49 protein-coding genes (2 of these 49 cut by a window edge) are annotated in these 57,671 nt (G+C 66.1%); 24 read left to right on the top strand and 25 right to left on the bottom strand.

Going from position 1 to position 57,671, the window contains the following annotated elements; genetic code table 11:
- Together putP and IB273_RS19540 are read right to left on the bottom strand one after the other, a co-directional pair.
- A protein-coding gene (putP, locus tag IB273_RS19545) for a sodium/proline symporter PutP (RefSeq protein ID WP_151186139.1) crosses the window boundary here: on the bottom strand, positions 1-480 show its start. It extends 1,038 nt beyond the left edge of the window; 480 of the gene's 1,518 nt are visible here — the first part of the coding sequence; it begins with the start codon at positions 478-480; the stop codon falls past the left edge of the window.
- A gap of 787 nt (positions 481-1,267) precedes the next feature.
- On the bottom strand, positions 1,268-2,017 hold the full coding sequence (locus IB273_RS19540; protein ID WP_081517649.1) for a helix-turn-helix transcriptional regulator: 750 nt from the start codon (positions 2,015-2,017) through the stop codon (positions 1,268-1,270).
- A gap of 250 nt (positions 2,018-2,267) precedes the next feature.
- Between IB273_RS19540 and IB273_RS19535 the strand changes: the two genes are divergently transcribed.
- Positions 2,268-4,316 carry a TonB-dependent receptor gene (locus IB273_RS19535; RefSeq protein ID WP_192224811.1) on the top strand — a complete coding sequence of 683 codons (2,049 nt, stop codon included), beginning with the start codon at positions 2,268-2,270 and terminating at the stop codon, positions 4,314-4,316.
- 4 nt (positions 4,317-4,320) lie between these two features.
- Here the strand turns inward: IB273_RS19535 and IB273_RS19530 are convergent, their stop codons facing one another.
- Positions 4,321-5,184: an ATP-binding protein gene (locus IB273_RS19530; protein WP_192224810.1), complete on the bottom strand. Its 864-nt coding sequence runs from the start codon at positions 5,182-5,184 to the stop codon at positions 4,321-4,323.
- Between the two features lie 84 nt (positions 5,185-5,268).
- Between IB273_RS19530 and IB273_RS19525 the strand changes: the two genes are divergently transcribed.
- From IB273_RS19525 to cmoB, 8 genes are all read left to right on the top strand, one after another.
- Positions 5,269-6,075 (top strand): AraC family transcriptional regulator, encoded by an 807-nt coding sequence (locus IB273_RS19525; RefSeq protein ID WP_192224809.1) that lies wholly within the window; start codon positions 5,269-5,271, stop codon positions 6,073-6,075.
- A gap of 118 nt (positions 6,076-6,193) precedes the next feature.
- Positions 6,194-8,593: an endopeptidase La gene (lon, locus tag IB273_RS19520; protein ID WP_192224808.1), complete on the top strand. Its 2,400-nt coding sequence runs from the start codon at positions 6,194-6,196 to the stop codon at positions 8,591-8,593.
- Positions 8,594-8,993: 400 nt separating this feature from the next.
- Complete coding sequence (locus tag IB273_RS19515) at positions 8,994-9,389, top strand: protease inhibitor I42 family protein (protein ID WP_081517644.1); 396 nt, start codon at positions 8,994-8,996, stop codon at positions 9,387-9,389.
- A gap of 117 nt (positions 9,390-9,506) precedes the next feature.
- The gene (locus IB273_RS19510) at positions 9,507-10,181 is read left to right on the top strand and encodes a lysoplasmalogenase (RefSeq protein ID WP_151186135.1); all 675 of its coding nucleotides are present in this window, start codon (positions 9,507-9,509) and stop codon (positions 10,179-10,181) included.
- A 1-nt stretch (position 10,182) separates the two neighbouring features.
- On the top strand, positions 10,183-10,929 hold the full coding sequence (locus IB273_RS19505) for a substrate-binding periplasmic protein (RefSeq protein ID WP_151186134.1): 747 nt from the start codon (positions 10,183-10,185) through the stop codon (positions 10,927-10,929).
- 87 nt (positions 10,930-11,016) lie between these two features.
- Positions 11,017-11,589 carry a hypothetical protein gene (locus IB273_RS19500; protein WP_081517641.1) on the top strand — a complete coding sequence of 191 codons (573 nt, stop codon included), beginning with the start codon at positions 11,017-11,019 and terminating at the stop codon, positions 11,587-11,589.
- A 113-nt stretch (positions 11,590-11,702) separates the two neighbouring features.
- On the top strand, positions 11,703-12,443 hold the full coding sequence (gene cmoA / locus IB273_RS19495) for a carboxy-S-adenosyl-L-methionine synthase CmoA (RefSeq protein WP_081517640.1): 741 nt from the start codon (positions 11,703-11,705) through the stop codon (positions 12,441-12,443).
- Entirely contained in the window at positions 12,440-13,408 is a 969-nt protein-coding gene (cmoB, locus tag IB273_RS19490; RefSeq protein WP_192224807.1) for a tRNA 5-methoxyuridine(34)/uridine 5-oxyacetic acid(34) synthase CmoB, read from the top strand. The genes cmoA and cmoB overlap by 4 nt, the downstream gene beginning before the upstream one ends.
- Positions 13,409-13,523: 115 nt before the next feature.
- Here cmoB and pdxJ read toward each other — a convergent pair whose 3' ends face one another.
- The 12 genes from pdxJ to rpoE form a co-directional block, all read right to left on the bottom strand.
- Positions 13,524-14,267: a pyridoxine 5'-phosphate synthase gene (pdxJ, locus tag IB273_RS19485; protein WP_081517638.1), complete on the bottom strand. Its 744-nt coding sequence runs from the start codon at positions 14,265-14,267 to the stop codon at positions 13,524-13,526.
- Positions 14,260-14,964: a DNA repair protein RecO gene (recO, locus tag IB273_RS19480; protein ID WP_081517637.1), complete on the bottom strand. Its 705-nt coding sequence runs from the start codon at positions 14,962-14,964 to the stop codon at positions 14,260-14,262. The genes pdxJ and recO overlap by 8 nt, the downstream gene beginning before the upstream one ends.
- 88 nt (positions 14,965-15,052) lie before the next feature.
- Positions 15,053-15,994, bottom strand: coding sequence for a GTPase Era (gene era, locus IB273_RS19475; protein ID WP_081517636.1), 942 nt, complete (start codon positions 15,992-15,994; stop codon positions 15,053-15,055).
- Positions 15,987-16,679: a ribonuclease III gene (gene rnc, locus IB273_RS19470; protein ID WP_017517395.1), complete on the bottom strand. Its 693-nt coding sequence runs from the start codon at positions 16,677-16,679 to the stop codon at positions 15,987-15,989. The genes era and rnc overlap by 8 nt, the downstream gene beginning before the upstream one ends.
- The gene (locus IB273_RS19465; protein WP_081517635.1) at positions 16,676-17,053 is read right to left on the bottom strand and encodes a DUF4845 domain-containing protein; all 378 of its coding nucleotides are present in this window, start codon (positions 17,051-17,053) and stop codon (positions 16,676-16,678) included. Before IB273_RS19465 ends, rnc begins: the two co-directional genes overlap by 4 nt.
- Positions 17,054-17,195: 142 nt before the next feature.
- Entirely contained in the window at positions 17,196-18,050 is an 855-nt protein-coding gene (gene lepB / locus IB273_RS19460; protein WP_081517634.1) for a signal peptidase I, read from the bottom strand.
- Positions 18,051-18,055: 5 nt separating this feature from the next.
- Positions 18,056-19,855: a translation elongation factor 4 gene (lepA, locus tag IB273_RS19455; RefSeq protein WP_045210230.1), complete on the bottom strand. Its 1,800-nt coding sequence runs from the start codon at positions 19,853-19,855 to the stop codon at positions 18,056-18,058.
- A gap of 147 nt (positions 19,856-20,002) precedes the next feature.
- On the bottom strand, positions 20,003-21,433 hold the full coding sequence (locus tag IB273_RS19450; RefSeq protein WP_081517633.1) for a DegQ family serine endoprotease: 1,431 nt from the start codon (positions 21,431-21,433) through the stop codon (positions 20,003-20,005).
- Between the two features lie 36 nt (positions 21,434-21,469).
- Positions 21,470-21,940: a SoxR reducing system RseC family protein gene (locus IB273_RS19445; RefSeq protein WP_192224806.1), complete on the bottom strand. Its 471-nt coding sequence runs from the start codon at positions 21,938-21,940 to the stop codon at positions 21,470-21,472.
- A complete protein-coding gene (locus IB273_RS19440; RefSeq protein ID WP_151189625.1) occupies positions 21,937-22,881 on the bottom strand; it encodes a MucB/RseB C-terminal domain-containing protein in 945 nt (314 codons plus the stop codon). The genes IB273_RS19445 and IB273_RS19440 overlap by 4 nt, the downstream gene beginning before the upstream one ends.
- A 21-nt stretch (positions 22,882-22,902) precedes the next feature.
- Entirely contained in the window at positions 22,903-23,487 is a 585-nt protein-coding gene (locus IB273_RS19435; protein WP_081517630.1) for a sigma-E factor negative regulatory protein, read from the bottom strand.
- Between the two features lie 31 nt (positions 23,488-23,518).
- Positions 23,519-24,103: an RNA polymerase sigma factor RpoE gene (gene rpoE, locus IB273_RS19430; protein WP_017516654.1), complete on the bottom strand. Its 585-nt coding sequence runs from the start codon at positions 24,101-24,103 to the stop codon at positions 23,519-23,521.
- Between the two features lie 461 nt (positions 24,104-24,564).
- Here rpoE and nadB point away from each other — a divergent pair, with 461 nt between their 5' ends.
- Positions 24,565-26,181, top strand: a complete 1,617-nt coding sequence (gene nadB, locus IB273_RS19425) for an L-aspartate oxidase (RefSeq protein ID WP_151189624.1) — start codon at positions 24,565-24,567, stop codon at positions 26,179-26,181.
- On the opposite strand, the gene IB273_RS19420 is transcribed toward nadB, so the two are convergent.
- Positions 26,150-26,602, bottom strand: a complete 453-nt coding sequence (locus IB273_RS19420; RefSeq protein WP_192224805.1) for a protein YgfX — start codon at positions 26,600-26,602, stop codon at positions 26,150-26,152. The genes nadB and IB273_RS19420 overlap by 32 nt on opposite strands.
- Positions 26,586-26,840 carry a succinate dehydrogenase assembly factor 2 gene (locus IB273_RS19415; protein WP_081517627.1) on the bottom strand — a complete coding sequence of 85 codons (255 nt, stop codon included), beginning with the start codon at positions 26,838-26,840 and terminating at the stop codon, positions 26,586-26,588. Before IB273_RS19415 ends, IB273_RS19420 begins: the two co-directional genes overlap by 17 nt.
- Positions 26,841-27,010: 170 nt before the next feature.
- Between IB273_RS19415 and IB273_RS19410 the strand changes: the two genes are divergently transcribed.
- On the top strand, positions 27,011-27,946 hold the full coding sequence (locus IB273_RS19410; RefSeq protein WP_192224804.1) for a YgfZ/GcvT domain-containing protein: 936 nt from the start codon (positions 27,011-27,013) through the stop codon (positions 27,944-27,946).
- Positions 27,947-27,991: 45 nt separating this feature from the next.
- A complete protein-coding gene (locus tag IB273_RS19405; RefSeq protein ID WP_081517625.1) occupies positions 27,992-28,828 on the top strand; it encodes an HDOD domain-containing protein in 837 nt (278 codons plus the stop codon).
- 55 nt (positions 28,829-28,883) lie between these two features.
- Here IB273_RS19405 and IB273_RS19400 read toward each other — a convergent pair whose 3' ends face one another.
- Together IB273_RS19400 and IB273_RS19395 are read right to left on the bottom strand one after the other, a co-directional pair.
- Positions 28,884-30,290, bottom strand: a complete 1,407-nt coding sequence (locus IB273_RS19400) for a sensor histidine kinase (protein ID WP_192224803.1) — start codon at positions 30,288-30,290, stop codon at positions 28,884-28,886.
- Positions 30,283-30,954 carry a response regulator gene (locus IB273_RS19395; protein ID WP_024765529.1) on the bottom strand — a complete coding sequence of 224 codons (672 nt, stop codon included), beginning with the start codon at positions 30,952-30,954 and terminating at the stop codon, positions 30,283-30,285. Before IB273_RS19395 ends, IB273_RS19400 begins: the two co-directional genes overlap by 8 nt.
- 286 nt (positions 30,955-31,240) lie before the next feature.
- On the opposite strand from IB273_RS19395, the gene IB273_RS19390 reads away from it, so the two are divergent.
- Genes IB273_RS19390 through IB273_RS19375 form a run of 4 tightly spaced genes read left to right on the top strand, consistent with a single transcriptional unit; the run spans position 31,241 to position 35,585 of the window.
- The gene (locus tag IB273_RS19390; RefSeq protein WP_192224802.1) at positions 31,241-32,530 is read left to right on the top strand and encodes an OprD family porin; all 1,290 of its coding nucleotides are present in this window, start codon (positions 31,241-31,243) and stop codon (positions 32,528-32,530) included.
- 29 nt (positions 32,531-32,559) lie between these two features.
- Positions 32,560-33,537: a Bug family tripartite tricarboxylate transporter substrate binding protein gene (locus IB273_RS19385; protein ID WP_081517622.1), complete on the top strand. Its 978-nt coding sequence runs from the start codon at positions 32,560-32,562 to the stop codon at positions 33,535-33,537.
- Between the two features lie 49 nt (positions 33,538-33,586).
- A complete protein-coding gene (locus tag IB273_RS19380) occupies positions 33,587-34,054 on the top strand; it encodes a tripartite tricarboxylate transporter TctB family protein (RefSeq protein ID WP_192224801.1) in 468 nt (155 codons plus the stop codon).
- Between the two features lie 10 nt (positions 34,055-34,064).
- Positions 34,065-35,585 carry a tripartite tricarboxylate transporter permease gene (locus IB273_RS19375; protein ID WP_192224800.1) on the top strand — a complete coding sequence of 507 codons (1,521 nt, stop codon included), beginning with the start codon at positions 34,065-34,067 and terminating at the stop codon, positions 35,583-35,585.
- A 77-nt stretch (positions 35,586-35,662) separates the two neighbouring features.
- On the opposite strand, the gene ung is transcribed toward IB273_RS19375, so the two are convergent.
- Entirely contained in the window at positions 35,663-36,355 is a 693-nt protein-coding gene (ung, locus tag IB273_RS19370; RefSeq protein ID WP_151189617.1) for a uracil-DNA glycosylase, read from the bottom strand.
- Between the two features lie 54 nt (positions 36,356-36,409).
- Entirely contained in the window at positions 36,410-36,973 is a 564-nt protein-coding gene (locus tag IB273_RS19365; RefSeq protein ID WP_192224799.1) for a hypothetical protein, read from the bottom strand.
- 209 nt (positions 36,974-37,182) lie between these two features.
- Here IB273_RS19365 and IB273_RS19360 point away from each other — a divergent pair, with 209 nt between their 5' ends.
- Positions 37,183-38,430, top strand: a complete 1,248-nt coding sequence (locus tag IB273_RS19360; protein WP_192224798.1) for an ABC transporter substrate-binding protein — start codon at positions 37,183-37,185, stop codon at positions 38,428-38,430.
- A 1-nt stretch (position 38,431) separates the two neighbouring features.
- Here IB273_RS19360 and IB273_RS19355 read toward each other — a convergent pair whose 3' ends face one another.
- Positions 38,432-39,310, bottom strand: a complete 879-nt coding sequence (locus tag IB273_RS19355) for an AraC family transcriptional regulator (protein WP_192224797.1) — start codon at positions 39,308-39,310, stop codon at positions 38,432-38,434.
- A 172-nt stretch (positions 39,311-39,482) separates the two neighbouring features.
- Here IB273_RS19355 and IB273_RS19350 point away from each other — a divergent pair, with 172 nt between their 5' ends.
- From IB273_RS19350 to IB273_RS19325, 6 genes are all read left to right on the top strand, one after another.
- Positions 39,483-40,646 carry an isobutyryl-CoA dehydrogenase gene (locus IB273_RS19350; RefSeq protein ID WP_151189615.1) on the top strand — a complete coding sequence of 388 codons (1,164 nt, stop codon included), beginning with the start codon at positions 39,483-39,485 and terminating at the stop codon, positions 40,644-40,646.
- Positions 40,647-40,788: 142 nt separating this feature from the next.
- Complete coding sequence (locus tag IB273_RS19345; RefSeq protein ID WP_081517615.1) at positions 40,789-41,607, top strand: enoyl-CoA hydratase; 819 nt, start codon at positions 40,789-40,791, stop codon at positions 41,605-41,607.
- A gap of 10 nt (positions 41,608-41,617) precedes the next feature.
- Positions 41,618-42,721 carry an enoyl-CoA hydratase/isomerase family protein gene (locus IB273_RS19340; RefSeq protein ID WP_192224796.1) on the top strand — a complete coding sequence of 368 codons (1,104 nt, stop codon included), beginning with the start codon at positions 41,618-41,620 and terminating at the stop codon, positions 42,719-42,721.
- A gap of 174 nt (positions 42,722-42,895) precedes the next feature.
- Entirely contained in the window at positions 42,896-43,780 is an 885-nt protein-coding gene (gene mmsB, locus IB273_RS19335; RefSeq protein WP_192224795.1) for a 3-hydroxyisobutyrate dehydrogenase, read from the top strand.
- Positions 43,781-43,850: 70 nt separating this feature from the next.
- Positions 43,851-44,483, top strand: coding sequence for a potassium channel family protein (locus IB273_RS19330; protein ID WP_174824621.1), 633 nt, complete (start codon positions 43,851-43,853; stop codon positions 44,481-44,483).
- Positions 44,484-44,613: 130 nt separating this feature from the next.
- Positions 44,614-45,255, top strand: coding sequence for an NAD(P)-dependent oxidoreductase (locus IB273_RS19325; RefSeq protein ID WP_151189612.1), 642 nt, complete (start codon positions 44,614-44,616; stop codon positions 45,253-45,255).
- A 343-nt stretch (positions 45,256-45,598) separates the two neighbouring features.
- Here the strand turns inward: IB273_RS19325 and IB273_RS19320 are convergent, their stop codons facing one another.
- The 3 genes from IB273_RS19320 to IB273_RS19310 are packed head-to-tail and all read right to left on the bottom strand — an operon-like array spanning position 45,599 to position 50,498.
- Complete coding sequence (locus IB273_RS19320) at positions 45,599-46,969, bottom strand: HlyD family type I secretion periplasmic adaptor subunit (RefSeq protein WP_192224794.1); 1,371 nt, start codon at positions 46,967-46,969, stop codon at positions 45,599-45,601.
- Complete coding sequence (locus IB273_RS19315) at positions 46,959-49,115, bottom strand: type I secretion system permease/ATPase (RefSeq protein ID WP_081517609.1); 2,157 nt, start codon at positions 49,113-49,115, stop codon at positions 46,959-46,961. The genes IB273_RS19320 and IB273_RS19315 overlap by 11 nt, the downstream gene beginning before the upstream one ends.
- A 21-nt stretch (positions 49,116-49,136) precedes the next feature.
- On the bottom strand, positions 49,137-50,498 hold the full coding sequence (locus IB273_RS19310; RefSeq protein WP_045209747.1) for a TolC family outer membrane protein: 1,362 nt from the start codon (positions 50,496-50,498) through the stop codon (positions 49,137-49,139).
- Between the two features lie 339 nt (positions 50,499-50,837).
- On the opposite strand from IB273_RS19310, the gene IB273_RS19305 reads away from it, so the two are divergent.
- Positions 50,838-57,671 carry the start of a retention module-containing protein gene (locus tag IB273_RS19305; RefSeq protein ID WP_192224793.1) on the top strand. 7,863 nt of this gene lie beyond the right edge of the window, so 6,834 of the gene's 14,697 nt are visible here — the first part of the coding sequence; it begins with the start codon at positions 50,838-50,840; its stop codon lies off the right edge, out of view.

The following is a 57,671-nucleotide window of genomic DNA, read 5'->3' as shown; positions in this document are numbered from 1 at the left end:
GTAGGACATGCCGAAGGTGCTTTCGAACAGGCGGGCGCCGGCGACGATGCCGGAGGCGCAGTAGATGGTGAAGAACACCAGGATCACCAGCGCGGAGATGACGCGCAGGATGCGGCTGTTGTCCTCGAAGCGGGTGCTGAAATAGTCCGGCAGCGTCAGGGCGTTGCCGTTGTGCTCGGTGTGCACACGCAGGCGACCGGCGACGAACAGCCAGTTCAGGTAGGCGCCGCAGATCAGGCCAATGGCGATCCAGCTTTCCGAGATGCCCGACAGGTAGATGGCACCCGGCAGCCCCATCAGCAGCCAGCCGCTCATGTCCGAGGCACCGGCCGACAGCGCGGTGACGAAGCTGCCGAGGCTGCGGCCACCGAGGATGTAGTCGGAGAAGTTGTTGGTCGAACGATAGGCAGCCAGGCCGATCAGAACCATGGCCGCGATGTAGATCACGAAGGTGATCAGTGTTGGCGTGTTGACGCTCATGGGGACTCCCCTACAGCTTGTTTTTATCCGGGACCGCGGGGTATCGCGGCCCCTTGACTGGCAGCCGGCGTGGTTGACGCCGACCGGTTAGCGCTTGCTCACAGGCAAACCGGGTTGCGCGTGGCACCAAACCGGCACCGAACCGCTACGCATCCCGACGCAGGCACGCCCTCGTCCTTGCTGGCGTCTTCCTGCAGCCACCGTCTCACCACGGCGACCTCCGTCCCGCCTTCGCCGGTAAGCGAGGTGCGGGCCGTTTCCCGGGCTGGGCCCGGTGATCCATCAGGCGCCGGAACGGGCGCCAACACTGCGGCAATACCTGGCGCGCCGTCCCGTGGACGGGCAGCACTGCTTGCCGGAGCGATTCGAAACTGGGTTCACGCGCGCATGGAGGTGCGGCAGGGGGTAGCCGGTGCGCGAGGGCGCGGATTGTACAGAAAGCATCGGAGCGAATGGCGCCGCTGGTCCGAGGGCGGACGGCGCAGGACCACGGGCGGGCGCTGCGGGCCGGGCCGTGGAGGGAGTGGCGCAGCCAGGTGCAGGCGCGCTACAGGCAAAGACAAAACCGGTGATGGGCATGCTGCCCCTCCCGCGTATCGAGCTGGCTGTTGTTCTTGGCTTGACCGGGTTGCACCTTGGAGCACCAGCAACGCGGTGGGCGGACTCTATGGGTTGCACCCAACGAATTTCTTGCTGAAAGCTCTGGAGTTCTTGCAAAAGACTCCAGCACCCAAAGGTCGGCAGCTGACCGTTCGATCAGCAATCCAGGACGCGCAGGCTAGCGGATTCAGCAGCGGCGCAGGCTGCCTGGGGTCAAGCCGAGGTATCGGCGCATCGCGGTGGTCAGCGCGCTCTGGCTGGAGAAGCCGCATTCGCCGGCCACGCCGACCAACGGCAGGTCGGTTTCCCGCAGCAGGCGCGCGGCGCGGTCGAGCCGCTGGCGCAGCAGGTACTGGTGCGGCGTGAGGCCGACGCGATCCTTGAACTGCGCATGGAAGTGACTGGGGCTCAGGCAGGCGACCTGGGCCAGTTCAGCCACGGTGATGCGCCGGGACAGGTGATCGCCGATATAGCCGTCCAGCCGCTCCAGGTCCAGCGGCCCGCTGCGCGGCGCACGGTCTTCGCCGAACAGGCGCAGGTGCAGCGCGCGCAGCAGCACGCCGCCCAGGGCACGGGCGAGCAATGGGTCATCGCCGTAGCGGGCGATCTCCGCGCCGGCGTAGCTGAGCAGGTGCTGGAAGTCCGCATCCAGGGTCGGGTAGCGCGGCACCTCGAACAAACGCGCCAGCAGCTCGCGATCCTGCTCGCCGGTGCCGGCCTCGTTCAGATCGAGGATCAGCATGCGGTTGTCGCCGAGCCCGGCGAACTCGTGAGCGACATCCCCCGGCACCAGGCAGGCGCGCATCCGGCAGACCTCGCCACCGGCGCCGCCGATCTCGAATTCCGCGCGGCCGCTCAGGGCCAACACCAACTGGTGATGGCCATGGGCGTGCTGGTCGGTCTGGTCGGACAGCGTGGCGAGGCGGGTATCGAACATGGCGCTGGACTGATCAAATTTTGAGCATGGTACGGGATTCGACCGGGCCTGCCCAGCGCACAGGTGCAACCGGGCGCAACTCCAGGGGCTCGCAAGCACTAAAGCATCTAAGCCGGAAAATCTTGCTAACCGACAGATATGTTATGTTATAACAAATAACGCATTCCCATTTCCCCTCCTCCGCCGCCTGGCGCATCCCTGACCACGAGGGAGGGGTTCGCTTTGCCAGAAGAAAAACCAGGAGTTCGTCATGCCCCCATCCCTTCCCCGTCCGCGCTGGCGTCTAGCACCGTTGGGCCTCGCCCTGTGCGCCGGCGCCCCCTCGCTGGCCGATGCCGCCCCCACCGAACTGGAGCCCCAGGTGATCACCGCCAACCCGCTGGGTGATGCCTCCCCAGCCGCCCCCAGCAGCGTCCTGCGGGGCGACGAGCTGACCCTGCGGCAGAAAGGCAGCCTGGGTGAAACCCTCAATGGCACGCCGGGCGTGTCCTCCACCTGGTTCGGCCCCGGCGCCAGCCGCCCGGTGATCCGCGGCATGGACGGCGACCGCATCCGCCTGCTGCGCAATGGCGTGGGCGCGCTGGACGCCTCGTCGCTGTCTTACGACCACGCCGTGCCGGAAGACCCCAACGTGGTCGAGCGCATCGAAGTGGTGCGCGGCCCAGCCGCCCTGCTCTACGGCGGCAATGCCATCGGCGGCGTGGTCAACAGCTTCGACAACCGCATCCCCAGCGAACCGGTGGACGGCATCCACGGCCAGGGCGAGCTGCGCTACGGCGGCTCGGACACCACCCGCAGCGCCGCCGGCGCGCTGGAAGCCGGCGACGGCAACTTCGCCCTGCACCTGGACGCCGGCTCCCGCGAGTTCAATGACCTGCGCATCCCCGGCTACGCCCATTCGGCACGTCAACGCCAGATCGATGGCGATGACGCGAAGCACCGCGTGAACAACAGCGACGGGCGCCAGGACAGCGGCGCCATCGGCGGCAGCTACCACTGGGATCACGGCTATGCCGGCCTGTCCTACAGCGGCTACGACAGCAACTACGGCTCGCCCGCCGAAGACGACGTGCGCCTGAAGATGCAGCAGGACCGCTACGCCTTCGCCTCGGAAATCCGCGACCTCGACGGTCCTTTCAGCTCGGTGAAGCTGGACGCCGCCTACACCGAGTACCAGCACAAGGAAATCGAGGACGGCGAGACCGGCACCACCTTCAAGAACGATGGCTACGAGGCTCGCATCGAGGCGCGGCACAAGCCCTTCGGCCCGCTGGATGGCGTGGTCGGCGCGCAGGTCACCAACAGCCGCTTCTCCGCGCTGGGGGAAGAAGCCTTCGTGCCGCACACAGAGACCGACAGCGCCGCGCTGTTCTTCCTGGAGAACTGGCAGGCCAGCGAGCGCCTGGCGCTGAACCTGGGCGGCCGCGTCGAGCACACGCGCATCGAGCCCAACGCCAAGGACAACGAGCGCTTCGCCGAGAACGACGGCTCGCGCAGTTTCACCGCCGGCAGCCTGTCCACCGGTGCCGTCTACAAGCTGACGCCGATCTGGTCGCTGGCCGGCACCCTGGCCTACACCGAACGCGCACCGACCTTCTACGAGCTGTACGCCAACGGCGCCCACGCCGCCACCGGCACCTTCGAAGTGGGCGACGCCGACGCGAGCAAGGAAAAGGCCGTTTCCACCGACCTAGCCCTGCGCTTCGACAGCGAACGCCACAAGGGCAGCGTCGGCGTGTTCTACAGCCGCTTCTCCAACTACATCGGCCTGCTGGCCAGCGGGCGCTACCGCGACGAGGAAGGCGCAGTGGTGGATGCCGGCGACGACGAGGCACTGCCCGAGTACCTCTACAGCGGCGTGAAGGCGGACTTCTACGGCGTCGAGGCGCAGGACCGCATCCACCTGGCGGACAGCCCCTACGGCCGCTTCGACCTGGAGCTTTCCGGCGACTACACCCGCGCCAAGAACAAGGACACCGGCGAAGCCCTGCCACGCATCGCCCCACTGCGCCTGAACAGCGCGCTGCTGTGGGAACTGCAGCAATGGCAGGCACGGGTCGGCGTGGAATACGCCGCCGACCAGAACCGCGTTCCGGAGAACGAGCTGCGCACCGACGGCTACACCACCCTCGGCGCCAGCGTCGGCTACCGCTTCGACCTGGGCGACAGCCGCTGGCTGGCCTTCGTCAAGGGCGAGAACCTGACCAACCAGACCGTGCGCTACGCCAGCTCCATCCTGCGCGACAGCGTGCCCGCCGGCGGGCGCGGTATCCAGGCGGGGGTGAAAGTGGCTTTCTGATTTCCTAGAGCTGACGCCCGGCGTAATCCCGGGCGAACTGCGCGGCGATCCGCCCGGACCGCGACCCGCGATGGGTGGCCCAGCGGATCGCCGCCTGCTCCCACTCTTCCTGCCGCAAGCCGCCCAGACCGTGGGACTCGAGCCAGCGGGCGACTGCCTCCAGGTACTGCTCCTGGCTGAAGGCGTAGAAAGATATCCACAGGCCGAATCGCTCGGAGAGCGAGATTTTCTCTTCCACCGCCTCGCCAGGGTGCAACTCGCCACTCTCGCTGCGCTGGAACGACAGGTTGTCCTCGGCGCGCTCGGCCAGCAGGTGGCGACGGTTGGACGTCGCGTAGATCAGCACGTTGCCGGACTGCCCCGCCACCGAACCGTCGAGCACGGTCTTCAGACCCTTGTAGCCGGTCTCGCCGTCCTCGAAGGACAGGTCGTCGCAGAACAGGATGAAGCGCTCCCGGCGGTGGCGCAGCAGGTCGATGATCTGCGGCAGGTCGGCCAGGTGCTCCTTGTCGACTTCGATCAGACGCAACCCTTCGGCATGGAAGGCATGCAGGCAGGCCTTCACCAGCGAACTCTTGCCGGTGCCGCGCGCGCCGGTCAGCAGCACGTTGTTCGCCGGGCGGCCGGACACGAACTGACGGGTGTTCTGCTCGATCAGCGCCTTATGCCGGTCGACGTTGCGCAGGTCGTCGAAGCCGATCAGCGCCGGCTCGATCACCGGCGTCAGGCGCGGCTGGCCCTGGCGGTATTCCCAGAGGTGAGCGATGGCGCCCTCCTGCAGCGCCAGCTCGGGGCGCGCGGGCAGAGATTGTTCGAGCAACCGGGCGATACGGGCCAGTTGTTCGGCGATAACGGACATGTCGGTCATGGCGGGATCATCGATGCAGATGGGGACTGTTCAGCAGCCTAACGATGGCGGAAAGTGGTCGTCTAACGACAAACAGGCATCCAGATGCGAAAAAAGGACATTTCAGCCCAACCGCTGGAAAACCACGGCGACGAACGGGCCGCCAGCCCGGTGGCGGCCGTCGCCCTGGACTTCCCCGATGGGCATCAGGTGCCTGCGCACAGCCATCACCGCGCGCAACTGCTCTACGCCGTGCGCGGCGTGCTGGTGGTGGGCAGCGCCAGTGGCCAGTGGGTGGTGCCGGACAACCGCGGCCTGTGGATACCCGGCGGCGTGGAACACTGGACGCGCATGGTCGGCGACGTGCAGGTGCGTACTCTTTATGTGGAGCCGGGCAGCGCGCCGCACCTGCCAGCGGACTGCTGCGTGCTGGCGGTCTCGCCGCTGCTGAGGGAACTGATCCTGGCGGCGCTGTCGATCAGTGGCGAGGTCACCCCGGACTCGCGCGACGGCCGCGTGCTGGGCCTGATGCTCGATGAACTGCGTGAAGACCCGATGCTGCCGCTACACCTGCCGCTGCCCGCCCATCCGCGCCTGCGCGCATTGTGCCAGGCCATCCGGGCCCAGCCCGGCGACAGCGCCAGTCTTACCGACTGGGCCGCCCGGCTGAATGTCGACAGCAAGACGGTACAACGCTGGTTCTTCCGCGAAACCGGGCTGACCTTCGGCCAATGGCGGCAACAGGCACGGCTTCTGGCCGCACTGGAGCGCCTGGCCCTGGGCGAAAGCGTGCTGAGCGTGGCGCTGGAAGTGGGCTACAGCACGCCCAGCGCCTTCAGCGCCATGTTCAGCCGCCAGTTCGGCCGGCCGCCCAGCGATTTCCTGCGGCCACGCCCGCTAATCCGCTCGTAAGCTTCGTTCACACACAATCGGCCGCAACATCTCCGGACACATCCTTCCAAGCAATGGGATTGAAACCCCGAGCCGGTTTCCCCATCTAGACTGTCATGTTCAATCAGTCAGGTGCCTCATGAGCGACCACGACGAGATTCACGATATCCATAGCGCCGAAGAGGTCAGCAACACCGGGCTGGTGTTGCCGGGGCAGAACCTGCCGACCACGGTCTACGTCATTCCGATCCACAACCGCCCGTTCTTCCCCGCGCAGGTGCTGCCGGTGATCGTCAACGAGGAGCCGTGGGCCGAGACGCTGGAGCTGGTCGCCAAGACCGAGCACCACAGCCTGGCGCTGTTCTTCATGGAGAACCCGCCGGAAGACCCGCGCCACTTCGACCCGGACAGCCTGCCCGAGCACGGCACCCTGGTGCGCGTGCACCACGCCAGCCGCGAGGGCGGCAAGCTGCAGTTCGTCGCCCAGGGCCTGTCGCGCGTGCGCATCCGCGGCTGGATCAAGCGCCACCGCCCGCCCTTCCTGGTGGAGGTGGAGTACCCGCACACCCCCAACGACCCGAGCGACGAGGTGAAGGCCTACGGCATGGCCCTGATCAACGCGATCAAGGAACTGCTGCCGCTCAACCCGCTGTACAGCGAAGAGCTGAAGAACTACCTCAACCGCTTCAACCCCAACGATCCGTCGCCGCTGACCGACTTCGCCGCCGCGCTGACCACCGCGCCGGGCGCCGAGCTGCAGGGCGTGCTGGACACCGTGCCGATGCTCAAGCGCATGGAGAAGGTGCTGCCGCTGCTGCGCAAGGAAGTGGAAGTCGCGCGCCTGCAGAAGGAGCTGTCCGCCGAGGTCAACCGCAAGATCGGCGAGCGCCAGCGCGAGTTCTTCCTGCAGGAACAGCTGAAGATCATCCAGCAGGAACTGGGCATCACCAAGGACGACAAGAGCGCCGACTCCGACGAATTCCGCGCGCGCCTGGAAGGCAAGACCCTGCCCGAGCAGGCGAAGAAGCGCATCGATGAAGAGCTGAACAAGCTGTCGATCCTGGAGACCGGCTCGCCGGAATACGCCGTCACGCGCAATTACCTCGACTGGGCGACCTCGGTGCCGTGGGGCCTGATGGGCGTCGACAAGCTCGATCTCAAGCACGCGCGCAAGGTCCTCGACCGCCACCATTCCGGGCTTGAAGACGTGAAGGACCGCATCCTCGAATTCCTCGCGGTCGGCACCTTCAAGGGCGAGATCGCCGGCTCCATCGTGCTGCTGGTGGGCCCGCCCGGCGTGGGCAAGACCAGCATCGGCAAGTCCATCGCCGAGAGCCTGGGGCGGCCGTTCTATCGTTTCAGCGTCGGTGGCATGCGCGACGAGGCCGAGATCAAGGGCCACCGCCGCACCTACATCGGCGCCCTGCCCGGCAAGCTGGTGCAGGCGCTGAAGGACGTCGAGGTGATGAACCCGGTGATCATGCTCGACGAGATCGACAAGCTCGGCAGCAGCTACCAGGGCGACCCCGCCTCGGCGCTGCTGGAGACGCTCGATCCGGAGCAGAACGTGGAGTTCCTCGACCACTACCTGGACCTGCGCCTGGACCTGTCCAAGGTGCTGTTCGTCTGCACCGCCAACACCCTGGATTCCATCCCCGGCCCGCTGCTGGACCGCATGGAAGTCATCCGCCTGTCCGGCTACATCGCCGAGGAGAAGCTGGCCATCGCCAAGCGTCACCTGTGGCCCAAGCAGCTGGAAAAGGCCGGCGTGCCGAAGAACCGCCTGTCGATCAACGACGCAGCTCTGCGCGCGGTGATCGAGGGCTACGCCCGCGAAGCCGGCGTGCGCCAGCTGGAGAAAGTCCTCGGCAAGCTGGTACGCAAGTCGGTGATGAAGCTGCTGGATGACCCGGATTCGGTGGTGAAGATCGGCGCCAAGGACCTCGAGGAATACCTCGGCATGCCGGTGTTCCGCACCGAGCAGGTGCTCTCCGGCACCGGCGTCATCACCGGCCTTGCCTGGACCAGCATGGGCGGCGCGACCCTGCCCATCGAGGCGACGCGCATCCACACGTTGAACCGCGGCTTCAAGCTCACCGGGCAACTGGGCGACGTGATGAAGGAGTCAGCGGAGATCGCCTACAGCTACATCAGCTCGAACCTGAAGAAGTACGGTGGCGAATCGACCTTCTTCGACCAGGCCTTCGTCCACCTGCACGTACCCGAGGGCGCCACGCCCAAGGACGGCCCCAGCGCCGGCGTGACCATGGCCAGCGCCCTGCTGTCCCTGGCGCGCAACCAGGCGCCGAAGAAGGGCGTCGCCATGACCGGCGAGCTGACCCTCACCGGCCAGGTGCTGCCCATTGGCGGGGTGCGCGAGAAGGTCATCGCGGCGCGCCGGCAGAAGATCTTCGAGCTGATCCTGCCCGAGCCCAACCGTGGCGACTTCGAAGAACTGCCGGAGTACCTGAAGGAAGGCCTGACGGTGCATTTCGCCAGGCGCTTCGGCGATGTGGCGAAGGTGCTGTTCCCGGCCTGATGGCCCGAGGCCCGCTCCTATGAGGAGCGGGCTCTACTCCCTCCCGCAGGTTTACCCTCCCTTTTTTCAACTCTCTCGCTTGGTGGCGGCGCACTCTGCCGCCGCATCCGGCAAGCACAGACGTAGGATGGGTGGAGCTTGCGATACCCATGCTGTCGCTTCGGCGGAATCGATGGGTATCGCTGCGCTCCACGCCATCCTACATTCGTGCTCCGTCGTGATTTCGGCGTGGTTGTGGAATTCTGGTCGCAGGCAAGGTCCATGCAATCCTCGCGCAGAAATTCACTGCCATCGGTGAGTTCCCGACATCCGCGCCCACGCATACGCCCCCCGCGAAACATCCCCTGCCCACATGATTGCGGTATCCTGCGGCCCAACCTGTCCCCTCCCAGGAGCCGTCATGCCGTCGTACCGCTCGTTGCTGCCCCTCACCCTGGCCCTGCTCGCCGGCTGCGCCGGGCAGACCAAACCCGTGGTCACCCTGGAAGACGCCAGCGACTGCAAACCGCTGAAGCTGCACACCGGCCAGGAGCTGGTGCTGATCCTGCCGAGCAACCCCACCACCGGTTTCCGCTGGGAACTGCGCAACGCCGCCAACGGCCTGCTGCGCGCCCTCGGCCCGGAGGTCTACAGCAACCCGGAAGACGCAGGGCTGGTCGGCAGCGCCGGCGAATCCACCTGGCGCTTCCGCGTGACCGCCGCCGGCGAGGACAAGCTGGAACTGGCCTACCGCCGCCCCTGGGAGGCGGAAGTGGCACCGGCGCAGACTTTCGTCTGCCCGATCAGCGTCAAGTAAAGCGCAGTCGACAGGACGCCCCCGGCGCCATAAGCCGCTCGCCCTGGCGCCTTCGGCCTGTGGGCCGGGCACCGTGCTGCGGCACAGTGGGCGTTCATTTCCTCGGGAGGGAACCCCATGCGCTGGGCACTCTTGGCACTGATCGGCGGTGCCGCCTACCTGTTCGCCGTCACCTTCGACCTGCCGACCCTGCGCATGCTGTGCAAGCCGCTGCCGGTGCTGGCCATGCTGTTGTGGATTCTCGCCACGCCCGCCGACGGCTATCGCCACTGGGTCGCCATCGGCCTGGTGCTTTCGATGCTCGGCGACGTCCTGCTGGAATGGCCGATCAACGCCTTCGTTCCCGGCCTCGCCGCCTTCCTGCTGGCACACCTCGCCTACCTGGTCGCCTACCTGGGCGATACCCGCCGCTTAGCCCCGCTCGGACTGCTGGTCGCAGGCGGCGTGGGTGGCTGCCTGTTCGCCCTGCTCTACAGCCGCGGCCTGGGTCCGCTGCTGCTGCCGATTGCGCTGTACAGCCTGACCATCAGCGCCATGCTCTGGCGCGCCATTGCCCGCCTTGGCGTACCCAGCATCGCCAATGCCAGCCGGGTGTTTGCCGCCCTCGGCGCACTGCTGTTCGTCAGCTCCGATTCGATGATCGGCATCAGCCGCTTCGTCGCTGCTTTCGACGGCTCCTCCTACGCCATCATGCTCACCTACTGGCTCGGCCAGTTCGGTATTGCCGCGTCCGTCACATCCCGTCATATCGCTCTGCCATACTCGGAAGGACACTCCACTTCCCGGGCCTGACATGCTGCGAATCGCTTCACCGCTGCTGCTCCTCTGTTCGGCGCTGGCCAGCGCCGAACCCCTGCGCCTGGCCGGCGACGACTGGTGCCCTTACCTCTGCCCTGACGATCCGGACAAGCCCGGCTACCTGCTCGAAGCCCTCGGCCGGGTGCTGCCGCAACCACCCCGCTTCGAGCCGCTGCCCTGGCCTCGCGCCCTGCAGATGGCCCGCGAAGGGCTCGTGGATGGCGTGGTCGGCGCCTACAGCGAAGAGTCCGCGGAACTGCTGATCGGCAAAGAGCCCATCGGCTGGGTGACCATGCGTTTCTACGTGCGCCAGGACAATCCCTGGACCTGGAAGGGGCCTGCCTCGCTGAGCAGCCAGTCCATCGGGCTGGCTCAGGGCTATTCCTACGGCAAGGAGCTGGACGACTGGCGCGACGAGCACCTGGCCAACCATGAACAGGTGCAGGTGCTCAGCGGCGAGAAGGTGCTCGAACGCAACATCCAGAAGCTGCTGCTCGGGCGCATCACGGTGCTGCTCGAGGACAGCCAGATCGTCGAGCACTACCTGCAGCGCCACGGCCTCTCGGAGCGCATTCAAGCGGCCGGCGAGCTCGCCGATAAACGTCCTATGTACGTCGCGCTCAACCCGCGCCTGGAAGGCGTGCAGGAGCGCCTGGCCGACCTCGACGAGGGCCTGCGCGAGCTGCGCCGCAACGACCAGTGGAAACCCCTGATGCAGGGTTACGGCATCGCCGTTGACTAGTCCTGCGAAGGCGTGAGAAAAGTCCGGCAGAGCCCTCTGTCATCGGCTATAGATCAATCAATAAGAGACTGGGAAAAGGGGAGCTCCATGCGTGCAGTAGTTCGCTCCATGTTGTTGCTGGGAGCCTGCCTGACACTCTCGGCCTGTGGCAGTCTGTTGCCCAGCGAACGCGCGGAAGTGCAGTCACCATTCCTGGATTACCAGGATGCACAGAGCCGCTACAACCAGGTCGATCCTGGCAAGACCACCAAGTCTCAGCTCTACGCGCTGGGCTTCGATCCGCTGTCCCAGGGCAACGCCAAGATGCTTTCGTTCATCGATGTGCGCCTGCTCTTCGTGCAGCCCAACATCCCCATCGACTACCTGCCCGACGGCCTGGTGACCTGCCTGCAGGCCAAGGACCGCTGCGTCGGCTACGCCTTCGACTTCAACAAGACCGACAGCCAGCGCGTGGGCAGCTTCTGGGCCGACATCTTCAACTTCCGCAAGCGCCGCCAGGTGCAGGGCTGGTCGTTCCGCCCGGTGTTCGTGCTGATCGACGACGTGGTGGTGCACAAGACCAGCAACGGCGAGCCGAACATCCGCCGCATGGAAGACAAGAAGAACCCCCTCGGCCCACTGCAGGGCGCCGGCGAATACTTCTCCGACCAGCTCAAGTGACCCTCGTCCGCTAACGGTTGGGCGCACCTCGCGCCTCGGCTACAATGCGCGCCCCGGCAAACCGGGCGCGCCGCGCCTGGTTGCCTGTTCAGCGTAACGAGGCCCCATCCAGCGTGAGCGAATCCGACCGCATCTTCGCCCAGCCGCAAACCCAGGTTCCCGACTTCACCTTCAACGAGGACGTGGTGCGCGTCTTCCCGGACATGATCAAGCGATCGGTGCCGGGCTACCCCACCATCGTCGAGAACATCGGCGTGCTCGGCGCGCGCTTCGCCGCCCCGCACAGCGTGCTCTACGACCTCGGCTGCTCGCTGGGCGCCGTGACCCAGGCGCTGCGCCGCCACGTGAAGACCGAAGGCTGCCGCGTCATCGGCGTCGACAACTCCGCCCCGATGATCGAGCGCTGCGGCGAATACCTGCGCGCCCAGGACGCCATGCACCAGGAACTGCTGCCGGTCGAGCTGATCGAGGCGGACATCCTCAAGCTGGACCTCAAGCCCTGCTCGCTGATCGCGCTGAACTTCACCCTGCAGTTCATCGCCCCCGAACAACGCCTGGAACTGCTCACCCGCCTGCACAGCGCCCTGCTGCCCGGCGGCGCGCTGATCCTCTCGGAAAAACTGCGTTTCGCCGACGAGCAGGAGCACGAGCTGCTCACCGACCTGCACATCGACTTCAAGCGCGCCAATGGCTACAGCGAACTGGAAATCGCCCAGAAACGCACCGCCATCGAGAACGTCATGCGCCCCGACACCCTGGATACCCACCGCGAGCGCCTGCTGGCCGCCGGTTTCTCCAAGGTCGTGCCCTGGTTCCAGTGCCTCAACTTCGCCTCCCTGATTGCCCTGCCATGATCGAACGCTTCGACCTCGACCGCCTGCGCCTTGAACTGGCCGGCACGCCACTGGAATCCTGGGCCGCCTCGCTGCCCGCGCAACTGGCCAGCAAGGTCGACGATGGCCACGGCGATCTCGAACGCTGGCTGGCCGCAGTGGATCGCCTGCCGCCGCTGCAAGCTGCCGCCGTCGAGCTGCGCGAGCGCTTCAACCTCGAAGGCACCTGCGACGAGGACACCCGCGCGCAGCTCAAGCTCGCCCTGCAAGGGCTGATCCCGTGGCGCAAGGGGCCGTTCAACCTGTTCGGCGTGCACATCGATACCGAATGGCGCTCGGACTGGAAATGGGAGCGCGTCTCGCCGCACATCGACCTGGCGGGCAAGCGTGTCCTCGATGTTGGCTGCGGCAACGGCTACTACCAGTGGCGCATGCTCGGCGCCGGCGCGCGCAGCGTGGTCGGCGTGGACCCGAACTGGCTGTTCTTCTGCCAGTTCCTCGCCATGAAGCGCTACCTGCCGGATCTGCCGGCCTGGCACCTGCCCTTCGCCCTGGAAGACCTGCCCGAGAAACTGGAAGGCTTCGACACCGTGTTCTCCATGGGCGTGCTCTACCACCGCCGCTCGCCCATCGACCACCTGCTGGCGCTCAAGGACTGCCTGCGCCGTGGCGGCGAGCTGGTGCTGGAAACCCTGGTGGTGGAAGGCGATGTGAACACCGTGCTGGTGCCCGAGGACCGCTACGCGCAGATGCGCAACGTGTGGTTCCTGCCCTCGGTGCCGGCGCTGCAGCTGTGGCTGCGCCGCGCAGGGTTCACCGACGTACGCAGCGTGGACATCAGCCGCACCTCGGTGGAAGAGCAGCGCGCCACCGAGTGGATGCGTTACCAGTCGCTGCCGGACTTCCTCGATCCGGACGACCACAGCCGCACCCTCGAAGGCCTGCCGGCGCCCATGCGCGCCACGCTGGTAGCGCGCAAGCCCTGAGCGCTGCCCAGGTCGAATTAGAACGTAGGGCGCGTAACGCCCGAGGCGTTATCCGCCGTGGTGGCGGATAACCCGTTCCGGGTTATGCGCCCTACGGCTTCCAATCAGGTAGCGATCAGCGGTTGGCTGCCGCCACGATCAGCGCCTTCATCTCGGCAACCGCCTGCTTGAAGCCCACGAACAGCGCATGGGCGACGATGGCGTGGCCGATGTTCAGCTCGTTGATCCCGGCGATGGCCGCTACCGGCTCGGCATTGTGGTAATGCAGACCGTGGCCGGCATTGACGATCAGGCCATGGGAAAGACCGAACTCCACACCATCGCGGATGCGCGCCAGCTCATGGGCACCTTCGGCCGGGCTGTGGGCATCGGCGTAACGACCGGTGTGCAGTTCGACGGCGGGGGCGCCAACACGTGCCGAAGCCTCGATCTGGCGCTGGTCCGGGTCGATGAACAGCGACACCTCGCAGCCTGCGGCCGCCAGGCGCTGCACCGCTTCGCGGATGCGCGCTTCCTGGCCGGCGACGTCCAGGCCACCCTCGGTGGTCAGCTCCTGGCGGGTCTCCGGGACCAGGCAGACATGGGCAGGGCGGATGATCTCGGCGAACTTCATCATCTCCTCGGTGACGCCCATCTCGAAGTTCATGCGGGTCTGCAGCACTTCGGCGAGCACGCGCACGTCGCGGTCCTGGATGTGCCGGCGATCTTCGCGCAGGTGCACAGTGATACCGTCGGCGCCGGCTTCCTCGGCGTCCAGCGCGGCTTTCACCGGGTCGGGATAACGGGTGCCGCGGGCCTGGCGCAGGGTGGCGACGTGGTCGATGTTCACGCCGAGCAGAATACGGTTGGCTTCAGTCACGGGAGTTGTCCTTGCGATTCATGAAGAGCTCGCGGCTGACCAGCGGTCGGCCGCCAAGATGGGGTGCCAGGGCCTGGCGCATCAGGCGCTTGGCTGCTGCCAGGGCGCCGGGGGCGCTCCAGTCGGCTTCGGCCATGGCCAGCAGGTCGGCACCGTGGAACAGCCCCGGCTGCAGGCTACCGACCGGCTCGAGGCCCGCGTCGGGCAGCAGGCGGTAGAGACCATCGGGCGCCACAGCCTGGCCGACGATATCGGTGTCCAGGGAAAAACCATAGCCCAGGTCATCCAGCAGCCGCCATTCGAACGAGCGCAGCAGCGGCTCCAGCGGACTGCCAGCGGCCAGCAGCGGCAGGGTCGCTCGGTAGTGCTCGAACAGCGCGGGATGCGGGTCTTCGGCCGGCAGCAGGCGGATCATCAGCTCGTTCAGGTACAGGCCGCTGAACAGCGCTTCGCCACTGAGCAGGTTGGGGATGCCATTGGGTTCCAGGCGCACGACATTCTTCAGATCGCTGCGCCCGCGGAATTCGGCTTCCAGCGGTACGAACGGTCGCGCCAGCGCTCCAGCCTTGCCCCGCGCGCCACGCAGGACGGCACGCAGACGCCCCTGCGGGGTGAAGAAATCCACCAGCGCGCTGGTTTCCTTGTAGGGGCGGCTGTGCAGGACGAAGGCAGCTTGGGCAATAGAAGCGAGGCTCATGGCGCTGCGCCTGGAATGGGAGTCGGGAGGCGGGCGCGCTCAGGCGCCCGAGGGAGGCGCCCCGCGAATCCTCGCGGGGCACTGAAGGTCAGAGGTCGCCGTAGCCCAGCGAACGCAGTGCGCGCTCGTCGTCGGACCAGCCGCCTTTCACTTTCACCCAGAGGTTGAGCATGACCTTGGAGTCGAACAGCACCTCCATGTCCTTGCGGGCGTTCTGGCCGATGCTTTTGATGCGATCACCCTTGTCACCGATGATGATCTTCTTCTGGCCATCGCGCTCCACGAGGATCAGCGCGTGGATGTGCAGGATCGGACCGTCCTGCTTGAACTCTTCGATCTCCACGGCAACCTGGTACGGCAGCTCGGCGCCCAGTTGGCGCATGATCTTCTCGCGCACCAGTTCGGCGGCGAGGAAGCGGCTGCTGCGGTCGGTGATCTGGTCTTCCGGGAAGAAGTGGTCATTCTCCGGCAGGCGCTCGGCCACCAGGCCTTCGAGCACATCGAGGTTCTGCCCGTGCTGGGCGGAAATCGGCACGACTTCGGCGTTGGGCAGTTGCTCGGCCAGCCACTGCAGATGCGGCAGCAGCTCGCCCTTGTCTTCCATGCGGTCGACCTTGTTCACCGCCAGCAGGACCGGGCAGCTCACGTACTTGACCTTGTCGTAGACCATCTGGTCTTCGTCGGTCCAGCGGTTGCGGTCGACAACGAAGATCACCACGTCGACGTCCTTCAGCGCGGCGCTGGCCGAACGGTTCATGTAGCGGTTCAGCGCCTTGTCGTTGTCCTTGTGCAGGCCAGGGGTGTCGACATACACAGCCTGCACGTCACCCTCGGTCTTGATGCCCAGCAGGGTATGGCGAGTGGTCTGCGGCTTGCGCGAGGTGATCGCCAGCTTCTGCCCGAGGATGTGGTTGAGCAGGGTCGACTTGCCGACGTTGGGGCGGCCGACGATGGCGACGTAACCGCAACGAACGGCTCCTGCTTCATCATGCTCGGATGGGTCGTGCTGGTCTTGCTCGTGCTCACTCATGGCCATTCTCCACGCCCAGGGCTGCCAGTGCGGCGGCGGCTGCCACCTGCTCGGCGATGCGGCGACTGCCGCCGTGACCGTGGGTCTTGTCGTTCAGCAGGGCCACCTCGCACTCCACGAAGAAAGTGCGGCAATGCGGTTCGCCCTGGATATCCACCACGTCGTAACGCGGCAATTCGCACCCACGGGACTGCAGGAACTCCTGCAGGCGGGTCTTGGGGTCCTTGTTGGTATCCACCGGGGTCAGCTCGCGCAATTGCGGGCCAAGCCAGTCCATGATCCGCTCACGGGCGGAATCCATGCCGGTGTCCAGATAGATGGCGCCAATCAGCGCCTCCATGGCGTCAGCCAGGATCGACTCGCGGCGATAACCGCCGCTCTTCAGCTCGCCCGAGCCCAGTCGCAGGTAATCCCCGATCTCGAAACCGCGGGCCAGCAGGGCCAGGGTCTCGCCCTTCACCAGTCGCGCGCGCAGGCGCGACAGCTGGCCTTCGCGGGCCTGGGGAAAGTGGGTGAACAGGGCTTCGCCGATGACGAAGTTGAGGATGGCGTCACCGAGGAACTCCAGGCGCTCGTTGTTGCGCCCGGCGAAACTGCGATGGGTCAGCGCCAGGACCATCAGGTCCTGGTCGCGGAAGGTGTAGCCAAGCTTGCGCTCGAGTCGATCCAGACTGTTGTTACTCACGGCATTCGTACACGGAATTCTTTGTCAAATTTGACCACCAGGTCGATGTTCTGTACCAGTGGCTCGCGTTTTTCGTATTTCAGGTGGGCGCGGAATTCGTTGTTCTCGAGTTTCACGTCCAGCGCGTCATCCAGCTTGAGGTCGCGGATGTTGTTGAGCATCAGTGCCTTGTCCACATAGGAGTAGAACTCCGGAACAGTGCGCACTTCGGCGGCCTTGTCGGTCTCAACCGAGGTGATGGCCTTCTCGATGGCGTAATAGTCCAGGTAATGCGGAATGATCTTGAACGCGGCACTGGCCAGGAACGCCACGACGGCGAGCACCACCAGCCAACCCAGCAACGACATTCCCTTCTGCGAACGTGCGTACGTCATATCGACCTCATGTCGGTATCTTTCTTATTTGCCCGCCAACCACGGCGGGTCCAAGTGAAGCGGGGCCGCCTCGCTCCCCGCGTGCAGCCCCGCCCTTTTCCAGCACCGATCCAGCCCTGCAGGCCTGGAACGTCTCACCAGTCTAGTGAATCACACCAACTCGCGAGAAATTCGGCAGATTGCGCATCTTCGGATCCGGCCAGCTCATCCAGACCGCGAAGGCCTTGCCGACGATATTGCGGTCCGGAACCATGCCCAGCAGGTCCTTCGGAATCTTCGGATCGTTCCAGTAGCGGCTGTCGTTGGAGTTGTCGCGGTTGTCGCCCATCATGAAGTAATGGCCGGCCGGCACCTTCCACTGCTTGCCCGGCTCGATGCGGAAGCGGGTCATTTCCTTGCGGATCATGTGCTCCGCGGCGCCCAGCTTCTCCTGGTACAGGGTCACGCTGCCCAGGGTGCCCGGCTCCTCGCCCACCAGCGACTCGGCTACGGCCTGGTCATTGATGAACAGGCGCTTGTCGCTGGTGTAGCGGATGGTGTCCCCAGGAACACCGACCACACGCTTGATGTAGTTGATGTTCGGATCGCTGGGATAGCGGAACACCATGACATCGCCACGTTGCGGGTCACCCACCGGGATCACCTTGGTGTCCAGCACCGGCAGGCGGATGCCGTAGGCGAACTTGTTCACCAGGATGAAATCGCCCACTTCCAGGGTCGGCTTCATCGAACCCGACGGGATCTGGAAGGGCTCGACCAGGAACGAACGCAGCACCAGCACGATGAACAGCACCGGGAAGAACGACTTGCCGTACTCGACGAGCACCGGCTCCTTGTTCAGTTTCTCCAGCACTTCCGGGTCAGCTTCGCCGACCGAACCTTCATAGGCGGAAATGGCCGCCCGGCGGCGCGGTGCGAACAGCACCAGGTCCACCAGGGCGAGAACGCCGCATACCGCAACGGCAATCACCAGCAACAGCGGGAAATTCAGGGTCATAGGGTTCAACTGTCCACTTTGAGCACAGCGAGGAAGGCTTCCTGCGGAATCTCCACGCTACCGACCTGCTTCATCCTTTTCTTACCGGCCTTCTGCTTCTCCAGCAGCTTGCGCTTACGGCTCACGTCACCACCGTAGCACTTGGCCAGCACGTTCTTCCTGAGCGCCTTGACCGTCGAGCGGGCGATGATCTGCCCACCGATGGCCGCCTGAATCGCGACGTCGAACATCTGCCGCGGAATCAATTCCTTCATCTTCTCCACCAGCTGACGGCCCTTGTACGGGGCGTTGTCGCGGTGGACGATCAGGGCGAGGGCATCGACCTTCTCACCGTTGATCAGCACATCGAGGCGAACCAGGTTGGCCGGCTCGAAGCGGTCGAAGCTGTAGTCCAGCGAAGCATAGCCGCGACTGGTGGACTTCAGGCGGTCGAAGAAGTCCAGCACCACTTCGTTCATCGGCAGATCGTAGATCACCTGGACCTGGCCGCTGAGGAAGTGCATGTCGCGCTGGACGCCGCGCTTCTCGATGCACAGGGTAATGACGTTGCCCAGGTGCTCCTGAGGCACAAGGATGGTCGCGCGGCAGATCGGCTCGCGCATCTCGTCGATGGACGAGAGGTCGGGCAGCTTGGACGGGTTGTCGACGTAGAGGATCTCGCCGTTCTTCTGCACGATCTCGAAGATCACGGTCGGTGCAGTGGTGATCAGGTCCAGGTCGTATTCGCGCTCCAGGCGCTCCTGGATGATCTCCATGTGCAGCATGCCGAGGAAGCCGATGCGGAAGCCGAAACCCAGGGCCTCGGAGCTTTCCGGCTCGTACTGCAGCGCGGCGTCGTTCAGGGTCAGCTTCTGCAGCGCTTCGCGGAAGTCCTCGAAGTCATCGGAGCTGACCGGGAACAGGCCGGCGTAGACCTGCGGCTTGATGCGCTTGAAGCCTGGCAGCACGTCCACGTCGGGGGTGTTGTTCAGGGTCAGGGTATCGCCCACCGGCGCGCCGAGGATGTCCTTGATGCCCGCAATGATGAAGCCCACTTCACCGGCCTTGAGGTCCGGAGTCTCGGTGTGCTTCGGGGTGAAGACGCCGACGCTGTCCACCTGGTGGACCTTGCCGGTGGACTTCACCAGGATCTTGTCGCCTTTCTTGACGCGGCCGTGCTTCACACGCACCAGCGAGACCACGCCCAGGTAATTGTCGAACCAGGAGTCGATGATCAGCGCCTGCAGCGGTGCGTCGATCTCGCCTTCCGGAGCGGGAATGGCAGTGACCAGGCGCTCCAGCACGTCTTCCACGCCCATGCCGCTCTTGGCCGAGCAGGCCACGGCGTCGGTGGCGTCGATGCCGATGATGCTTTCGATCTCGTCCTTCACGCGGTCCGGATCGGCCTGCGGCAGGTCCATCTTGTTCAGGACCGGCATCACTTCCAGGCCCTGCTCGATGGCGGTGTAGCAGTTGGCGACCGACTGCGCTTCCACGCCCTGGCCGGCATCCACTACCAGCAGCGCGCCTTCGCACGCGGCCAGCGAACGGCTGACTTCGTAGGTGAAGTCGACGTGGCCGGGGGTGTCGATGAAGTTCAGCTGGTAGGTCTTGCCGTCCTTCGCCTTGTAGTGAAGGGTGACGCTGTGCGCCTTGATGGTGATGCCGCGCTCACGCTCCAGGTCCATGGAGTCCAGTACCTGGGCCTCCATCTCGCGGTCGGACAGGCCGCCGCACATCTGGATGAAGCGGTCTGCCAGCGTCGACTTGCCATGGTCGATGTGGGCGATGATGGAGAAATTGCGGATATGACTCAGGTCACTCACGGCGAACACACTCGGAAGGCTGAAGGCGGCGGTCCGCCGAAAAATAGCGGGGGAGTTTACCTGACTACAGCCTGATGCGTCACGCCGCGCCGGACGGTCAGGCATGAAAAAGGGCGACCGGAGTCGCCCTTTTCTGGTGCGCCGACCTTACTCGGTCAGTTTGAACGTGATGAAGCTCGCACGGCCCTGACGCAGCACGCGCATGGAAATCGAACGATCCTTCGGCAGCGCCTTGGCGATCTCGCTGAAGGTTTTCGAGGAATCCACCGCGCGATTGTTCAGGTGAGTGATGACGTCGCCCGGACGCAGGCCGATCATGGCCGCCGGACCGCCCTGCACTTCCTTGATGACCACGCCGCCCTTGATATCCAGGGACTTGCGCTGCTCGGCAGTCAGCTCCGCCACGGTCACACCCATGCGGTTGCTGCTGCGCTCGGCACCCTTGCCCTCGACTGCGGCGACGGCATCGTCGTCGTCCGGCAGGCTGCCGATGGTCAGGCTCAGGGTCTGGCGCTTGTTGTCGCGGATGACTTCCAGGGACGCCTTGTCGCCCGGCTTCATGTTGCCCACCAGGTGCGGCAGGTCGGCGGATTCATTGATGGTCTGGCCGTTCAGGCTCAGGATCACGTCACCCACCTGCAGGCCGCCCTTGGCCGCCGGGCCGTCTTCCACCAGCTGCGCGACCAGCGCGCCGGCCGGTTTGTCGAGACCGAAGGATTCGGCCAGGTCCTTGTTCACTTCCTGGATCACCACGCCCAGCCAGCCACGGTTGACCTTGCCGCCGGCCTTGAGCTGATCGGCGACGTTCAGCGCCACATCGATCGGGATCGCGAAGGAAAGGCCCATGAAGCCGCCGGAACGGGTGAAGATCTGCGAGTTGATACCCACCACTTCGCCCTGCAGGTTCAGCAGCGGACCACCGGAGTTGCCCGGGTTGATCGCCACGTCGGTCTGGATGAACGGCACGTAGTTTTCGTTCGGCAGACTGCGGCCCTTGGCGCTGACGATACCGGCAGTCACCGAGTGGTCGAAGCCGAACGGCGAACCGATGGCCAGCACCCACTCGCCGACCTTCAGCTTGTCGGAATCGCCCAGCTTGAGCGTCGGCAGGCCCTTGGCATCGATCTTCAGCACGGCCACGTCGCTGCGCGGATCGGCACCGACCAGCTTGGCCTTGTGCTCACTGCGGTCGGACAGGCGTACGAGGATCTCGTCGGCGTCGGCCACCACGTGGTTGTTGGTGAGAATGTAGCCATCATCGGAAATGATGAAGCCCGAACCCAGCGACTGGGCCTCGCGCTGCTGGCCACGGGGCGCCTGACCCTGACCACCCTGGCCGCGGGGAATGCTGCGCTCGAAGAATTCGCGCAGGCCCGGCGGCAGGCCGTCGAGGTCCGGAATGCCCATCTGCGCGTTGGAGCGGTCGGGAAGTTTCTGGGTGGTACTGATGTTGACCACCGCCGGCGAGGCCTTCTCGACCAGCGGAGTGAAGTCCGGTAGTTCAGCCCGCGCGGTGACCGACAGGCTCAGGGCCAGCAGGGCGACCAGCGCAGCCATGCTGCGTTTCAGGGTTTGCATTGACTACAGCTCCCGTGATGTTGATTGGGAAGATCACTAAACAGGGCCGGGCGGCCCACCGACCAGCGCACGCAGCACAACCGGTTGCATCGCCGGATCATCCGCATGGCGTCGCGCATGGCGACGCACCAGCAGCCAGGCCAGCAGGAAACCCGCCAGCCCGGCCACGATGATGAGAGGTTCCCCCAGATCGAGGCGCGCCGCCAGTAGCGCCAGCGCGAACAGCCCGATCAGCGGGGAAAGATAGAAAAGCAGGGCGCTTTTCAGCAGAAGGTCTTCATCCACGCCCAGCAGGATTTCATCGCCAGGCTTAAGACTCGATGAAGCCAGGTTCGGCGAGATGAGCGCTCGCACTCGGCTGCGTCCCTGGGAAACCCCCAGCCGCTCCAGGAGACCCTGGCCGCAACCGGCGTTGACCGAACATCCCGAGCAGGTGGAGCGGCGCAGCGTTTCGACCTGGACCGCTCCAGACTCGACCGCAACCACTCTTCCCCGCTCATGGATCACTGTGGCTGGGCTCCCGTTGGCCGCATGGACAACGCCACGCGCTCGGCCGTGCCACTGGGTATCTCGCCGACCACGGTCACCATGGTGCCGCCATCTTCACTGGCGAACCGCCTCGACACCACGGTGGTCGGGCCCAGCTGGGTGCGGGCATCATCGACCTTGGCGCCGTGCAGCGGCTCGAGGAATACCGAGAAACGCGCCAGTCCGTCGCCATAGGCCAGGCACAGGACCTGGTCATTGGAGACCGGGCTGCGCTCCTGCAGCGTACTGTTCAGGGTAAAGCCCGGCGGCACCCATTCCGAATGCCAGTTGGTCTTCACCTGGGCAACCTTGGCTTCCTTCACCGGCTTGCAGGCCGCGCTCGCCTGCAACTCGCCGTCATCCGGCGCTGCCATGTCGATGCGGGTGAACTGCAGGCGCTCGATGATCTGGCCCTTGTCATTGAGCAGCAGGGACTTGAGCGGCAGGCCCGTCTCCTTGTCCACGTGCAGCTCGAAGCCATAGCGATGCTGGTCACGCGGGATCACCGCCAGCACCACCGCCGGACGATCGGCAATACGCGACTCGCCGGCGACGCGAACGTCGTAGTAGGTAGATAGATCGGCAGGGTTGAGCTTGCGTGCCGGCCACATCTCGCCGGTCGACGCCTGCCCCGACATGCCTCCACCCACGCACTGGGTGGCGCCATCGACGCGCACCACTTCCTGGCGCGGCCCATCGACCTGGACCAGGTGCTCGCGCACCGAGCCGTCACTCTCCACACGATGCCAGACATCGTGGGTGGAGAAGGCTCCGCTGCGTTCGTAGATGAAGGTACCCTGGAAGTTCTGTTGCTGATCAGCCTCGGAGAGGCGCTTGATCCAGTCCAACGCATCGGCGGCCTGGACTGGCAATGCCAGCAGACCGCCGAGGAAGAACAACAGTGCTGTCGTCGCGCGCATGTCGCTCCTTAAGGTCGCAAATCAGCGGCTTTCCAGGCTCGCGGCGCGTGCATAAGGCAGGGCGCTGTCGGTGCCGCTGACGGCGGACTGCTGCGCGTGCTGACGCAGGTAACCCGGAAGACGCTGCTCATGCCAGGTGGTCTGCCCGCCCTGGGCATTGGTGATCACCTGCGGCGCCTCGTCCTGAGTGTAGCCTGCCAGTACCGCCGGGCCCTGGACTTGCGGCAGGGCGATCTGCGGAGTGGCACCTTGCTGGGCAAGGCCGTTGGCGACACTGTCATCCTGGTGGTACATGCGTACACCGGCCAGCACAGCCAGGGTCACCGAGGCGGCGACGGCCAGGCGGCCGACGTTGCGCCACGGATTGCGGCTGCGCGGCGCCGGTGCGGCTTCATCGGCCAGCGCGGCGGACACGGCGGCGGCAATGTCCAGCTTGGGCATGGCCGGCTCGCGGTGCATCACTGCACGGGCCAGTTGGTAACGGGACCAGGTGGCCCGCAATTCGGCGTCCTCGCCGCAGGCTGCAAGCACACGCCGCAGCTCAAGCTCATCCGCTTCGTTATCCATTACCGCGGACAGCGACTCCTGCAGGGCTTCACGACTCATAGCGGTACCTCTCTTGGCTTCTGCCGCTGTATCAGACTTCATCATGCAACAAAGGCTGCAAAGCTTTGTCGATCGCTTCCCGCGCACGGAATATCCGTGAGCGGACGGTCCCCACCGGACACTGCATCACGGTGGCGATATCTTCGTAACTCAGGCCTTCGAACTCGCGCAGGGTCAAGGCCGTGCGCAAATCATCGGGCAGCTGCTGGATGGTGCGATGGACGGTTTCCTCGATCTCATCCCGCAGCATGGCTCTTTCCGGCGACTCGATGTCCTTCAGGGCGTGATCGCCGTCGAAGAACTCCGCGTCCTCTGCCGTGACATCGCTGTCCGGCGGCCGCCGACCGCGCGCAACCAGATGGTTCTTCGCGGTGTTGATGGCGATACGGTACAGCCAGGTATAAAAGGCACTGTCGCCCCGGAAGTTGCCCAAGGCGCGATACGCCTTGATGAATGCTTCCTGTGCAACGTCCTGGGCTTCCTGCGCGTCGTGCACGAATCGCACGATGAGACCCAGAATCTTGTGCTGGTACTTCAGCACCAGCAGGTCGAATGCCCGTTTGTCTCCGCGCTGTACCCGTTCAACCAGTTGCTGATCCTGTTCCTGGGTTAGCATGAATGCTCCTCTGAAAACCTGGAGGAGCTTCGAGCACCCTGGTAAATCGTCCTGCCAAGATAGACTCGGGTCTTTTGCAAAAGTTCTCCCCTCCAAGCATGCGCCGCACAGTTTTTTCACATTTGCGGCAATCGGACCCCGACATGCGTCCGAAGCCCGTCAAATTCAACTGCACCGGGCGGAACACCCGCTCCCCTTCCGCGCAATGTCAATCTGCGCGCAAAGTTGATTGGGTATTCCGCGTTCGAACCGGAACGCCTGAAAAAGTTCCGGTGATTTGCCGTGATCGTTCAATGACTTCGACGCAACCCCTGGCGCCTGCCGGACCGGCTTGAGCGGGGAAGAAAGCTTCCCGCCCTGCGACTGCCGCCCCACCTCACGCGCCTTCGGTGTCATCGGTTCGCCAGTATTGTGCCGTGGCCCCCTTCTATATACTAGGGCGCCATTTTGTGGAGCCGGGTATGAGTCAGCATTTCCAGCACGACGTCCTAGTGATCGGCAGCGGGGCCGCCGGCCTGACGCTGGCTTTGACGCTGCCTTCGCACCTGAAGATCGCCGTGCTGAGCAAGGGCGAACTCTCCCAGGGCTCCACCTTCTGGGCCCAGGGTGGCGTTGCCGCCGTGCTGGATGACACCGATACCGTGGAGTCCCACGTCGAGGACACCCTGGTCGCCGGCGCCGGCCTGTGCCGCGAGGACGCGGTGAAATTCACCGTCGAGCATAGCCGCGAGGCCATCCAGTGGCTGATCGAGCAGGGCGTTCCCTTCACCCGCGACCATGAGCCGGGCCGCGAGGACGGCAGTTTCGAGTTCCACCTGACCCGTGAAGGCGGCCACAGCCATCGGCGGATCATCCACGCTGCCGACGCCACCGGCGCCGCGATATTCAATGCCCTGCTGGAACAGGCCCGCCAGCGGCCGAACATCGAACTGCTGTCGCAACGGGTCGCCGTCGACCTGATCACCGAGCAGAAACTGGGTATGGACGGTCAACGCTGCCTGGGCGCTTACGTACTGGACCGCTCGACCGGCGAAGTCGACACCTTCAGCGCGCGCTTCACCGTGCTTGCCTCGGGCGGCGCCAGCAAGGTCTACCTCTATACCAGCAACCCCGACGGCAACTCCGGCGACGGTATCGCCATGGCCTGGCGCGCCGGCTGCCGGGTCGGCAATCTGGAATTCAACCAGTTCCACCCGACCTGCCTGTACCACCCGCAGGCCAAGAGTTTCCTGATCACCGAGGCGCTGCGTGGCGAAGGCGCCCTGCTCCGACTGCCCAATGGCGAGCGCTTCATGCCGCGCTTCCACGCCCTGGGAGAACTCGCCCCGCGTGACGTGGTGGCCCGCGCCATCGACCACGAGATGAAGCGCCTGGGCATCGACTACGTCTACCTGGACATCAGCCACAAGCCGGCCGAGTTCATCCGCGAGCACTTCCCCACCGTCTACGAGCGCTGCCTGGACTTCGGCATCGACATCACCCGCGAGCCCATCCCGGTGGTGCCGGCGGCGCACTACACCTGTGGCGGCGTACTGGTGGATTCCCAGGGGCGCACCGACGTACCGAACCTCTACGCCATCGGCGAGACCACCTTCACCGGCCTGCACGGCGCCAACCGCATGGCCAGCAACTCGCTGCTGGAGTGCTTCGTCTACGCCCGCTCCGCCGCCGCCGACATCCTCGCCGAACTGCCCAAGGCGCAGACGCTGGTCGCCCTGCCCTGCTGGGACGCCAGCCAGGTGACCGATTCGGACGAGGACGTGATCATCGCCCACAACTGGGACGAGCTGCGGCGCTTCATGTGGGACTACGTGGGCATCGTGCGTACCAACAAGCGCCTGGCGCGCGCCCAGCACCGGGTTCGCCTGCTGCTGGACGAGATCGACGAGTTCTACTCGAACTACAAGGTCAGCCGCGACCTGATCGAGCTGCGCAACCTCGCCCAGGTGGCCGAACTGATCATCCTCTCCGCCATGCAGCGCCACGAGAGCCGCGGCCTGCACTACACGCTGGACTATCCGGACCTGTTGCCCGAGGCCCGCGACACTATCCTGGCGCCGTCCACCTATTGCGACTGAAGCGCAGCCGCACCCGCAGGCGCCGGTGCAACTCCGGCGCCAAGGCGTCGGAAGGTACGCAGACGCTGCGCGCCAGCCAGTCACCAGGACAACGGAAACGCAGGACGATCAACGAGGGCAGCGCCAAGCTGTCCGGCATCAACTGCACGGGTTGAAACCCTTCCCGCTCGCTCCACAACTGCCAGCCCTCGGCGTTGTGGCGCAGCGCACGCACCGAATCCGGCGCGCGCAATAGAATCCGCCCAGGCACAACCCGGCACGCATGCAGCAGGCAGAGGCTCAGGCCGAGCGTTTTCCAGTGAAGGGGAATTTCCGCGAGCAGCAGCGGCAGGACGGCGCAGCATTGCGCGGCGAGGTAGGCCGCCAGCAAACCGATGGACGGCTGCCAGCGGCACTCGAAGGGGTCACTTCGGCTGGACACGGTCCAGGATCATGCGAACGATGATGCGCAGGTCGGCATCTTCCGGCTCGCCGCGCTGCATGAACCAGCCGAACATGTCCTGGTCCTCGCACTCCAGCAGCTTGCGGAAGCGCGCCTGATCGTCGGCGGACAGGCCTGGGTAGACTTCCTGGACAAAAGGCACCAGCAGGACGTCCAGTTCCAGCATGCCGCGGCGGCTGTGCCAGAAAAGGCGTTTGAGTTCGGTTTCGTCGTTCATCTGCGGGTTCCCTCGAATAACTGCGAGCAAATACATCGGAACGCTCGCGAAGTCGACGGACGGCGCGAGCCGAGCGGCATTATACGCATGCTCGGCTCACCCGGCACCCGCTGACAAGGCTGGGCCTGAGCTCTATCATGAGGCCCCTAACTTTCTTCCAGCGAATCGTGATGACCGACTCTGCTTTCTACACCGAACTCAATCACGAAGGGATTCTCGCCGTCCGTGGCGCGGACGCCGCCAAATTCCTCCAGGGCCAGCTGACCTGCAACCTCAATTACCTGAACGCCGAATACTCCAGCCTCGGTGCCCGCTGCACGCCCAAGGGCCGCATGACCTCCAGCTTCCGCATCCTCGCCGAAGGCGAAGGCTTCCTGCTGGCCATGGCCAACGACCTGCTGGACAGCCAACTGACGGACCTGAAGAAGTACGCGGTGTTCTCCAAGGCCACCCTCTCCGATGACAGCACCCAGTGGGCGCGCTTCGGCCTGAGCGGTGCGGACGCTGTCCTCGCCGAACTGGGCCTGAGCCTCTCCGGCGAAGCCGACCAGGTAGCGCGGGTCGAGGGCCTGATCGCCATCGGTCTCGGCCAGGGCCGCGTCGAACTCTGGGCATCGGCCGAACGCGCCGCCACCATCGCCGACCTGCTGCAGACCCACCTGCCCCACGCCGAACTCAACGACTGGCTGCTCGGCCAGGTTCGCGCCGGGGTCGGCCAGGTGTTCGGCGCCACCCGCGAGCTGTTCATCCCGCAGATGATCAACCTGCAGGCCGTAGGCGGCGTGAGCTTCAAGAAGGGCTGCTACACCGGCCAGGAAATCGTCGCGCGCATGCAGTACCTGGGCCGCCTCAAGCGCCGCCTGCAGCGCCTGAAACTCGATGGCGCCGAACTGCCGGAGCCGGGCCGCGAGCTGTTCTCGCCGGTGCATTCCACCAGCGTCGGCGAAGTGGTACTGGCCGCCCGCGCAGCCGATGGCGTGGAGCTGCTCGCCGTGCTGCAGGACGACGCCGCTGCCGACGGCAACGTGCGCCTGGGCGAGGACCAGCCCCTGCGTCTGCTGGACCTGCCTTACGTTCTGGACAGCGACCGCGAGATCCAGCGCTGAATTTCGTGCCGGGCGGGGAGCCCGGCTTTCCCTGAAGGACACTTCATGAGCAAGCTTGCCGAAAAAGTACAACAGGAACTGCTGCGGGCCATCGACAACGATGAGCTGGTGCTGCCGACGCTGCCGGAAGTCGCCCTGCGCGTCCGTGAAGCGGCGGAAGACCCGGACATCAGCATCCAGGATCTGGCCAAGGTGATCGGCAACGACGCTGCCCTGACCGCGCGCATCATCAAGGTGGTGAACAGCCCGCTGCTGCGCACCAACAAGGAAATCACCGACCTGCAGATGGCGATCAGCCGCCTGGGGATCAACTACACCTGCAACCTGGCCACCGGTCTTGCCATGGAGCAGATGTTCCAGGCCACCTCCGACGTGGTCGACCGCAAGATGCGCGAGGTGTGGAACAAGAGCACCGAGATCGCCGGCATCTGCCACGCGCTGTGCCGCCACTACACCCGCCTGGCGCCGGATCAGGCGACCCTGGCCGGCCTGGTGCACCAGATCGGCGTGCTGCCGATCCTCACCTACGCCGAGGAGCACAGCGAACTGCTGGCCGATTCCATCAGCCTCAACCATGTGATCGAGCGCATCCACCCGGTCATCGGCGACCGCATCCTCAAGGCCTGGGACTTCCCGGCGCCGATCGCCGCCGTGCCGGGCCAGCACCTGGACTTCAGCCGCGACTCGGCCAAGGTCGACTACGTGGACATCGTCCAGGTCGCCACCCTGCAGAGCTACCTGGGCAGCCAGCACCCCTACACCGAACTGGACTGGGCGACCATTCCGGCCTTCGCCAAACTGGGCCTGGACCCGAAGGCAGACGTGAAGGAAGACGAAGACCTCTCCGCCGCCATGGAAGCGGCCATGAGCATGCTGCAGTAAGTTCGCGCCGTACCACCCGAAACCCGCCCTTACCGGCGGGTTTCGTTTTTATGGCTCAGGCGATCTCCGCCGGGAAGGTCACCCGCACCAGCAGCCCGCCCAGCTCGCCCTGGCCCAGCTCGATGCGCGCACGATGCGCGCTGCAGATCTCGCCGACGATGGCCAGGCCCAGCCCGGTGCCCTGCTGGCGGCGGCGGTAGAAGCGGCGGAACACCTTGTCGCGTTCCTCCGGCGGGATGCCGGGGCCGTCGTCCTCGACCTCCAGCTCAGCCGGCGAGCGCACGCGGATGATCACGTTGCCGTCCGCCGGGGCATGGGCAATGGCGTTATCCACCAGGTTGCTGAGCAGTTCGTTGAGCAGGGTCGGATCGCCCTTCACCCAGGCCGGCTCGTCCGCCTCCAGTGCCAGCGCCACGCCGCGTGAGTACGCCAGCGGCGCCAGCGCCAGCCCGAGTTCGCGGGCCAGTTGGCCCAGCTCGAGGCGCTCCCCCGCACCTTCGGCGATGGCGCGAGCGCCGCTTTCCACCCGCGCCAGGGACAGCAGCTGGTTGGCCAGCCCGGTCACCCGGTCGGTGTTCTGCACGGCGTCGACCAGCGTCGCCCGCCATTGCTGCGGGTCCTGCTCGCGCAGGCCCAGCTCCAGCCGCGCCTTGAGCGCTGCCAGTGGGGTACGCAGCTCGTGGGACGCCTCGGCAATGAACTGCGACTGGCGGTCGAACAGCCCGCGCAGGCGCACGGTGAAGTGGTTGAGCGCCGCTACCAGCGGGCGCAGCTCCTTCTGCACGCGGACTTCCGGCAACGGCCGCAGATCGTCCGGCTGGCGCTCCTCCACCGCCTCACGCAGACGATCCAGCGGGCGCAGGCCGGCGCTCACCGCGTACCAGACCATCATCAGCGCGGCGATGGCCGACAACGCGAGGTTGAGCAGGGTATCGGCGAGCAGGTTGCGCGCCAGCCGCTCGCGGGCGCCCATGGTTTCGGCGACACGGATTTCCGCCATGCCGTTGACCGTCGGCTGGCTCACCGGCTGCAGCAGGCTGACCACCCGCACGCCCTGCCCTTCGTAGGTGGCGTCGTAGAACTTGGCCAGCGCCGGGTAATCGTCGGTGCGCGGCGTGGTCGGCAGTGGCGCCGGCAGATTCTCGTAGCCGGAGATCATCTTCCCCTGCGGATCGATCACCTGGTAGAAGATGCGCCCGGCGCTGTCGTACTCGAAGCTGTCCAGCGCCACGTAGGGCACGTTCGCGCGCAGGGTGCCGTCGCTGGCGTAGAGGCCGTCGGCGATGTCCCGCGCCGACGCCAGCAGGGTGCGGTCATAGGCGATGTCGGCCGCGTGCCGGGCACGCCAGTAGGTGGCCGCGCTACCGATCAGCAGCAGCACCAGCAGCAGCCCGCCGAGGCGCCAGAGCAGGCGCCCGCGCAGGCTGCCCGTGCCGGGAAGCACCCAGCGCCGTTCAGCCATCCTGGGCCTCGAGCAGATAGCCCAGGCCGCGGAAGGTAACGATGCGCACCGAGCTGCCTTCGAGCTTCTTGCGCAGGCGGTGGACGTAGATTTCGATGGCGTCCGCGCTGGCGTCCTGATCCAGGCCGAACACCTGCGCCGCCAACTGCTCCTTGCTCATCACCCGCCCCGGACGGGCAATCAGCGCCTCCAGCACGGCCTGCTCGCGGGAGGTCAGGTTCATCGCCTGCTCGGCCAGGGTGAAGCGCCGCGCGCCGAGGTCGTAGACCAGCTCGCCACAGCGCTGCTGCTGCTCGCCACCCAGCACACTGCGGCGCAGCAGGGCCTTCACCCGTGCTTCCAGCTCGGTGAGTTCGAAGGGTTTGGCCAGGTAATCGTCGGCGCCCAGGTTCAAGCCGTGCACACGGTCGCGCACTTCACCACGGGCGGTGAGCATCAGCACGGGCAGGGTCTTGCCGCGCTCACGCAGACGCGCCAGCACCTGGAAGCCATCCAGCCGCGGCAGGCCGACATCGAGGATCGCCAGCGCGTAGTCCTCGCTGGCCAGGGCCAGGTCGGCGGCCACGCCGTCCTGCAGCAGGTCCACGGTCCAGCCGGCGCCCTTGAGCGCCTGGGCGACGCTTTCACCGAGTTGCGGATGGTCTTCAACCAGGAGGATTCGCACGCGTTTCTACCCCTCGGACTACAGGTTCGGGCCGGCAGTTTACCCATCCGCGCGCCACTGTGAATGGGGGAAATTCGCTGAAATCACTGCGAAAGGCGACTGAAAGCCTGGCGAAAGCTTAGCCCGTTAGCATCGCCAACGAGCCGCCTCCCGACCCCGAATATTTCAGCGCCGACTGCCCAGGCGCAACGGCGGGAGCAGCGGACTCGACGACGGCAAAGACCGTCAACAGAGCGGAAGGCGGCGTGGTGCCCTTTCGCGACAACAACAAGAACGGAGACCACAGATGCCCACCGCCCGGCCTTTGGCTGCACCGGCTTTTTCCAAGCCCAACTCCCGCTGTCTGACTCCCGCCCTGCTGGCTTTCGCCGGAGTCGCCCCGCTGTGCGAAGCCGCCGGCTTCGTCGAAGACAGCAGCGCCACGCTCAGCACCCAGAACATCTACTTCAACCGTGATTTCCGCGACGGCGCCGGCCAGTCCAAGCGCGAAGAATGGGCGCAGGGTTTCATCCTCGACTTCCAGTCCGGCTACACCCCTGGCACCATCGGCGTCGGCCTCGACGCCATGGGCATGCTCGGTCTGAAGCTCGACTCCTCCCCGGACCGCACCGGCACCGGCCTGCTGCCGACCCACGATGACGGCCGCGCCGCCGACGAGTACAGCAAGCTGGGTCTTACCGCCAAGTTCAAGGCCTCCGAGACCGAACTGAAGATCGGCAGCCTGATCCCCGACCTGCCGACCCTGCAGCCCAACGACAGCCGCCTGTTCCCGCAGACCTTCGAGGGCGGCCTGCTCAACTCCACCGACCTGCCGGGCCTGAACTTCACCGGCGGGCGCCTGGAGAAAGTGAAGGACCGCGACTCCACCGACTACACCGACCTGGCGCTGAACAACAAGAACCGCCGCTTCTCCGGTGGCAGCGCCGAGGGCAAGCACTACGACCTGGCCGGCGGCGACTACCAGTTCACCGACAACCTCACCGGCCGTTACCACTACGCGCAGCTGGACGAGGTCTACCGCCAGCACTTCGTCGGCCTGCTCGCCAGCTACCCGCTGGGCCCCGGAAAATTCAGCGCCGATGTGCGCCTGGCCATCAGCGATGACCAGGGCGAGGCGCGCGGCGGCGAGATCGACAACCGCGCCTTCAACGGCATGCTCGGCTACGCCCTGGGAGCCAACAAGTTCAGCCTCGGCTGGCAGCAGATGAGCGGCGACAGCGCCTTCCCCTACATCGACGGCAGCAACCCCTACCTCGTCAACTTCGTCCAGGTCGGCGACTTCGCCGAGACCGACGAGCGCTCCTGGCAGGTCCGCCACGACTACGACTTCGCCGGCCTCGGCATCCCCGGCCTGACCCTGATGAATCGCTACATCAGCGGTGACAATGCCAAAATCAACGGCATGGACGGTCACGGCAAGGAATGGGAGCGCAACACCGACATCAAGTACGTGATCCAGAGCGGCCCGCTCAAGGACGTCGCGGTGCGCGTGCGTAACGCCACCTACCGTTCCAGCTTCGCGCGGGACGCCGACGAGACGCGTATCTACCTCAGCTACTCCCTGGCGATCTGGTAAACCGACAACAACAAGAGAGGCATCGCACCATGACCACCGTCCTGCGCAACCTGACCCTCGCCGGCGCCACCCTGCTCGCCGCCAGCCAACTGATGGCCGAGCCCAAGCGCCCGGAATGCATCGCCCCGGCGTCCCCCGGCGGCGGCTTCGACCTCACCTGCAAGCTGGCGCAGAGCGCCCTGGTGGACGAGAAGCTGCTGACCAAGCCGATGCGCGTCACCTACATGCCCGGCGGCGTCGGCGCCGTGGCCTACAACGCGGTGGTCGCCCAGCGTCCGGCCGACGGCAACACCATCACCGCCTTCTCCAGCGGCTCGCTGCTGAACCTGGCCCAGGGCAAGTTCGGCCGCTTCGACGAGAACGCCGTGAAGTGGCTGGCCGCCGTGGGCACCAGCTACGGGGCCATCGCGGTGCCCAGCGACTCGCCGTACAAGAACCTCGGCGACCTGGTGGCCGCGCTCAAGGCCGACCCGGGCAAGGTGGTGATCGGCTCCGGCGGCACCGTCGGCAGCCAGGACTGGATGCAGACCGCGCTGATCGCCAAGGCCGCCGGCATCGACCCGAAGCAGCTGCGCTACGTCGCGCTGGAAGGCGGCGGCGAGATCGCCACGGCGCTGCTGGGCGGGCACATCCAGGTGGGCAGCACGGACATCTCCGACTCCATGCCACACATCCGCGCGGGCAAGATGCGCATCCTCGCGGTGTTCTCCGAGGAGCGCCTGAAGGATGAAGGCATGGCCGACATCCCGACCGCCAAGGAGCAGGGCTTCGACATCGTCTGGCCAGTGGTGCGCGGCTTCTACGTCGGGCCGAAGGTGAGCGAAGAGGACTACCAGTTCTGGAAGGCCTCCTTCGACAAGCTGCTGGCCTCGGAAGACTTCGCCAGGCTGCGCGACCAGCGCGAGCTGTTCCCCTTCGCCATGACCGGCCCGGAACTGGACGCCTACGTGAAGCAGCAGGTCGCCCAGTACAAGCAGCTGGCCCGCGAGTTCGGCCTCATCCAGTAACGCCCCGAGCGGCGCCGTCTTCCGCGAAGGCGGCGCCAGGAGACTTCCCATGTCCCGTACCAGCCTCTTCCAGCGGCTGTTCGCCGGCGCCTGGCTGTTCGCCTGCGTCGCCTTCGCCCTGATCGCCTGGCAGCTCCAGGCGCCCTTCTCCTACGAACCGGTCGGCCCGCGCGCCTACCCGCTGCTCTGCCTGGGCCTGATGGCCGTGGGCCTGGCCTGGCTGATCGCCCGTCCCACGCCAATCAAGCGCGAGGAAGACGAACCCGCGCTGGAAGGCGCGCTACTGGGCAAGGTGGTGCTCTGCGTCGTGCTGCTGGCGGTGTATGCCGGCCTGTTCGAGCCGCTGGGCTTCATCCCGGCGAGCGCGATGATCGGCACCTTCATCGCGCTGATCTACGGCGGCCGCCCGGTGGCCAGCGTGGTCACCGCGACGCTGCTCGCCATCGGCCTCTACGTGCTGTTCGACCGCACTTTGGACGTCCCGCTGCCGCTGGGCATCCTCGACCCCCTGCTCTGAGGAACTCGTCATGGAAACTTTGAGCTATCTCGGACAGGGCTTTGGTGTCGCCCTGAGCCCGTACAACCTCATCACCGCGCTGATCGGCACCCTGATCGGCACCGTCGTCGGCCTGCTGCCGGGCCTGGGCCCGATCAACGGGGTGGCGCTGCTGATCCCGGTCGCCTTCGCCCTCGGCCTGCCGCCGGAGTCGGCGCTGATCCTGCTGGCCGCCGTGTACCTGGGCTGCGAATACGGCGGGCGGATTTCCTCGATCCTGCTGAACATTCCCGGCGAAGCCTCCACCGTGATGACCACCCTCGACGGCTACCCCATGGCACGCAACGGCCTGGCTGGCGTGGCCCTGTCGCTGTCGGCCTGGAGCTCGTTCATCGGCGCCTTCATCGCCACCTGCGGCATGGTGCTGTTCGCCCCGCTGCTGGCGAAATGGGCCATCGCCTTCGGCCCCGCGGAATACTTCGTACTGATGGTCTTCGCCATCGTCGCCCTCGGCGGGCTGGCCGGCGACCGGCCGCTGAAGACCCTGCTGGCGGCGCTGCTCGGGCTGTTCCTGTCCAGCGTCGGGATCGACGCCAACAGCGGCGTGTACCGCTTCACCTTCGACAACATCCACGTCTCCGACGGCATCCAGTTCGTCGTGCTGGTGCTGGGCCTGTTCTCGGTGAGCGAGATCCTCCTGCTGCTGGAGAAGACCCACCACGGCCACAAGATGGTCGAGGCCAGCGGGCGCATGCTGTTCAACATGAAGGAAGCCGCCTCGGTGGCCGTGGTCAACGTCCGCTGCGGGCTGCTCGGCTTCATCATGGGCGTGCTGCCCGGCGCCGGTGCGACCCTGGCCAGCGCCGTGGCCTACATGACCGAGAAGAAACTGGCCGGTGACACCGGCAAGTTCGGCAAGGGCGACCTGCGCGGCCTGGCGGCCCCGGAAACCGCCATCGGCGCCTCCGCCTGCGGCGCCCTGGTGCCGATGCTGACCCTCGGCGTCCCCGGTTCGGGCACCACCGCGGTGATGATCGGCGCGCTCAGCCTGTACAACATCACCCCCGGCCCGCTGCTGTTCCAGGAACAGCCGAACATCGTCTGGGGCCTGATCGCCTCGCTGTTCATCGCCAACGTCATGCTGATCATCCTCAACGTGCCGATGGTGCGGGTGTTCACCCGCATCCTCTCGGTGCCGAACTGGGCGCTGGTGCCGGGCATCGCAATCATCACCGCCATCGGCGTCTACGCCGTGCACGCCACCACCTTCGACCTGTTCCTGATGGTCGCCATCGGCATCCTCGGCTACATCCTGCGCAAGCTCGACTTCCCGCTGTCGCCGCTGCTGCTGGGCTTCATCCTCGGCGGGCTGATGGAACAGAACCTGCGCCGCGCGCTGTCCATCTCCAACGGCGAACTGGGCATCCTCTGGTCCAGCCCCATCGCCATCGGCACCTGGGCACTGGTCGCCCTGATGCTTGGCCTGCCGCTCTACCGCGCCTGGCGCAAGCGCGCCCGCCGCTCTCGCGATGCCGTGGCTGACGCCGCGTAAAGCAACCACGCTCGCCGCGTCGAGACGCGCGGCGACTTTCAAGGCCCGCCTTTGTGCGGGCCTCTTTTTTGGGGCGGTTAAAGCGGCGGCAGCGACCAGTCGATGGGCGTCAGGCCGTGCTGTTCGAGGAACTTGTTGGTGCGGCTGAAGTGGCCGTTGCCGAGGAAGCCGCGGTACGCCGACAGCGGCGACGGGTGCGCGGACTTGAGCACCAGGTGCTTCTGCGCGTCGATCAGCTTCTGCTTGCTCTGTGCGTGGGAACCCCAAAGCAGGAACACCAGGTTCTCGCAGCGCTGGCTGACCACTTCGATCACCTTGTCGGTGAACGGGCCCCAGCCCGCCTGGGCGTGGGAGCCGGCGCGGGCCTGCTCGACGGTGAGCGAGGTGTTGAGCAGCAGCACGCCCTGTTCGGCCCAGTGCTGCAGGTAGCCGTGGCTGGGGATCGGCAGGTTGAGGTCGCGTTGCAGCTCTTTATAGATGTTCTGCAGCGACGGCGGCGTCGGCACGCCCGGCTGCACCGAGAAGCACAGGCCATGGGCCTGGCCCGGGCCGTGGTACGGGTCCTGGCCGATGATGACGACCTTGATGCGCTCCAGCGGCGTGGTGTTCAGCGCGTTGAAGATCAGCGGGCCGGGCGGGAAGATCACCTTGCCGGCGGCCTTCTCCGTGCGCAGGAACTCGCCCAGCTGCTTCATGTAGGGTTTTTCGAACTCCTCATGGAGGGCTTCTTTCCAGCTGGGTTCCAGCTTGATCCGGTCGTCGTGGGTCATGGTGCGTCTGCCTGGTGAAACGAACCGGCACGCTAAGCAAGCGCCCCGGCCAAGTCAAGGCGACTTGTGCCGCACCGCCCAGGAGCCCGGCAAGCGCGGTGCACCACTGCCCAGGCCAGCCAGAATCCAAGCTGCGACGGCGACCGTCAGCCCCAGGTGGAACAGCTCGCGGCGCGGCACGCCGGCCAGTTCGCCACGGGTGCCGATCAGCAGGCCGCTACCGATGAACAGCAACGCGCCAAGCAGCGCCAGCGCATAGCGCCGGGAGCGACCGGGCCAGGCGATGACCAGCAAGGCGATCAGGTTGCTCACCAGCGAGAGCTGCGCCAGGAAGACCAGCAGCACGCCGATCACCAGCACCATCACTTGCCGGCCGGGCCCGCCGGACAGACGCCCGAGCGCGATCAACGGCAGGCCTACGGCGCCGGACACCACGCTCGCCAAATGATGCGCCTCAGACAATGCCACGACGCCTCCATACTCCAGCGCGCCCAGCAGCGCCGCGATACCCATGGACAGGAAGCCCAGCGCGCGCCAGCCCATCTGCTCGCGCAGGGCGAGACAGGCGGCGATGGTGCAGGCCAGGGTGAGCAGCAGTTCGGCGATCACGGGCAACATGGGGCAGTCCTTCTTCTTGTCATCGGCGCAGACTAGCGAGCCCCGCCGCTGCGCGCACGGTCGAGCACGCCAGCGCAGGCGACGCCGCGCGCCATCCTGCGTCCATCGACCACGTCCGGATTCGACCAAAGGCCAATGGGAGTGGCCGGCCAGTCTGTGCACAGTCCCCTCTTCGCTTCACCCGCCAATAAAAACAACAGGGAACGAACATGCGCTTTCTGACTGCCGCACTCTCGCTGGTGGCTGCCTTCAGCTGCCTGGCGCAAGCCGCCGAACCGATCAACCTCGGCCTCAATTACCCCCGCACCGGCTCCTACAAGGAAGAAGGCCTCACGCAGATGCGCGGCGCGCTGCTGGCCATCGACGAGATCAACGCCCAGGGCGGCGTGCTCGGCCGGCCGCTGCATCTGCTGAGCAAGGACGACGCCTCGCGCCCGGAAAAAGCCCTGCGCAATATCGACGCCATGGCCGCCGACGGTGCGGCGATGTTCTTCGGCGGCGCCTCCAGCGCGGTAGCCATCGCCGCCGGAGAACGGGCGGCGCAGAAGAAGTTGCTGTACTTCGGCACCCTCACCTACTCCAACGACACCACCGGCAAGGACGGCCAGCGCTACATGTTCCGCGAGTGCAACAGCGCCTGGATGAGTGCCCGCGCGCTGGGCAACTACCTGGGCCGCACGCTGCCGGGCAAGCGCTACTTCTACGTCACCGCCAACTACACCTGGGGCCTGACCACCGAAAGCTCGCTGCGCCACTACACCGGCACCGAAGACGCCGCCCGGCACCCGTCGATCAAGGTGCCCTTTCCCGGCGCACGCCTTTCCGATTACCGCGATGCGCTGACCCAGGCGGCTGCGAGCAAGGCGGACGTGCTGGTCCTGGCGCTGTTCGGCGAGGACCTGGTGCATGCCATGCGTATCGCCGATGAACTGGGCCTGACGCGCAACCACCAGATCATCGCGCCCAACCTCACCCAGAGCATGGTCGAGCTGGCCGGGCCCGGCCTGATGCAGGGCGTGATCGGCACCGAACCCTGGACCTGGCAGGTCCCTGAGCGCGAAGGCTCGGCGCGCGGCCAGGCCTTCGTGCGCGATTTCACCCAGCGCTACGGCGTCTACCCCGCCAGCTCCGCCGCCTCGGCCTACAGCATCGTCTACCAGTGGGCCGACGCCGCCCGGCGCAGCGGCAGCCTGGACAGCGACGCGCTGGTCAAGGCGCTGGAAGGCCATCGCTACAGCCTGCTCAAGGGCGAGCAGCAATGGCGCGACTTCGACCACCAGAACATCCAGCGTGTCTACGTGGTGAAGGTGAAGCCGCGCGACGAGGTGATGCGCAGCCCGCTGCACCAGGACTACTTCGAGATCGTCGAGCACATGGACGGCCCCGAGGCGGCCCCCTCCCTCGCCGAATGGCAGGCCGAACGCAGCGCCGCAGGCAAGCCGCTGACCCTGCAATGACTCAGCCGGTGTGCAGCGCCCGGTAGTGACTGGGCGCCATGCCCACCACGCTCTTGAACAGCCGCGAGAAGTAGTACGGGTCGGCGTAGCCCAGTTGCTCAGCCACCTGGCGTACTTCCAGGTTGCCCTGGTCGAGCAGCCGGCAGGCGTGGGTCATCTTCAGCCGGATGAAGTCCTGGATCGGCGCCTGGCCGGTCAGCGCGCGGTAGGTCTTGGCGAAGTGGAAGCGCGACAGGCGGAACTGCGCCGCCAGCTCGTCGAGGTTCAGCGCATCGTGCAGGTGCTCGCGCATCATCGCCTGCACCGCCTCCACGTCCAGCACCCGTCCGGACTTCAGCCGCGCCCGCGCCGGGCGCAGGGCCAGCGAGGTCAGCAGGCTCTGCAGCAGGTGGGCGGCATGGATGAAGTGCGGCAGGCTCAGGCCTTGCCGGCGCAGCGCCAACAGCGCATCGAACTCACCGAGAATGCGCGGCTGCACGCCCACGCGCAGGCGCGGCAACTTGCCCAGCGGGCGCAGAAAGTCCTCGGCCAGCCGGCCTTCCAGGTGCACCCAGAAGATCGACCAGGGTTGCTGCAGGTCGGCGCCATAGGCGTGGGCGCGGCCCTTGGGCAGCACCAGCAGATCACCGCCGGCGACCTCGAATCGTCCATCCGCCGTTTCCAGCCAGCCGAGCCCTGCGCTGCAGTAGATCAGCAGGTGATCGTCCGGGTCTTCCCGCTCCATGCGATGCCCTACCGCTGCCGGGTAGTAGCCCAGCGCCAGCGGATAGCAGGCCTGGCCCAGCGGATGGCGATCCAGCGCGCGGCGCAGGCGTGGCGGGGTGATGAAGCGCACGCCCTGCTGCGGCAGCGGCCAGGTAGAGATCAGTGGACGGGACATGGGCACGAATCCGGGATCGGCAATACCAAGATCGTCCATCCCCAGCACAAGATCGTCAATCCACAGCCGATGGCGCAACGGCTATAACCGAAGGACTCTTTACCCAAGAGCCCAATAAGCGCGCGCCACGAGCGCGAAGCGGTAGCCGACAAGAACAAACAGAGGTAGCTGCATGCATTTCGATCTGTCCGAAGAACAACGCCTGCTGGTGGAGAGCGCCCGCGCCTTCGCCAGCCGCGAACTGGCGCCCCACGCCGCCGACTGGGACCGCCAGCACCACTTCCCGGTGGAAGTGATCCGCCGCGCCGCCGAACAGGGCTACCTGGGCCTGTACATCGCCGAGCAAGACGGCGGCCTGGGCCTGTCGCGCCTGTCCGCCTCGCTGATCTTCGAGCAACTGGCCGCAGGCTGCGTCGCCACCACCGCCTACATGACCATCCACAACATGGCCAGCTGGATGCTCTCAAGCTTCGGCGACGCCGCGCTCAAGGAGCAGTGGCTGCCGGGGCTGATCGGCGGCGAGCTGCTGGCCTCCTACTGCCTGACCGAGCCGGACGCCGGCTCCGACGCCGCGCGCCTGCGCACCCGCGCCAAACGCGACGGCGATGACTACGTACTCGACGGCGCCAAGACCTTCATTTCCGGCGCCGGCTCCACCGACGTGCTGATCGTCATGGCGCGCACCGGTGAGGAAGGCGCCAAGGGCATTTCGTGCTTCCTGGTGCCGGCCAACGCCGAGGGCATCCGCTACGGCCGCAACGAGGACAAGATGGGCTGGAAGGCGCAGCCGACCCGCACCATCACCTTCGAAGGCGTGCGCATCCCCGCCGGCAACCGCATCGGCCCGGAGGGCCAGGGCTTCGTCTACGCCATGAAGGGCCTGGACGGCGGCCGCCTGAACATCGCCAGTTGCTCCCTCGGCGCGGCCCAGGCGGCGCTGGAGCAGTCGCTGCGCTACGTCGAGGAGCGCAAGCAGTTCGGCAAGGCGCTGGCCGAGTTCCAGGCCCTGCAGTTCAAGCTCGCCGACATGCTCACCGATCTCACCGCCAGCCGGCAGATGGTGCGCCTGGCCGCGCACAAGCTGGACCACAAGGACGGCGAGGCGACCCTGTATTGCGCCATGGCTAAGCGTTTCGCCACCGACCGCTGCTTCGCCCTGTGCAACGAGGCGCTGCAGCTGCACGGCGGCTACGGCTACCTCAACGACTACCCGCTGGAGCGCTGGGTGCGCGACAGCCGCGTGCACCAGATCCTCGAGGGCACCAACGAGATCATGCGGGTCATCGTCGCCCGGCGCCTGCTGGAACAGGGCGGAATGCTGGACCGCCTGCTCTGACCCGGCCGCAACGAATCACTGGAAAAACCGCCCGCCCACGCGGACGCAATCGAACAGATCGGACATGGACTCGCCCTGCCGCGCACGCCTAGAGTCCATGCCCATACGCCCGCCCGCTGGCGACACCGACAAGGAGATGCCCATGAGCAACGCCCTCGAACCCTACAAGCCCGGAGTCTTCGACCTGACCCACAAGCTGACCGTGGAAAAACACGGGCACACCGCGCTGATCACTATCAACCACCCGCCGGCCAACACCTGGGACCGCGACTCGCTGATCGGCCTGCGCCAGGTGGTCGAGCACCTGAACCGCGACGACGATATCTACGCCCTGGTGGTGACTGGCCAGGGTCCGAAATTCTTCTCCGCCGGCGCCGACCTGAACATGTTCGCCGACGGCGACAAGGCCCGCGCCCGCGAGATGGCCCGCCGCTTCGGTGAAGCCTTCGAGACGCTGCGCGACTTCCGCGGCGTGTCCATCGCCGCGATCAACGGCTACGCCATGGGTGGCGGGCTGGAATGTGCCCTGGCCTGCGATATCCGCATCGCCGAGCGCCAGGCGCAGATGGCCCTGCCCGAAGCCACCGTGGGCCTGCTGCCCTGCGCCGGCGGCACCCAGGCGCTGCCGTGGCTGGTCGGCGAAGGCTGGGCCAAGCGCATGATCCTCTGCGGCGAGCGTGTCGATGCCGACACCGCGCTGCGCATCGGTCTCATCGAGCAGGTCGTCGATACCGGCGAAGCCCGCGGCACCGCCCTGCTGCTGGCGGCCAAGGTCGCGCGGCAGAGCCCGGTGGCGGTGCGCACCATCAAGCCGCTGATCCAGGGCGCCCGCGAGCGCGGCCCGACCACCTGGCTGCCGGAGGAGCGCGAGCGCTTCGTCGACCTGTTCGACGCCGACGACACCCGCGAGGGCGTGAACGCCTTCCTGGAAAAACGCGACCCGCACTGGCGCAACCAATAAGGCCCTGACCATGAATGTGATGTTCGAAGAACGCCCCGGTCTGCATGGCTTCCGCATCGGCGTGGTGACGCTGGACGCGGAGAAGAGCCTGAACGCCCTGAGCCTGCCGATGATCGAGGCGATGAACCACCAGCTGCGCGTCTGGCAGGACGACGCGCAGATCGCCTGCGTGGTGCTGCGCGGCAACGGCGGCAAGGCCTTCTGCGCCGGCGGCGACGTGCGCAAGCTGGTCGATGCCTGCCGCGAGAAGCCCGGCGAGGTGCCGGAACTGGCGCGCCGCTTCTTCGCCGACGAGTACCGCCTGGACTACCTCATCCACACCTATTCCAAACCGCTGATCTGCTGGGCCCACGGCTACGTCATGGGCGGCGGCATGGGCCTGATGCAGGGCGCCGGCGTGCGCATCGTCACTCCGAGCAGCCGCCTGGCCATGCCGGAAGTGAATATCGGCCTGTACCCGGATGTCGGCGCCAGCTGGTTCCTCGCCCGCCTGCCCGGCCGCTTTGGCCTGTTCCTCGGGCTGACCGCGACGCAGATGAACGCCCGCGACGCGCTGGACCTGGACCTCGCCGACCGCTTCCTGCTCGACACTCAGCAGGACGACCTGATCGAAGGCCTGGTGCAACTGAACTGGCGCGAACAGGCTGACGTGCAGCTGCACAGCCTGCTCCAGGCGCTGGAGCACGAAGCCCGTGGCGAGATGCCCGAAGCCCAGCTGCTGCCGCGCCGCGCACGCCTGGATGCGGTGCTCGACAGCGCCAATATCGCCGAGGCCTGGAACGCACTGACCGCGCTGGTCAACGACGAGGACGCGCTGATCGCCCGCGGGGCGAAGACCCTCGCCTCGGGCTGCCCGCTGACCGCCCATCTGGTCTGGGAACAGATCCGCCGCGCGCGCCATCTGTCGACTGCCGAGGTGTTCCGCATGGAATACGCGATGAGCCTGAACTGCTGTCGCCACCCGGAATTCCCGGAGGGCGTGCGGGCCCGGCTGATCGACAAGGACAACACCCCGCACTGGCACTGGCCGGATATCGCTGCCATACCTGATGCTGTGGTGAATGCGCACTTCGACGCGACCTGGGAGGGCGAGCATCCGCTGGCGGACCTGTAACCGCCCTCCCTGAGCAGCGTAGGGCGCATAACCTGGAACAGGTTATCCGCCGCCGACCGAGCGGCGGATAACGCTGGCGCGTTATACGCCCTACGCGAACCGCTACCCGCCTCGGATTGGGAATGCGGTCTGCTGGCGCTGGCGTGTTCTGTGGTCCAACAGGAGGAAACCAGCATGCAAACCATCGCCTTCATCGGCCTCGGCCACATGGGCGCCCCCATGGCCGCCAACCTGATCAAGGCCGGCTACCTGCTGCGCGTGTTCGACCTGGTGCAGAGCACCATCGACGGGCTGATCGCCCAGGGCGCCAGTGCCGCGCGCAGCGCCCATGACGCCGTGGACGGTGCCGACGTGGTGGTCACCATGCTGCCGGCCAGCCAGCACGTCGAGGGCCTCTACCTCGGCAACGAAGGCCTGCTCGCGCACATCGCCCCCGGCACCCTGGTGCTGGAGTGCTCCACCATCGCCCCGGCCTCGGCGCGCAAGGTGCATCAGGCGGCGGCCGAAAGGCATATCCCCCTGCTCGACGCTCCCGTCTCCGGCGGCACCGGCGGCGCCATCGCCGGCACCCTGACCTTCATGGTCGGCGGCGAGGCCGAGGTGCTCGAACGCGCGCGCCCGGTGTTCTCAGCCATGGGCCGCAATATCTTCCACGCCGGCGGCGACGGTGCCGGGCAAGTGGCCAAGGTGTGCAACAACCAGTTGCTCGCCGTGCTGATGATCGGTACCGCCGAATCCCTCGCCCTGGGCGCTGCCAATGGCCTGGACCCGGTAGTGCTGTCGGAGATCATGCGGCGCAGCTCCGGCGGCAACTGGGCGCTGGAGGTGTACAACCCGTGGCCCGGCGTGATGGAGAACGCCCCCGCCTCGCGCGGCTATACCGGCGGCTTCATGGCCGCGCTGATGACCAAGGACCTGGGTCTGGCGCAGGAGACCGCGCAGGTCAGTGGCAACAGCACGCCCATGGGCAGCCTGGCGCTGGCGATGTACCGGCTGCTGGTGAAACAGGGCCATGGAGAACAGGACTTTTCCGTCGTGCAGAAGCTGTTCGATTCCTAGGTACAGGCATGGTGCGCTCGTGCGTCCCGGCCGAGACTGGCCTCCCCTGAAGGACAGAGGGCCATCGGCCTTGAACTCATTCCTGCTGCGCTATCGCTTTCGTCTTCTGCTCAACAGCATCCTTCTGCTGCTGGTCGTCCTGGCTTTCCCATCGCCCAACCCGCTGCTGGAATTGTGCAGCCTGTTGCTGATGGTGCTGGCTGGCCTGAACACCGTCCGCAGCCATAGCATGCTTTTCAGCTTCATCAGCGTGATGGGTGTGCTCAGCCTGTTCATGCTGTTCGCCCCCGCCGCGTGGCATGTGCACCCCACACTGCAGCGAGGTATTCCGCAATTGATCTTCATTCAGTTGCTGGTCGTCGCACTGTTCCGCCGCGTCACCCAGGAACGCCCCGTCACCCGCGAGTTGCTCTACGGACTCTGCGCCCTGTACCTGAACTTCGCCCTGTCTTTCGCACTGGCCTACAACCTGATCGAGGACCTCAGGCCGGGCAGCTTCCAGACCAACAATGGGGCACTGCATCTGGACGCCTTCATCTACTTCAGCATGATCACCCTGACCACCATCGGCTACGGCGACATCGTCCCGGTGAACCCGCTGGCGCGCCTGCTGGCGGGCAGCGAAGCGATCATGGGCGCGCTGTTCATCGCGCTGGCGGTGGCGCGGGGGCTGAGCCTGATGAGCGACGACAGCAAGGACTGATTGTGAAGCCGGGCTTACGAGTGCATGGCGTCAGCCGGTCTTTATCGCCGGCGGTCGCCGGCCGAAGATGAATCACCTGCCAACCCTGCACAGCCAGGCGCGGCACTCCCTCCCACGAAAAGGTGATTCCATGAACATTGCCCTGATCGGCGCCACCGGCCACGTCGGCCATTACTTCCTCGAAGAGGCCCTGCGCCGAGGCCACCAGGTCACCGCATTGGTGCGCGACCCGGCGAAACTGCCGGCGCGCGACCACCTCAAGGTGATCCAGGCCGACGTCTTCGACGCGGCCCAGGTCGCCCGTGCCGTGGCTGGCCAGGACGTCGTGATCAGCGCGTTCAACGCCGGCTGGGGCAACCCGGATATCCGCGAGGCCCACGCCAGCGGCAGCCGCGCCATCCTCGACGGGGTGAAGGCTTCCGGCGTGAAACGCCTGCTGGTGCTCGGCGGCGCTGGCAGCCTGGAGATCGCTCCCGGCCAGCGTCTGGTGGACAGCCCGGAATTCCCCGAGCAGTGGAAGCAGGGCGCACTCGGCGCCGCCGACGCACTGGATCAATTGCGTGGCGAGAAGGAGCTGGATTGGGCCTTCCTCAGCCCGGCCATGCTGCTCGACGGCGAGACCCGCAGCGGCAGCTTCCGCATTGGCGGCGACCAGGTACTGTTCGACGGCAATGGCGAGAGCCGCATCTCCCTGCCGGACCTGGCGGTGGCGATGATCGACGAGGCCGAGCAAGCCAACCATCACCAGCAGCGGTTTACCGTGGCTTATTGATGGAACCGAATAGGTCCATGGGCCACGTTCAAGCCAAAACGTAGGATGGCGTGGAGCGCAGCGATACCCATCGACCCCGCGCACCTGCATGGGTATCGCAAGCTCCACCCATCCTACGCAAGCGTCCTCCGGGACCGCGGTAGACGCGTAGGGCGCATAACCCGGAACGGGTTATCCGCCGATTCCCGCGCGGCGGATAGCGCTGGCGCGTTATCCGCCCTGCGATCCTGCAAGCAACGGATTCCGCCGCGTTGGATTTCGCGGACAAGGTCCGCTCCTACGGTGCGTAAAAACAAGACGGGCCACCCTTGGGTGGCCCGTTTCGTTTGGTCCCGCGCGGCAATCAACGCTCGCGCAGCGCCTCCGCCTTGGCCCGCAGGATGGGCTTGAGCAGGTAGCTGAGGATGCTCTTCTTGCCGGTCATGATGTCCACGGTGGCGATCATGCCGGGGATGATCAGCAGCGGCTTGTCGTCCGTGCCCAGGTGGCTTTTGCGGGTGCGCAGCTTGATCAGGTAGAAGCTGTTGCCGTCGTCGTCGGTGACGGTGTCGGCGCCGATCTGCTCCAGGTCCGCCTGCAGGCCGCCGTAGATGGTGTAGTCGTAGGCGGTGAACTTGACCATGGCGTGCTGGCCGGGACGCAGGAAGGCGATGTCCTGCGGACGGATGCGCGCTTCCACCAGCAGGGTGTCGTCCAGCGGGACGATCTCGATCAGGTCGCTGCCCGGCTGGATCACGCCGCCGATGGTGTTCACCAGCAGCTGCTTGACGATGCCGCGCACCGGCGAAGTGACCAGGGTGCGGCTGACGCGGTCTTCCAGCGCCTTGCCGGTGGCGGTGGCCTTGCTCAGTTCGGTGCGGGCTTCGTTGAGTTCCTTCAGCGCGTCGCTGCGGAAGCGCGACTGGGTCTCGGCGACCTTGCGCTCGACTTCCTTCACCGCCGCTTCGGCACGCGGGATCGCCAGGGTGGTGGCGTCGAGCTGGCCACGGTTCTCCACTTCACCGCGCTTCAGGCGCAGCAGCTCCACCTGGGACATCGCGCCCTGGGCCACCAGCGGCTCGGACATGGAGATTTCCTGGCGCAGCAGGTTCAGGCTGTTGCGGTACTGCGCCTGCTTGGAGATGAACTCGCGCAGTTCCTGCTGCTTCTGCACCAGTTGCTGCTGCAGGCCGTCGGTTTCATCCTTGAGCTGCTGCTGGCGGCTGTGGAACAGCGCTTCTTCGCTGCTGGCCTGGCCCGGAGCCTTGGCACGCACGTCGTCGGGGATGTTCAGAGCGCGGTCCTCGACCTCAGCGGACAGGCGCTCCACGCGCAGGAACATCGCCAGGCGGTCGGCCTCGGTCTCGCCGACGTTGGACTGGAAGCGCGTCGGGTCCAGGCGCATCAGCTGCTCGCCGGCCTGCACCACCTGCCCTTCGTGGACGAAGATCTGCGAGACGATGCCGCCTTCCAGGTTCTGGATCTTCTGCACCTTTGACGAGGGAATCGCCTTGCCCTCGCCACGGGTGACTTCGTCGATCCGCGCGAAGTGCGCCCAGAGCAGCAGGAAGGCCACGAAGCCGATGAGAATCCAGATGGTCAGGCGCACCACCCGCGGCGCGTCCTCGATCAGCGCCTTGCTGACCTCCGGAAGCGGCTGGCCGGAGAGGTTGTCGCCGCCCTTGAAATAGCCACGGACAGAGTGGCGGATACTGCCCAGAGGATTAAGCGACACTGATCTGCCCCTTCTTCAGTGCATCCATGACCACGTCCTTCGGACCGTCGGCGATGATGCGGCCCTTGTCGATGATCACCAGGCGGTCCACCAGGCTGAGCATGGAGGCGCGGTGGGTGACCAGCAGCAGTGTCTTCTCGCCCATGATCGCTTGCAGGCGCTGTTTCAGGCGTTCTTCGCCGGCGTTGTCCATGGCGCTGGTGGGTTCGTCCAGCAGCAGGATCGGCGGGTCGAGCAGCAGCGCGCGGGCCAGGGCGACGTTCTGCCGCTGGCCGCCGGAAAGATTGTGCCCGCGCTCGCCGACCTGCAGTTCATAGCCCTGCGGGTGCAGGCGGACGAACTCGTTCACGCCGGTCAACTCGGCTACTTCCAGCACGCGCTCGTCATCGATGTAGCGCGCGCCGCTGACCAGGTTGTCGCGCAGGGTGCCACTGAACAGGCTGATGTCCTGAGGCACGTAGCCGATGTTGTGGCGCAGCTCGCTGATGTCCAGCTGGCGCACGTCGGCGCCGTCCACCAGCAGGTTGCCGTTCTCGGGCTGGTGCAGGCCGACGATCAGCTTGGCCAGGGAGCTCTTGCCCGAGCCGCTGCGGCCGATGATGCCGATCTTCTCGCCGGCGCGGATCTGCAGGTTGATGCCGTGCAGCGCCGCCACCTGCTGGTTCGGGTAGGCGAAGTCGAGGCCGCGCATCTCGATGCCGCCGCGCAGTTGCGAGCGGGTCAGCGGACGTTCGTCGGCGTTGCGCTCCTGCGGCAGCTCCATCATCTGGTTGGTAGTCGCCATCGACAGGCGTGCCTGCTGGTAGCGCTGGATCAGCCCGGAGAGCTGGGTCAGCGGGCCGAGGGCGCGGCCGTTGAGCATATAGCAGGCGATCAGGCCGCCCATGGACAGGTCGCCGGCGATGATCAGGTAGACGCCGCCGATGATCATGATGACCCCGGCCAGCGCCTGGATCAGCACGGTGATGTTCATCGCCAGGGTCGACAGCAGCTTGACCCGCAGCTCCAGGCGGCTGAGGGTGCCGATGGTCTGCTCCCAGAGGTACTGGCGCTCGCTTTCGGCGTTGTTGACCTTCACCGCGTCGAGGCTGGCGAGGGTCTCGATCAGGCTCGACTGGCGTTCGGCGGCCAGCGCCATGGTGCGGTTCATGGTCTCCACCAGCGGCTTCTGCAGCAGCCAGCCAAGACCTGCGGCCAGCGGGAAGGCGATCAGCGGGACGAACACCAGCGGCCCGCCGATGATGCCGATCACCAGCAGGATCAGCAGGGTGAACGGCATGTCGATCAGGGTGGTGAGCGTGAGCGAGTTGAGGAAGTCGCGCAGCGTCTGGAATTCGTGGATGTTCTGGGCGAACGAGCCGACCCGCGCCGGGCGGTACTTCATGCTCATGCCGACGATGCGCTCGAACAGCGTCGCCGAGATGATCAGGTCGGTCTTCTTGCCCGCCAGGTCCAGGCACAGGCCGCGCATGGTCTTGAGCAGCAGGTCGAACAGGTAGGCGCCGCTGATGCCGATGGCCAGCACCCAGAGGGTGGCGGCAGCCTGGTTGGGCACCACGCGGTCGTAGACGTTCATGACGAACAGCGGCGCGGCCAGGGCGATCAGGTTGATCAGCAGGCTCGCGGCCACGGCGTCGACGTAGAGCCAGCGCGAGCGCTTGAGGGTGTCGCGGAACCAGCTCTTGGCGCGCGGGATCAGCTCACCGTGCTGCAGGTCGAACTTGTGCTGCGGCTGGGCGAAGAAGGCCTGACCGGCGTAGTCCTCGCTGAGCAGCTCGCGGGTGACGCGTACTTCACCGCCGTCGCTCTCGGACAGCAGCAGGCGCGCATCGCCGTTGTTTTCCCAACCCAGCAGCACCGCGCAGCGCCCTTCGCGCAGCAGCAGCATGGCGGGCATGGCCAGCGCGGGAATCTGCTCCAGCTTGCGCTGCAGCAGGCGCCCCTGCAGGCCGGCGCGAGCCGCCGCACGGGGCAGCAGCTCGGCGGACAGGCGCTGGCCGGGCAGCGGCAGGCCGCTGGTGAGCATGGCGCGGCTGGCCGGCTTCTGGTGCAGCTGACAGAGCGTCAGCAGGCTGTCCAGCAGCGGGTCATCCAGCAGACCGCGCGGATCGTGGCTTAGGGGTACTTCGCTGACTTCTTGATCCACGCGGATGCTCTCTCGGGCAGGTTAGTTGAGGCCGGGCAGCTGGACTTTCGGCTTGATGTCTTCGGAAGCCACTGCGGCCATCGGCGCGACCACGCCCTGGCTCTTGAGCAGTTCGCCCAGGGTGGCCTTGATGCGGTACTGGGTGAACAGCTCGGTGTACTTCAGGTCGACCAGGCGGCGCGAAGCGTTGAACAGTTCGTTCTCGCTGTCCAGCAGGTCGAGCAGGGTGCGCTCGCCGATGGTGAACTGCTTCTGGTAGGCCTCGCGCACACGGGTGCTGTAGTCCACGTACTGGCGGGCGATCGGCAGCTGGTCACGGGCATTGTTCAGGGCGTTCCAGGACAATCCGAGTTCCTCGTTCAACTGGCGCAGGGCGTTGTTGCGGATATCCAGGGCCTGGTTCGCCTCATAGGACTTGGCTTCCAGCTCGGCCTTGTTGCTGCCACCGGCGAACAGGTTGTAGCGCATGCGCAGCATGGCCTGCCATTCGTTGTTGTGGCCTTCTTCTCCGTCGAGGTTGTTATCGGCACCTCGGGAAAGTTCTGCATCGAATCTCGGATAGAAGGTCGATTTCGCAGCGTCGTACTGCTTCTCGGCGGCGGCCACGTCGGATTCTGCGGAGCGCAGGATCGGGCTGTTCTCGACCAGTTGGCGACGGGCGGCCTGCAGGTCTTCCGGCAGTTGGCCGACAAGCCCGGTGGGCTCGCTCAGCTCCACCGGGTCGCTGCCCACCACGCTGTAGTAGTTGGTGCGGGCGTCGGCCAGGTTGGTCTTCTCGGTCATCAGGTTGTTCTGCGCCTGGGCCAGACGGGCTTCGGCCTGGTCCTGGTCGGCGAGTCGGCCGACGCCACGGGAGCTGCGCAGGCTGATCTGGTCGTAGACGCGCTGGTGATTCTTCAGGTTGTCCTCGGCCAGGCGAACCATCTCCTGGCGACGCAGCACGTCGGTGTAGACCTGGGCGACGTCCAGCGCGGTGCGCTCGGAGGTACCCAGCAGCGCATAGGCGCGGGAGTTGACGTTGGCCTGCTGGCGGCCGACTTCGCTGGAGGTGGCGAAGCCGTCGAACACCATCTGGCGCAGGGCGAGGTTGGATTCGCCACGGTTCAGCGTGTCCCAGTGGTCGCCTTGGCCACGGGTAGTGGTGTTGTCGGAGCCTTCACGGCCGTAACCGGCGGTCAGGTCGACGGACGGCAGGTAGCCACCTTTCGCAGCGCGCAGTTGCTTGTCCGCAGCGAGACGCGAGTTCACCCCGGCCTGGATTTCCGGGTGGTACTCCAGGGCCTTCTGCATGGCCTGGTTGAGGGTGTCGGCCTGCACCGGCAGGGCAACGGGAATGACGAAAGCCAGGGCGAAGGGCACGGCTTGAGCGAATCGCATGCGCATGAGGAAAACATCCTTATCAGTGAGATAGCCGCAGCGATTCGATTGCCGCTAGGGAGCGTCAAAAGACCGGCGAATGGCTGCAAGGAAAGCTTCAAAAAGCGTGATGAATTTCACGCTAAATTTTTTTGGGCGGACCACCGATATCAAAGTGACATCGATTTGCCAATTGTTTAGGATGGCAATCGAATGGTCAATACATTGGCATATCCGTAATTTCGATACGCTATAAGCCAAAGGATTGACGCCAAACTTTTTGCTCTTAAAGACAAAGGAATGCCTCCTGAGCCGACCTCACCTGCGGCCGGTCGGCAACCAGGCAAGCCTCACCAGGAGAAGTGCATGAGCAGCGTCGTCGCCGTCGTAAAAAGCATCATCGGCCAAGTGATTGCGGTATCCCCCGAAGGCGCCCAGCGCGTCCTGGTCGAAGGTGACCGCATCTACCAGGGCGAGCAGCTGCTCACCGGCGCTTCCGGCGCGGTGACGCTCGACGTCGGCAAAGGCAAGCTGGTTGACCTGGGCCGCGACAGCCAGTGGAGCAGCGCCGACCTGCCGCAGGCCGAGACGCACCACGCCGCCGCGCAACCGGTCAATGCACCGAGCACCGAAGACCTGCAGAAAGCCATCGCCGCCGGCCTCGACCCGACCCAGGCGCTGGCGCCCACCGCAGCGGGCCCGACTGCCGCGCCTTCGGCCGCTGGCGGCAATGGTGGCGTTGGCGGCGGCCACAGCTTCGTGGTGCTGGATGCTACCGCCGGCCGCGTCGACCCGAACATCGGCTACACCACCTCCGGCCTGGACAACGGCGGCGCTACCGGTGACGAGCGCCAGAACGAACTGCCGGCCAACCTCGCGCCGCAATTCGAAGACGGCGGCAACGGCGTGCTGAACCTCACCACCGCCGAAGACACCCTGCTCACCGGCGCCTTCTCCGCCCGCGACCCGAACGGCGACCTGATCTCCTACAGCGTCGGCCAGGCACCGGCCAACGGCCTGCTGGTGCTCAACCCCAACGGCACCTGGCAGTACAACCCCAACGGTGACTACAACGGCGCCGACAGCTTCACCGTGATCGTCACTGACAGCCGTGGCGCGTCCAGCACCCTGGTCGTAAACGTTGGCATCACCCCGGTGAACGACGCTCCGGTGGCCACGGGCACCTATACCAGTGCCATCACTGACACCGCCGCCAACGACAGCTTCGCCGACATCAAGGGCCAGCTGACCGCCACCGACGTCGACGACACCAACCTGACCTGGAGCGGCAGCGCCAAGGGCGCCTACGGCGAGCTGACCGTCAACGCCGACGGCAGCTACACCTACGTGGTTGACGCCAACGCGGTGAACGCCCTGCCGCTGGGTCAGAACCCGAGCGAGAACTTCACCGTCACCGTCACCGATCCGTCCGGTGCCACCGACACCCGCGTCATCACCATCAACGTCCAGGGCGCCAACGACACCCCGGTCGCCCAGGATGGCCAGGCCAGCGGCAACGAAGACAGCGTGATCGGCGGCCAACTGGTAGCCACCGACCGCGACACCGGCAGCACCCTCACCTTCACCACTAACGGCAATCCGCCGGCGGGCTTCACCCTGAAGCCGGACGGCAGCTGGACCTTCGATGGCAAGGACCCGTCCTACCAGCACCTGGCCGAGGGCGAGACCCAGGTTGTGCAGGTGCCCTACACCGTCACCGATGAGCACGGTGCGACCAGCACCGCCACCCTCACCGTGACCCTGACCGGCACCAATGACGCGCCGGTCGCCCTGCCGGGCGCAGCCACCACCGAAGAAAACAGCGTGCTCAACAGCCAGGTCCCGGCCGCCTCCGACGTGGACGGCAACGTCGCCGGCTACCAGCTGACCACCGGTGTCGGCAACGGCAATGGCAACCTGACCTTCAACCCGGACGGCAGCTACAGCTTCAACCCCGGCAAGGACTTCGACAGCCTGGCCCAGGGCGAGACCCGTGACGTGACCTTCACCTACCAGGCGAAGGACAACAACGGCGCGCTGAGCGATCCGCAGACCATCACCATCACCGTTACCGGCACCAACGATGCGCCGGTAGCCCTGCCTGGCGCGGCCACCACCGAGGAGAACACCGTTCTCAACGGCCAGGTCCCGACCGCCACCGACGTCGACGGCAGCGTTGCCGGCTACCAGCTGACCACCGGTGTCGGCCAGGGCAACGGCAGCCTGACCTTCAATCCGGACGGCAGCTACAGCTTCAACCCCGGCAAGGACTTCGACAGCCTGGCCCAGGGCGAGACCCGCGACGTGACCTTCACCTACCAGGCGAAGGACAACAACGGCGCGCTGAGCGATCCGCAGACCATCACCATCACCGTCACCGGCACCAACGACGCGGCGGTCCTTACCGGCCAGACCAGCGGCAGCGCCGATGAAACCAACGCCCCGGTCACCATCGGCGGCAAGCTGAACATCAGCGACGTCGACAGCCCGGCCAGCTTCCAGGTCCAGACCGGCACTGCCGGCGACTATGGCAAGTTCAGCGTTGCCGCTGACGGCAGCTGGACCTACATCACCAACGAGGCCTTCAACGAGCTGAAGGACGGCGAGCATCAGACCGAGTCCTTCAACGTCCTGGCCGCCGATGGCACCAGCACCACCGTCACCGTGACCCTCATCGGCACCAACGACGCGCCGGTAGCCGTTGCCAGCACCGCCACTACCGAAGAGAACGCCGTTCTCAACGGCCAGGTTCCGGCAGCCTCCGACGTGGACGGCACCGTCGTCGGCTACCAGCTGACCACCGACGTGGGCCAGGGCAAAGGCACCCTGACCTTCAACGCCAACGGCAGCTACAGCTTCGATCCGGGCACCGCCTTCGACCATCTGGCCGCCGGCGCCGAGGAGACCGTAACCTTCACCTACCAGGCGAAGGACAACAACGGCGCGCTGAGCGATCCGCAGACCGTCACCATCACCGTCACCGGCACCAACGACGCTCCGGTCGCTTATGCCGACAGCGCCACCACCGAAGCGAACACCGTCTTCAACGGCCAGGTTCCGACAGCTTCCGACGTGGACGGCAGCATCGCCGGCTATCAGCTGACCACCGGCGTGGGCGCCAACAACGGCACCCTGACCTTCAATGCCGACGGCAGCTACAGCTTCAACCCCGGCAAGGACTTCGACGGCCTCGCCGAAGGCGAATCCCGCGACATCACCTTCACCTACCAGGCGAAGGACGACAACGGCGCCCTGAGCGATCCGCAGACCATCACCATCACCGTCACCGGCAGCAATGACGCGCCGGTCGCCAGCGCCACCACCGGCGCAGTGAAGGAAGATGCACAGATCAGCGGCCAGCTCGCCGCCACCGACGCCGACAACGGCGCCAAGCTCAGCTACGCCCTGGACAAGGCCGCCCCGGCCGGCTTCAGCATCGACGCCGACGGCAAGTGGAGCTTCGATGCCAGCGGCAGCGAGTACCAGCACCTGAAGGCCGGCGCCACGCAGACCCTCAGCATCCCGTTCACCGTCACCGACGAGCACGGCGCCACCAGTTCCAGCAGCCTGACCATCACCATCACCGGCACCAACGATGCGCCGGTCGCCAACGCGGCGTCCGCCAAGGCCAGCGAAGACAAGCTCAGCTTCGGCAAACTGACCGCCAGCGACGTCGACGACGGCGCCAAGCTCAGCTTCAGCCTGAATGACAAGGCACCGGCCGGCTTCACCCTGTTCAAGGACGGCACCTGGGCCTTCAGCGGCCTCGACCCGGCCTACCAGAGCCTCGCCGCCGGCGAGACCAAGGTGCTGTCGATCGACTACACCGTCACCGACGAACACGGCGCCACCAGCACCAACACCCTGACGCTGACCGTCACCGGCACCAACGACACGCCGATCGCCCTGCCCTCGCTGCTCAATGGCGTCAAGGAAGATGCGCAGATCAGCGGCGAGCTGAAGGCCATCGACGTCGACAACGGCGCGCAGCTCACCTACAGCCTGAACAAGGCCGCTCCGGCGGGCCTGACCCTGAACAGCGACGGCAAGTGGAGCTTCGACGCAAGCGATGCCGCCTACCAGCACCTGAAGGCCGGCGCGACCCAGCTCATCAGCGTGGGTTACACCGTCACCGACGAACACGGCGCCAGCACCCAGAGCGTGCTGGTGATCACCGTCACCGGCACCAACGATGCGCCCAAGGCCGACGCTGCGACGGCAGCCGCCAAGGAAGACGCCGTCAGCAAAGGCCAGCTCACCGCCACCGACGTGGACGATGGCGCCAAGCTGAGCTTCAGCGTTTCCGGCAACCCGCCGGCCGGCTTCACCCTGAAGACCGACGGCAGTTGGAGCTTCGACGGCAAGAACCCGGCCTACCAGTCCCTCGCCGAAGGCGAGACCAAGGACATCCAGGTCAAGTACATCGTCACCGACGAACACGGCGCCACCGACACCCAGACCCTGACCATCACCGTTACCGGCAGCAACGACCCGGCGGTGATCGGCGGCGTGGCCAGCGTGAATGTCAACGAGACCAACGCGCCGGTCACCACCGGCGGCCTGCTGACCGTCAGCGATGTCGACGGCCCGGCCAGCTTCCAGGCGCAGAGCAACGTCGCCGGCAAGTACGGCACCTTCAGCCTGGGCACCGATGGCACCTGGACCTACACCGCCAACGATGCCTACAACGAGCTCAAGCAGGACGAAAAACTGACCGACAGCTTCACCGTCAAGGCGACCGATGGCACCAGCGCCACGGTCACCGTGAACATCGTCGGCACCAACGATGCGCCGGTGGCATTCGGCGACAGCAAGACCACCGGCGAGAATGCGGCCTTCACCAGCCAGGTTCCGCTGGCGACCGATATCGACGGCAGCGTCGTCGGCTACGAACTGGCCACCGACGTCGGCCAGGGCCATGGCAGCCTGACCTTCAACGCCGACGGCAGCTACACCTTCGAGCCGGGCACCGACTTCGACCACCTGGCCGCCGGCGAAAGCCAGGACGTCACCTTCACCTACCAGGCGAAGGACGACAACGGCGCGCTGAGCGACCCACAGACCATCACTATCACCGTCACCGGCAGCAACGACGCCGCGGTCATCAGCGGCCAGACCTCGGTCAGCGTCTACGAGACCAATGCACCGATCAGCACCAGCGGCCAGCTGGCCATCAGCGACGTCGACAGCCCGGAAACCTTCCAGGCGCAGAGCAACGTCGCCGGCAAGTACGGCACCTTCAACCTGGGCGCCGACGGCCAGTGGACCTACACCGCCAAGTCCGCCTACAACGAGCTGAAGGTCGGTGAAACCCTGGTCGACACCTTCGCCGTGAAAGCCGCCGATGGCACCGCCTCCAGCGTCACCGTGAACATCGTCGGCACCAACGACGCGCCGGTCGCCTACCCGGCCACCGCCAGCGCGGTCGAAGGCGGCATCAAGGACCCCGGCGTCGTGGCCGGCGCCACCGACGGCTCTTCCGTCACCCTGACCATCACCACCACCCAGCCGGGCGAGGCGGTCAGCTTCAACTGGAAGTTCAGCACCAACGACGAATCGGCCTTCAACGATTTCGCCTACGTGCAGGTCAACGGCCAGAAGGTGCAGCTGCTTTCCAGCGTGGCTCTGGTCGGCGACGGCGGCAGCTCGGGGCTGCAGACCTTTCAGCAGGTGTTCGACAAGCCGGGCACCTACACCATCGTCCTGGGCGTTTCCGATGCCGTCGACAAATCCGTCGACTCGACCCTCGTGCTGAGCAACCTGCCTTCGCAGGTGAGCGTCGGCAATGTGGTCGGCCAGGTCACCCACATCGGCAGCAACTGGACCCTGACCACCAGCGGCGCCAACAACACCACCCTGACCAACCAGCTCAAGCCGGTCAGCGAGATCACCGGCAAGCTGCAGGCCACCGACGTCGACCACGACGCCCAGCTGACCTTCAGCACCGCGCAGAACACCGCCGGCTTCACCCTGAAGTCCGACGGCAGCTGGCTGTTCGACGCCAAGAACCCGGCCTATGACCACCTCGCCCAGGGCGAGACGCAGACCCTGGCGATCAACTACACCGTCACCGACGAACACGGCGCCACCGGCACCAGCACCCTGACCCTCACCATCACCGGCACCAACGACGCACCGGTCGCCGGGGTGATGAAGGAAACCGTCTACGAAGACAGCAAGATCGGTGGCCAACTGGCCGGCAGCGATGTCGACGACAATGCCGTGCTGACCTTCGCCACCACCGGCAACCTGCCGGCGGGCTTCAGCAGCGACAGCAGCGGCAAGTGGAGCTTCGACGCCGGCAACGCGGCGTACCAGCACCTGGCCGTGGGCGCGACCCAGAACTTCACCGTCAACTACAGCGTCACCGACCAGTACGGCGCCAAGAGCAGCAGCACCCTGACCATCACCGTCATCGGCACCAACGATGCGCCGGTGGCCAAGGCCGCCAGCGCCTCGGTGAATGAAGACAAGATCAGCGGCGGCACCCTCACCGCCACCGACGTCGACGACGGCCACGCGCTGTACTTCAGCCTGAAGGACGCGGCGCCCAGCGGCTTCACCCTGAACGCCAATGGCACCTGGAGCTTCAACGGCAACCACGCCGACTACCAGAAGCTCGGCGCCGGTGAAACCCTCGAGCTGCAGGTCAAGTTCATCGTCACCGACGACAAGGGCGCCACCGACGAGAGCGTCCTCACCCTGACCGTGACCGGCAGCAACGATGCCGCAGTCATCAGCGGGGCGAAGATCGTCAACGTCTACGAGACCAACGCGCCGATCACCACCAGCGGCAAGCTGGACGTCAGCGACGTCGACGGCCCGGATACCTTCCAGGCCCAGACCAATGTCGCCGGCAAGTACGGCACCTTCAACCTGGGCACCGACGGCGCCTGGACCTACGTCGCCAAGGACGCCTACAACGAGCTGAAGCCGGGCGAGTTGCTGACCGACACCTTCACCGTGAAGGCCGCCGACGGCACCAGTTCCAGCGTCACCGTGAACATCCTCGGCACCAACGATGCGCCCACCGCGTACGATGACAGCGTCACCATCGACGAGAACGGCCGCGTCAACGGCAAGGTACCGGCCGCCACCGATCCGGACGGCAGAGTCTCCAGCTACCAGCTGGTCACCGACGTCGGCCAGGGCAACGGCTCGCTGAACTTCAACTCCAGCGGCACCTACCACTTCGAGCCG

The organism is Pseudomonas sp. PDM19, assembly GCF_014852215.1.
Lineage (GTDB): Bacteria > Pseudomonadota > Gammaproteobacteria > Pseudomonadales > Pseudomonadaceae > Pseudomonas.
This window is presented reverse-complemented; position numbering and strand designations above follow the sequence as displayed.

What these genes read in the sequence shown, in the direction of transcription:
- IB273_RS19540 (WP_081517649.1), bottom strand. Translation starts at nt 2,017, where the DNA reads ATGTTCGATACCCGCCTCGCCACGCTGTCCGACCAGACCGACCAGCAC.
- IB273_RS19535 (WP_192224811.1), top strand. Translation starts at nt 2,268, where the DNA reads ATGCCCCCATCCCTTCCCCGTCCGCGCTGGCGTCTAGCACCGTTGGGC.
- IB273_RS19530 (WP_192224810.1), bottom strand. Translation starts at nt 5,184, where the DNA reads ATGACCGACATGTCCGTTATCGCCGAACAACTGGCCCGTATCGCCCGG.
- IB273_RS19525 (WP_192224809.1), top strand. Translation starts at nt 5,269, where the DNA reads ATGCGAAAAAAGGACATTTCAGCCCAACCGCTGGAAAACCACGGCGAC.
- lon (WP_192224808.1), top strand. Translation starts at nt 6,194, where the DNA reads ATGAGCGACCACGACGAGATTCACGATATCCATAGCGCCGAAGAGGTC.
- IB273_RS19515 (WP_081517644.1), top strand. Translation starts at nt 8,994, where the DNA reads ATGCCGTCGTACCGCTCGTTGCTGCCCCTCACCCTGGCCCTGCTCGCC.
- IB273_RS19510 (WP_151186135.1), top strand. Translation starts at nt 9,507, where the DNA reads ATGCGCTGGGCACTCTTGGCACTGATCGGCGGTGCCGCCTACCTGTTC.
- IB273_RS19505 (WP_151186134.1), top strand. Translation starts at nt 10,183, where the DNA reads ATGCTGCGAATCGCTTCACCGCTGCTGCTCCTCTGTTCGGCGCTGGCC.
- IB273_RS19500 (WP_081517641.1), top strand. Translation starts at nt 11,017, where the DNA reads ATGCGTGCAGTAGTTCGCTCCATGTTGTTGCTGGGAGCCTGCCTGACA.
- cmoB (WP_192224807.1), top strand. Translation starts at nt 12,440, where the DNA reads ATGATCGAACGCTTCGACCTCGACCGCCTGCGCCTTGAACTGGCCGGC.
- recO (WP_081517637.1), bottom strand. Translation starts at nt 14,964, where the DNA reads ATGAGCCTCGCTTCTATTGCCCAAGCTGCCTTCGTCCTGCACAGCCGC.
- era (WP_081517636.1), bottom strand. Translation starts at nt 15,994, where the DNA reads ATGAGTGAGCACGAGCAAGACCAGCACGACCCATCCGAGCATGATGAA.
- IB273_RS19465 (WP_081517635.1), bottom strand. Translation starts at nt 17,053, where the DNA reads ATGACGTACGCACGTTCGCAGAAGGGAATGTCGTTGCTGGGTTGGCTG.
- lepB (WP_081517634.1), bottom strand. Translation starts at nt 18,050, where the DNA reads ATGACCCTGAATTTCCCGCTGTTGCTGGTGATTGCCGTTGCGGTATGC.
- IB273_RS19450 (WP_081517633.1), bottom strand. Translation starts at nt 21,433, where the DNA reads ATGCAAACCCTGAAACGCAGCATGGCTGCGCTGGTCGCCCTGCTGGCC.
- IB273_RS19440 (WP_151189625.1), bottom strand. Translation starts at nt 22,881, where the DNA reads ATGCGCGCGACGACAGCACTGTTGTTCTTCCTCGGCGGTCTGCTGGCA.
- IB273_RS19435 (WP_081517630.1), bottom strand. Translation starts at nt 23,487, where the DNA reads ATGAGTCGTGAAGCCCTGCAGGAGTCGCTGTCCGCGGTAATGGATAAC.
- rpoE (WP_017516654.1), bottom strand. Translation starts at nt 24,103, where the DNA reads ATGCTAACCCAGGAACAGGATCAGCAACTGGTTGAACGGGTACAGCGC.
- nadB (WP_151189624.1), top strand. Translation starts at nt 24,565, where the DNA reads ATGAGTCAGCATTTCCAGCACGACGTCCTAGTGATCGGCAGCGGGGCC.
- IB273_RS19415 (WP_081517627.1), bottom strand. Translation starts at nt 26,840, where the DNA reads ATGAACGACGAAACCGAACTCAAACGCCTTTTCTGGCACAGCCGCCGC.
- IB273_RS19410 (WP_192224804.1), top strand. Translation starts at nt 27,011, where the DNA reads ATGACCGACTCTGCTTTCTACACCGAACTCAATCACGAAGGGATTCTC.
- IB273_RS19405 (WP_081517625.1), top strand. Translation starts at nt 27,992, where the DNA reads ATGAGCAAGCTTGCCGAAAAAGTACAACAGGAACTGCTGCGGGCCATC.
- IB273_RS19400 (WP_192224803.1), bottom strand. Translation starts at nt 30,290, where the DNA reads ATGGCTGAACGGCGCTGGGTGCTTCCCGGCACGGGCAGCCTGCGCGGG.
- IB273_RS19390 (WP_192224802.1), top strand. Translation starts at nt 31,241, where the DNA reads ATGCCCACCGCCCGGCCTTTGGCTGCACCGGCTTTTTCCAAGCCCAAC.
- IB273_RS19385 (WP_081517622.1), top strand. Translation starts at nt 32,560, where the DNA reads ATGACCACCGTCCTGCGCAACCTGACCCTCGCCGGCGCCACCCTGCTC.
- IB273_RS19380 (WP_192224801.1), top strand. Translation starts at nt 33,587, where the DNA reads ATGTCCCGTACCAGCCTCTTCCAGCGGCTGTTCGCCGGCGCCTGGCTG.
- IB273_RS19375 (WP_192224800.1), top strand. Translation starts at nt 34,065, where the DNA reads ATGGAAACTTTGAGCTATCTCGGACAGGGCTTTGGTGTCGCCCTGAGC.
- ung (WP_151189617.1), bottom strand. Translation starts at nt 36,355, where the DNA reads ATGACCCACGACGACCGGATCAAGCTGGAACCCAGCTGGAAAGAAGCC.
- IB273_RS19365 (WP_192224799.1), bottom strand. Translation starts at nt 36,973, where the DNA reads ATGTTGCCCGTGATCGCCGAACTGCTGCTCACCCTGGCCTGCACCATC.
- IB273_RS19360 (WP_192224798.1), top strand. Translation starts at nt 37,183, where the DNA reads ATGCGCTTTCTGACTGCCGCACTCTCGCTGGTGGCTGCCTTCAGCTGC.
- IB273_RS19355 (WP_192224797.1), bottom strand. Translation starts at nt 39,310, where the DNA reads ATGTCCCGTCCACTGATCTCTACCTGGCCGCTGCCGCAGCAGGGCGTG.
- IB273_RS19350 (WP_151189615.1), top strand. Translation starts at nt 39,483, where the DNA reads ATGCATTTCGATCTGTCCGAAGAACAACGCCTGCTGGTGGAGAGCGCC.
- IB273_RS19345 (WP_081517615.1), top strand. Translation starts at nt 40,789, where the DNA reads ATGAGCAACGCCCTCGAACCCTACAAGCCCGGAGTCTTCGACCTGACC.
- IB273_RS19340 (WP_192224796.1), top strand. Translation starts at nt 41,618, where the DNA reads ATGAATGTGATGTTCGAAGAACGCCCCGGTCTGCATGGCTTCCGCATC.
- mmsB (WP_192224795.1), top strand. Translation starts at nt 42,896, where the DNA reads ATGCAAACCATCGCCTTCATCGGCCTCGGCCACATGGGCGCCCCCATG.
- IB273_RS19325 (WP_151189612.1), top strand. Translation starts at nt 44,614, where the DNA reads ATGAACATTGCCCTGATCGGCGCCACCGGCCACGTCGGCCATTACTTC.
- IB273_RS19310 (WP_045209747.1), bottom strand. Translation starts at nt 50,498, where the DNA reads ATGCGCATGCGATTCGCTCAAGCCGTGCCCTTCGCCCTGGCTTTCGTC.